The sequence below is a fragment of the Hyphococcus formosus genome (genome assembly GCF_046736345.1).
Lineage (GTDB): Bacteria > Pseudomonadota > Alphaproteobacteria > Caulobacterales > Parvularculaceae > Hyphococcus > Hyphococcus formosus.
In genome coordinates, this window is the sequence record NZ_CP157210.1 from 832,231 (window position 1) to 889,035 (window position 56,805).

General features: G+C 53.2%; 54 protein-coding genes and 3 tRNA genes (1 of these 57 only partly in view). 37 read left to right on the forward strand and 20 right to left on the reverse strand.

Going from position 1 to position 56,805, the window contains the following annotated elements; translation table 11 throughout:
• The 7 genes in view from fsa to ABFZ83_RS03870 are tightly spaced (at most 25 nt apart) and all read left to right on the forward strand, a layout consistent with a single transcriptional unit that may run on beyond the window.
• A protein-coding gene (gene fsa / locus ABFZ83_RS03840) for a fructose-6-phosphate aldolase (protein WP_411818108.1) crosses the window boundary here: on the forward strand, positions 1-397 show its 3' portion. It extends 257 nt beyond the left edge of the window; only the last 397 of its 654 coding nucleotides appear in the window; its start codon lies beyond the left edge, outside the window; it ends in the stop codon at positions 395-397.
• A gap of 18 nt (positions 398-415) precedes the next feature.
• Positions 416-1,420, forward strand: coding sequence for a zinc transporter ZntB (locus ABFZ83_RS03845; protein WP_411818109.1), 1,005 nt, complete (start codon positions 416-418; stop codon positions 1,418-1,420).
• Positions 1,411-3,798, forward strand: coding sequence for a mechanosensitive ion channel domain-containing protein (locus ABFZ83_RS03850; protein ID WP_411818110.1), 2,388 nt, complete (start codon positions 1,411-1,413; stop codon positions 3,796-3,798). The genes ABFZ83_RS03845 and ABFZ83_RS03850 overlap by 10 nt, the downstream gene beginning before the upstream one ends.
• Positions 3,791-4,021 carry a DUF1272 domain-containing protein gene (locus tag ABFZ83_RS03855; protein ID WP_411818111.1) on the forward strand — a complete coding sequence of 77 codons (231 nt, stop codon included), beginning with the start codon at positions 3,791-3,793 and terminating at the stop codon, positions 4,019-4,021. The genes ABFZ83_RS03850 and ABFZ83_RS03855 overlap by 8 nt, the downstream gene beginning before the upstream one ends.
• A 3-nt stretch (positions 4,022-4,024) precedes the next feature.
• The gene (locus ABFZ83_RS03860) at positions 4,025-4,450 is read left to right on the forward strand and encodes an LIC_13387 family protein (protein WP_411818112.1); all 426 of its coding nucleotides are present in this window, start codon (positions 4,025-4,027) and stop codon (positions 4,448-4,450) included.
• A gap of 10 nt (positions 4,451-4,460) precedes the next feature.
• Positions 4,461-5,153: a fumarylacetoacetate hydrolase family protein gene (locus ABFZ83_RS03865; RefSeq protein WP_411818113.1), complete on the forward strand. Its 693-nt coding sequence runs from the start codon at positions 4,461-4,463 to the stop codon at positions 5,151-5,153.
• A 25-nt stretch (positions 5,154-5,178) separates the two neighbouring features.
• Entirely contained in the window at positions 5,179-5,652 is a 474-nt protein-coding gene (locus tag ABFZ83_RS03870) for a GAF domain-containing protein (protein WP_411818114.1), read from the forward strand.
• Here ABFZ83_RS03870 and ABFZ83_RS03875 read toward each other — a convergent pair.
• On the reverse strand, positions 5,649-6,194 hold the full coding sequence (locus ABFZ83_RS03875) for a PH domain-containing protein (RefSeq protein WP_411818115.1): 546 nt from the start codon (positions 6,192-6,194) through the stop codon (positions 5,649-5,651). The two genes, ABFZ83_RS03870 and ABFZ83_RS03875, sit on opposite strands and share 4 nt — an antisense overlap.
• A 177-nt stretch (positions 6,195-6,371) precedes the next feature.
• On the opposite strand from ABFZ83_RS03875, the gene ettA reads away from it, so the two are divergent.
• The gene (gene ettA, locus ABFZ83_RS03880; protein WP_411818116.1) at positions 6,372-8,039 is read left to right on the forward strand and encodes an energy-dependent translational throttle protein EttA; all 1,668 of its coding nucleotides are present in this window, start codon (positions 6,372-6,374) and stop codon (positions 8,037-8,039) included.
• A gap of 23 nt (positions 8,040-8,062) precedes the next feature.
• Here the strand turns inward: ettA and ABFZ83_RS03885 are convergent, their stop codons facing one another.
• From ABFZ83_RS03885 to ABFZ83_RS03895, 3 genes are read right to left on the reverse strand one after another with little or no spacing between them, the layout of a single operon-like run.
• Complete coding sequence (locus tag ABFZ83_RS03885; protein WP_411818117.1) at positions 8,063-8,656, reverse strand: TadE/TadG family type IV pilus assembly protein; 594 nt, start codon at positions 8,654-8,656, stop codon at positions 8,063-8,065.
• A gap of 11 nt (positions 8,657-8,667) precedes the next feature.
• A complete protein-coding gene (locus tag ABFZ83_RS03890) occupies positions 8,668-9,252 on the reverse strand; it encodes a TadE/TadG family type IV pilus assembly protein (RefSeq protein WP_411818118.1) in 585 nt (194 codons plus the stop codon).
• 8 nt (positions 9,253-9,260) lie between these two features.
• Entirely contained in the window at positions 9,261-11,393 is a 2,133-nt protein-coding gene (locus ABFZ83_RS03895) for a hypothetical protein (protein ID WP_411818119.1), read from the reverse strand.
• Between the two features lie 287 nt (positions 11,394-11,680).
• On the opposite strand from ABFZ83_RS03895, the gene ABFZ83_RS03900 reads away from it, so the two are divergent.
• The 5 genes from ABFZ83_RS03900 (at position 11,681) to ABFZ83_RS03920 (ending at position 20,185) form a co-directional block, all read left to right on the forward strand.
• A complete protein-coding gene (locus ABFZ83_RS03900) occupies positions 11,681-12,964 on the forward strand; it encodes an amidohydrolase family protein (protein WP_411818120.1) in 1,284 nt (427 codons plus the stop codon).
• Positions 12,965-13,134: 170 nt separating this feature from the next.
• Positions 13,135-14,079: a LysM peptidoglycan-binding domain-containing protein gene (locus ABFZ83_RS03905; protein ID WP_411818121.1), complete on the forward strand. Its 945-nt coding sequence runs from the start codon at positions 13,135-13,137 to the stop codon at positions 14,077-14,079.
• A gap of 231 nt (positions 14,080-14,310) precedes the next feature.
• On the forward strand, positions 14,311-15,237 hold the full coding sequence (locus ABFZ83_RS03910; RefSeq protein WP_411818122.1) for an oxygenase MpaB family protein: 927 nt from the start codon (positions 14,311-14,313) through the stop codon (positions 15,235-15,237).
• A gap of 78 nt (positions 15,238-15,315) precedes the next feature.
• Positions 15,316-18,060, forward strand: coding sequence for a phosphoribosylformylglycinamidine synthase subunit PurL (gene purL / locus ABFZ83_RS03915; RefSeq protein WP_411818123.1), 2,745 nt, complete (start codon positions 15,316-15,318; stop codon positions 18,058-18,060).
• A 151-nt stretch (positions 18,061-18,211) separates the two neighbouring features.
• The gene (locus ABFZ83_RS03920; RefSeq protein WP_411818124.1) at positions 18,212-20,185 is read left to right on the forward strand and encodes a M1 family metallopeptidase; all 1,974 of its coding nucleotides are present in this window, start codon (positions 18,212-18,214) and stop codon (positions 20,183-20,185) included.
• Between the two features lie 10 nt (positions 20,186-20,195).
• On the opposite strand, the gene ABFZ83_RS03925 is transcribed toward ABFZ83_RS03920, so the two are convergent.
• Positions 20,196-21,296, reverse strand: a complete 1,101-nt coding sequence (locus tag ABFZ83_RS03925) for a strictosidine synthase family protein (protein WP_411818125.1) — start codon at positions 21,294-21,296, stop codon at positions 20,196-20,198.
• Between the two features lie 149 nt (positions 21,297-21,445).
• Here ABFZ83_RS03925 and ABFZ83_RS03930 point away from each other — a divergent pair, with 149 nt between their 5' ends.
• The 3 genes from ABFZ83_RS03930 (at position 21,446) to grxD (ending at position 23,331) form a co-directional block, all read left to right on the forward strand.
• Entirely contained in the window at positions 21,446-22,408 is a 963-nt protein-coding gene (locus ABFZ83_RS03930) for a 2-hydroxyacid dehydrogenase (RefSeq protein WP_411818126.1), read from the forward strand.
• Positions 22,405-22,929 (forward strand): 2'-5' RNA ligase family protein, encoded by a 525-nt coding sequence (locus tag ABFZ83_RS03935; RefSeq protein WP_411818127.1) that lies wholly within the window; start codon positions 22,405-22,407, stop codon positions 22,927-22,929. The genes ABFZ83_RS03930 and ABFZ83_RS03935 overlap by 4 nt, the downstream gene beginning before the upstream one ends.
• Before the next feature lie 72 nt (positions 22,930-23,001).
• A complete protein-coding gene (gene grxD, locus ABFZ83_RS03940) occupies positions 23,002-23,331 on the forward strand; it encodes a Grx4 family monothiol glutaredoxin (protein ID WP_411818128.1) in 330 nt (109 codons plus the stop codon).
• On the opposite strand, the gene ABFZ83_RS03945 is transcribed toward grxD, so the two are convergent.
• Both ABFZ83_RS03945 and ABFZ83_RS03950 read right to left on the reverse strand, forming a co-directional pair.
• The gene (locus ABFZ83_RS03945; RefSeq protein ID WP_411818129.1) at positions 23,328-23,531 is read right to left on the reverse strand and encodes a hypothetical protein; all 204 of its coding nucleotides are present in this window, start codon (positions 23,529-23,531) and stop codon (positions 23,328-23,330) included. The genes grxD and ABFZ83_RS03945 overlap by 4 nt on opposite strands.
• Positions 23,532-23,625: 94 nt before the next feature.
• Positions 23,626-25,581 (reverse strand): PHA/PHB synthase family protein, encoded by a 1,956-nt coding sequence (locus tag ABFZ83_RS03950; protein ID WP_411818130.1) that lies wholly within the window; start codon positions 25,579-25,581, stop codon positions 23,626-23,628.
• Positions 25,582-25,641: 60 nt separating this feature from the next.
• On the opposite strand from ABFZ83_RS03950, the gene ABFZ83_RS03955 reads away from it, so the two are divergent.
• The 8 genes from ABFZ83_RS03955 to ABFZ83_RS03990 all read left to right on the forward strand — a co-directional run bounded on the left by ABFZ83_RS03955 (position 25,642) and on the right by ABFZ83_RS03990 (position 32,951).
• Positions 25,642-26,130 (forward strand): hypothetical protein, encoded by a 489-nt coding sequence (locus ABFZ83_RS03955; RefSeq protein WP_411818131.1) that lies wholly within the window; start codon positions 25,642-25,644, stop codon positions 26,128-26,130.
• Between the two features lie 52 nt (positions 26,131-26,182).
• Positions 26,183-27,148 (forward strand): class II fructose-bisphosphatase, encoded by a 966-nt coding sequence (glpX, locus tag ABFZ83_RS03960; protein ID WP_411818132.1) that lies wholly within the window; start codon positions 26,183-26,185, stop codon positions 27,146-27,148.
• Between the two features lie 16 nt (positions 27,149-27,164).
• Positions 27,165-27,401 (forward strand): DUF3297 family protein, encoded by a 237-nt coding sequence (locus tag ABFZ83_RS03965; RefSeq protein ID WP_411818133.1) that lies wholly within the window; start codon positions 27,165-27,167, stop codon positions 27,399-27,401.
• 66 nt (positions 27,402-27,467) lie between these two features.
• On the forward strand, positions 27,468-28,388 hold the full coding sequence (locus ABFZ83_RS03970; protein ID WP_411818134.1) for a 2OG-Fe(II) oxygenase: 921 nt from the start codon (positions 27,468-27,470) through the stop codon (positions 28,386-28,388).
• A gap of 72 nt (positions 28,389-28,460) precedes the next feature.
• Positions 28,461-30,269, forward strand: a complete 1,809-nt coding sequence (gene recJ, locus ABFZ83_RS03975; protein WP_411818135.1) for a single-stranded-DNA-specific exonuclease RecJ — start codon at positions 28,461-28,463, stop codon at positions 30,267-30,269.
• Between the two features lie 115 nt (positions 30,270-30,384).
• A tRNA-Glu gene (locus tag ABFZ83_RS03980) sits at positions 30,385-30,459 on the forward strand.
• Between the two features lie 606 nt (positions 30,460-31,065).
• Positions 31,066-31,833 (forward strand): class I SAM-dependent methyltransferase, encoded by a 768-nt coding sequence (locus tag ABFZ83_RS03985; RefSeq protein ID WP_411818136.1) that lies wholly within the window; start codon positions 31,066-31,068, stop codon positions 31,831-31,833.
• 518 nt (positions 31,834-32,351) lie between these two features.
• Entirely contained in the window at positions 32,352-32,951 is a 600-nt protein-coding gene (locus ABFZ83_RS03990; RefSeq protein ID WP_411818137.1) for a LysE family translocator, read from the forward strand.
• 120 nt (positions 32,952-33,071) lie between these two features.
• Here ABFZ83_RS03990 and ABFZ83_RS03995 read toward each other — a convergent pair whose 3' ends face one another.
• Entirely contained in the window at positions 33,072-33,998 is a 927-nt protein-coding gene (locus tag ABFZ83_RS03995; RefSeq protein ID WP_411818138.1) for an FkbM family methyltransferase, read from the reverse strand.
• A gap of 380 nt (positions 33,999-34,378) precedes the next feature.
• Complete coding sequence (locus ABFZ83_RS04000) at positions 34,379-34,891, reverse strand: hypothetical protein (protein WP_411818139.1); 513 nt, start codon at positions 34,889-34,891, stop codon at positions 34,379-34,381.
• Between the two features lie 469 nt (positions 34,892-35,360).
• Between ABFZ83_RS04000 and ABFZ83_RS04005 the strand changes: the two genes are divergently transcribed.
• The 6 genes from ABFZ83_RS04005 to ABFZ83_RS04030 all read left to right on the forward strand — a co-directional run bounded on the left by ABFZ83_RS04005 (position 35,361) and on the right by ABFZ83_RS04030 (position 37,820).
• Positions 35,361-35,813, forward strand: coding sequence for a YbjN domain-containing protein (locus ABFZ83_RS04005; RefSeq protein ID WP_411818140.1), 453 nt, complete (start codon positions 35,361-35,363; stop codon positions 35,811-35,813).
• A gap of 201 nt (positions 35,814-36,014) precedes the next feature.
• A complete protein-coding gene (locus ABFZ83_RS04010) occupies positions 36,015-36,557 on the forward strand; it encodes a cold-shock protein (RefSeq protein WP_411818141.1) in 543 nt (180 codons plus the stop codon).
• 37 nt (positions 36,558-36,594) lie between these two features.
• Positions 36,595-37,074 carry a DUF192 domain-containing protein gene (locus ABFZ83_RS04015; RefSeq protein WP_411818142.1) on the forward strand — a complete coding sequence of 160 codons (480 nt, stop codon included), beginning with the start codon at positions 36,595-36,597 and terminating at the stop codon, positions 37,072-37,074.
• A gap of 59 nt (positions 37,075-37,133) precedes the next feature.
• A tRNA-Pro gene (locus ABFZ83_RS04020) sits at positions 37,134-37,210 on the forward strand.
• Between the two features lie 210 nt (positions 37,211-37,420).
• Positions 37,421-37,729 carry an ETC complex I subunit gene (locus ABFZ83_RS04025; RefSeq protein WP_411818143.1) on the forward strand — a complete coding sequence of 103 codons (309 nt, stop codon included), beginning with the start codon at positions 37,421-37,423 and terminating at the stop codon, positions 37,727-37,729.
• 14 nt (positions 37,730-37,743) lie between these two features.
• Positions 37,744-37,820 (forward strand) — tRNA-Arg (locus ABFZ83_RS04030).
• 21 nt (positions 37,821-37,841) lie between these two features.
• Here the strand turns inward: ABFZ83_RS04030 and ABFZ83_RS04035 are convergent.
• From ABFZ83_RS04035 to mazG, 6 genes are all read right to left on the reverse strand, one after another.
• Positions 37,842-38,165, reverse strand: coding sequence for a PEGA domain-containing protein (locus ABFZ83_RS04035; RefSeq protein WP_411818144.1), 324 nt, complete (start codon positions 38,163-38,165; stop codon positions 37,842-37,844).
• Between the two features lie 9 nt (positions 38,166-38,174).
• Positions 38,175-39,338, reverse strand: a complete 1,164-nt coding sequence (gene metC / locus ABFZ83_RS04040; protein WP_411818145.1) for a cystathionine beta-lyase — start codon at positions 39,336-39,338, stop codon at positions 38,175-38,177.
• 19 nt (positions 39,339-39,357) lie between these two features.
• Entirely contained in the window at positions 39,358-39,942 is a 585-nt protein-coding gene (locus tag ABFZ83_RS04045) for a GNAT family N-acetyltransferase (RefSeq protein WP_411818146.1), read from the reverse strand.
• Positions 39,911-40,756 (reverse strand): sulfurtransferase, encoded by an 846-nt coding sequence (locus tag ABFZ83_RS04050; RefSeq protein ID WP_411818147.1) that lies wholly within the window; start codon positions 40,754-40,756, stop codon positions 39,911-39,913. Before ABFZ83_RS04050 ends, ABFZ83_RS04045 begins: the two co-directional genes overlap by 32 nt.
• Positions 40,757-40,774: 18 nt before the next feature.
• Positions 40,775-41,776: a cysteine synthase A gene (locus ABFZ83_RS04055; RefSeq protein WP_411818148.1), complete on the reverse strand. Its 1,002-nt coding sequence runs from the start codon at positions 41,774-41,776 to the stop codon at positions 40,775-40,777.
• Positions 41,777-41,928: 152 nt separating this feature from the next.
• A complete protein-coding gene (gene mazG / locus ABFZ83_RS04060) occupies positions 41,929-42,738 on the reverse strand; it encodes a nucleoside triphosphate pyrophosphohydrolase (RefSeq protein ID WP_411818149.1) in 810 nt (269 codons plus the stop codon).
• 190 nt (positions 42,739-42,928) lie between these two features.
• Between mazG and ABFZ83_RS04065 the strand changes: the two genes are divergently transcribed.
• The gene (locus tag ABFZ83_RS04065) at positions 42,929-43,852 is read left to right on the forward strand and encodes a branched-chain amino acid transaminase (RefSeq protein ID WP_411818150.1); all 924 of its coding nucleotides are present in this window, start codon (positions 42,929-42,931) and stop codon (positions 43,850-43,852) included.
• A gap of 68 nt (positions 43,853-43,920) precedes the next feature.
• On the opposite strand, the gene ABFZ83_RS04070 is transcribed toward ABFZ83_RS04065, so the two are convergent.
• A complete protein-coding gene (locus ABFZ83_RS04070; RefSeq protein ID WP_411818151.1) occupies positions 43,921-45,471 on the reverse strand; it encodes an alkaline phosphatase in 1,551 nt (516 codons plus the stop codon).
• Between the two features lie 135 nt (positions 45,472-45,606).
• On the opposite strand from ABFZ83_RS04070, the gene ABFZ83_RS04075 reads away from it, so the two are divergent.
• Positions 45,607-47,760 (forward strand): penicillin acylase family protein, encoded by a 2,154-nt coding sequence (locus tag ABFZ83_RS04075; RefSeq protein ID WP_411818152.1) that lies wholly within the window; start codon positions 45,607-45,609, stop codon positions 47,758-47,760.
• Here the strand turns inward: ABFZ83_RS04075 and ABFZ83_RS04080 are convergent.
• Positions 47,757-48,686 carry a haloalkane dehalogenase gene (locus tag ABFZ83_RS04080; protein WP_411818153.1) on the reverse strand — a complete coding sequence of 310 codons (930 nt, stop codon included), beginning with the start codon at positions 48,684-48,686 and terminating at the stop codon, positions 47,757-47,759. The genes ABFZ83_RS04075 and ABFZ83_RS04080 overlap by 4 nt on opposite strands.
• Before the next feature lie 114 nt (positions 48,687-48,800).
• On the opposite strand from ABFZ83_RS04080, the gene lpdA reads away from it, so the two are divergent.
• Complete coding sequence (lpdA, locus tag ABFZ83_RS04085) at positions 48,801-50,216, forward strand: dihydrolipoyl dehydrogenase (protein ID WP_411818154.1); 1,416 nt, start codon at positions 48,801-48,803, stop codon at positions 50,214-50,216.
• A gap of 1 nt (position 50,217) precedes the next feature.
• On the opposite strand, the gene ABFZ83_RS04090 is transcribed toward lpdA, so the two are convergent.
• On the reverse strand, positions 50,218-50,664 hold the full coding sequence (locus tag ABFZ83_RS04090) for a thermonuclease family protein (RefSeq protein WP_411818155.1): 447 nt from the start codon (positions 50,662-50,664) through the stop codon (positions 50,218-50,220).
• Between the two features lie 400 nt (positions 50,665-51,064).
• Here ABFZ83_RS04090 and ABFZ83_RS04095 point away from each other — a divergent pair, with 400 nt between their 5' ends.
• Positions 51,065-52,657 (forward strand): ATP-binding protein, encoded by a 1,593-nt coding sequence (locus ABFZ83_RS04095; protein WP_411818156.1) that lies wholly within the window; start codon positions 51,065-51,067, stop codon positions 52,655-52,657.
• 331 nt (positions 52,658-52,988) lie between these two features.
• Entirely contained in the window at positions 52,989-53,249 is a 261-nt protein-coding gene (locus ABFZ83_RS04100; protein ID WP_411818157.1) for a hypothetical protein, read from the forward strand.
• Here ABFZ83_RS04100 and ABFZ83_RS04105 read toward each other — a convergent pair.
• A complete protein-coding gene (locus tag ABFZ83_RS04105; protein ID WP_411818158.1) occupies positions 53,246-54,526 on the reverse strand; it encodes a DNA polymerase IV in 1,281 nt (426 codons plus the stop codon). The genes ABFZ83_RS04100 and ABFZ83_RS04105 overlap by 4 nt on opposite strands.
• A gap of 149 nt (positions 54,527-54,675) precedes the next feature.
• Here ABFZ83_RS04105 and ABFZ83_RS04110 point away from each other — a divergent pair, with 149 nt between their 5' ends.
• Complete coding sequence (locus ABFZ83_RS04110) at positions 54,676-55,074, forward strand: response regulator (RefSeq protein WP_411818159.1); 399 nt, start codon at positions 54,676-54,678, stop codon at positions 55,072-55,074.
• Positions 55,075-55,114: 40 nt separating this feature from the next.
• Complete coding sequence (locus ABFZ83_RS04115) at positions 55,115-56,491, forward strand: PleD family two-component system response regulator (protein ID WP_411818160.1); 1,377 nt, start codon at positions 55,115-55,117, stop codon at positions 56,489-56,491.
• A gap of 80 nt (positions 56,492-56,571) precedes the next feature.
• Here the strand turns inward: ABFZ83_RS04115 and rpmG are convergent, their stop codons facing one another.
• Positions 56,572-56,739, reverse strand: coding sequence for a 50S ribosomal protein L33 (rpmG, locus tag ABFZ83_RS04120; protein ID WP_369314097.1), 168 nt, complete (start codon positions 56,737-56,739; stop codon positions 56,572-56,574).
• Between the last annotated feature and the right edge of the window lie 66 nt (positions 56,740-56,805).

The following is a 56,805-nucleotide window of genomic DNA, read 5'->3' on the forward strand; positions in this document are numbered from 1 at the left end:
GACGGTTGATGGCCTGATCGCCTGTAAGGCGCTTTCCTCCGAAGGGATCGACACCAATGTCACCCTTTGCTTCTCCGCCAATCAGGCGCTTTTGGCCGCAAAAGCAGGCGCGACGTTCATTTCGCCCTTTATCGGGCGGCTTGACGACATCAATATCGATGGAATGGACCTAATCCGCGAAATTCGCATGATTTACGATAATTATGATTTCCGCACGGAAATACTTGCGGCTTCCATTCGGTCACCAAATCACGTTAAGGATTCTGCGATTGCAGGTGCGGATGTCGCGACCGTTCCGCCAAAGGTTCTAACGTCGCTCGCAAAACATCCGCTTACGGATAAAGGGCTGGAAGCATTCATGGCTGATTGGGAGAAAACCGGCCAGAAAATTATCTAGCACTACGGGAAAGCATATATGAGACAACCAGCGCCATCTTCGCAGGTTTCAGATTCAGGGCCGCCTTTTGTTTTTGGTTTTGGGTTTAAAGATGGCAAAGCCACGGAGATGCGCTGGGAAGATGCAGCCGTTCAGGCGGGCGATTTTGACTTCGTCTGGCTGCATCTCAATATGAACAATGACGAGACCAAAAAATGGATACGGTCTCAATCAGATATTCCCTATGCTGCTGCGAGTGCGCTGCTTGCTGGTGAGACACGTCCACGGGTCAGTAGTTTCGAAACTGGCCTCGTGGTCAATCTCCGCGGTGTGAACCTAAATGAAGGTGCGGAACCGGAAGACATGGTGTCGATCCGGATATGGCTAACTCAAAAGCGCGTAATAACCACACGCCGACGCCGCCTGATGGCCGCGCAGGATCTGCGCGCGAGCCTGATTGACGGCGCAGAGATTGCTTCTCCCGGATTATTGCTGGCAAAGCTCGCAACCAAGCTGACCTCGCGCACAGAACCTTATGTGCAGGAGATCGAAGAAGAGGTCGATGACCTCGAAGCGGCTATGCTGGACGAAGACAGCAGTCAGGGTCTGCGGCCAAAGCTGGCCGATACGCGTCAGGCGGCGGTGCATTTCCGGCGGTTCGTTGCGCCACAGCGGGATGCGCTCAACCGACTGGCCAATGACGAATCGACGCTTTTTGATGCGCATACGCGAACCGAGCTTCGAGAGATCGCAGACCGGGTGACCCGCATGACAGAGGATATTGATGCGGCGCGGGAACGGGCGATGGTGCTTCAGGATCAATTGACCGACCAACGGGCCGAAGAAATGAATCGGAACATGATGGTGCTTTCCGTTGTTGCTGCCATATTCCTGCCGCTTGGTTTTCTCACAGGCTTATTCGGGATCAATGTCGGCGGTATGCCGGGGGTCGATTCGCCGGCTGGATTCTGGCTTGTGGTTTTCGGCTGCGGCGTTATCGGATTCGGATTGTTGATTCTATTCAGGTTGATCAAATGGCTGTAACCGCAATGCGCCGAATTTCTCTGGCGTTCTTGATCATTATATCGGCATTGGTCTTTGCGGCCGGTTACGCGCATGCACAAAATGAGCGAGCGCGCGAAATTGAGCGCGCGAGCGAGACAATCGCAGATATTCGCGAAAGCCTTGATGATGACCGGCTGAAAAATGCCGATGAGTATGAAACCACGTTGCGCGAATTGCGCGATGGCTCGCGGCGGCGCTTGTCGGCGATTGAACGCGAGCTTGAGGCAATTCGTGTCCAAGCTGATTTATTGGGGCCTGCGCCCGGCGAAAATGATCCGCCGGAAAGCGACATCATTGCATCTGAGCGAAGCTCACTTGAAAGCGAACGAGCGCGGCTGAATGGGGAGCGAACGCGTGTCCTTGCCAATATTTATGAAACCGGCGAGCTACTGACGCGTCTGTCCGGTGCGCGCCTCGGCACATTGTATCGATCGCTGTTAGAGCGCGGAAAAAGCCCGCTAGCGCCGTCGGTTTGGGGCGGGGCTTTGGGCTCGGCTTCTGAGGTCGCGTCGCGAATTGGCCAGTATTTCTCGAAGTGGGGCGATGAGAAACGATCAGGTGGGGATTACAATTTTTCCGTAATTATCATCGTTGGCGCATTGGTTCTGTCGTTCCTGATGTTCGGTCCGGTCAATCGCTGGGTGATGAACACCTTTGCGGCGCGTATCGAGAAGAGCAAACCAACACCATCGCGCCGGATTATTGTCGCCGGCATGAAGATGGCCGCCCGGACTGTGCCCGGTGTGATCGGTGGCCTGATCATCATTGAGACATTGCGCGCCCAAGGGCTGCTTACTGCGGAAGGCATTTCCGCCGCGCGTGCATTCTGGATCGGGGTTTTATCCATTCTCGTTGTTTCCGGATTCACTGCCGGGTATTTTTCACCAAGTTCTGCGGATTGGCGGATCGCGCCGATTGATGAAAAACGGGCGCGGGCCGCAAGCCATCTGGCGATCGCAGTGGCGATTATTCTTTCTTTGAAAACGCTCCTTAGCGCGATTGGCGTCGCGGCGAATGCCGAAACGGATTTATTGTGGTTGATATGGGCCAGCGGCGCGATTGTCATCGCGGTATTGGTTTTTGCGCTTTGCCGAAGTGCGCTCTGGCGCGTTGACGGCGAGGCCGCTGGCGGTGGTTGGCGATTAATCCGCCGCTTTGGCCGAGTGCTGGCTATTCTTATTATTGCAGCGGCTTTGGTCGGCTATGTTCGCTTCGCAGATTTTGTCGCAACGCGGCTCTGCTTTGTGGCGCTTTTCATCGGCCTTGCCTGGATATTGCGGGCGATGCTGGCGGAAACCGCGTGGCATATGCGCAGGAGCCTTTTGCCGGCCGAAAAGGCGAAGGACGATGGTGTATCCGAAAACTTTGTTTTCTGGTCGCGCCTTGTCATCAATACATTGCTCGCAATGGCGCTCGCACCGGTTTTTGCGATTCTGTTCGGGGTTCCGCGCGATGCGGTGGCCGATATCGCCGGTCAGGCATTGTTCGGCTTTAATATTGGCGGGGTGCATATTCCGTCGGTCGCAAAGCTGTTCGCCGCGGCGATTGTCTTTGTGGTTATCATGGCAATTACGCGGCTTGTGCAATCAGGCCTGCAAAAAGGGCCGCTTGCCCATTCCCGGGCGGATATTGGCGTTCAAAACTCTCTCACGACGCTTTTAGGCTATGCGGGGTTGGTGATCGCGCTATTCGCGTCGATTTCCGCGCTTGGTATCGATCTCGGAAATCTCGCCCTGATCGCCGGTGCGTTATCGGTTGGTATTGGTTTTGGCCTTCAATCCATCGTCAACAATTTCGTCTCGGGGCTGATTTTGCTATTCGAGCGCCCGATCAAAGTTGGCGACTGGATCGTCACGACCTCGGGCGAAGGGACCGTTAAAAAGATCAGTGTTCGTTCTACCGAAGTCGAAACTTTTGACCGCTCGTCGATCATCATTCCAAATTCTGAATTGATCTCATCGACAGTGACGAACTGGACTCACAAGAACAAAATTGGCCGCGTGATTGTACCCGTCGGGGTCACCTATGATGCGGACCCAGAACAGGTGCGGGATATCCTGCTCGAATGTGCCAAGGCGCATCCGCTTATTGTCGCCTATCCTGAACCTTACGTGACCTGGATGGATTTTGGTCAGTCATCGCTGGATTTCGAAATCAGGGCCTATCTCAACGATATTTCAAAAGGGCTTTCGGTCCGTACGGAATTGCGATTTGAGATCTTCAAGAAATTGAAAGAGGCCGGCATAGAAATTCCGTTCCCGCAGCGGGATGTGCATATCAAATCCATGCCGAAAGAATATGATAAGCTGCCTGACCGTCGCCCCGAAGGTGACGGAGAGGAAGGAACAGATGCTTGAGCTCCGACCAAACTGTGAGCGATGCGACAAAAATTTGCCTCCGGATGCCGATGCGCGGATTTGTTCGTTTGAATGTACCTTTTGTGTTGAGTGCGCCGAAGAGGCGCTGAAAGGGGTTTGTCCAAATTGCGGCGGCAACTTTGTGCCAAGGCCCGTCAGGCCCTTATCGCTGCTCGGGCGTTTTCCGCCATCCACAAAACGCGTTTTGAAAAAGCCGGAGTAAGCCGTGGCGAATTACATGGTCCTTGCGGGCGCAATCATCTTTTTCGTTCTGGGCTTATTGCACCTGATCCTGAGTTTTCTCGACGTAAAAGATCCAAAGAGATTTATACCGGCCAAGACCGAGCTTCTTGCGGCGCTGAAAACGACCACGATCAACATGCGCAAGGATGCACGAAACTTCTGGCTCTCATCATTGGGTTTTCATTTCAGCCATAGTATCGGCGTTATGTTTTATGGCTTTATTGTCGGCTATTGCGCATTGGTTCGGCCAGATTTTTTCGCCGATTACATCATACGGATTGTGATCGTTCTGATGGGCGCATCCTATGTGGCAATTGCCCGGGCATTCTGGTTTATCATTCCGGTCATCGGTTCATTGATCGGCGTTGCATTCATTGGCATTGGTTTGGCCGTGCTATATCCATATTGAGGAATTTCAAATGAGTTTCGTAATTGACCCGCCCGTCCAGCCATCCGTTTCCATAAAAGGTGGCGGTAAATTCCCGGTGCGCCGGATCTTTTGTATTGGCCGCAATTATGATGACCATGTCCGGGAGATGGGCGGCGACCCGAAAAATTCGACGCCGGTATTTTTTACGAAACCCGCTGACGCCGTAGCGCCTGATGGTGCGACGCTTCCCTATCCGCAGGGGACGAGCAACCTCCATTTTGAAGGTGAATTGGTGCTGGCGCTAAAATCGGGCGGTCGCGATATCAAATCTGCCGATGCCGCAAAGGCGTTGATCTATGGGTATGCTGCCGGATGTGATCTGACGCGCCGCGACCTTCAGAACAAGGCAAAAGATGCCCAAGGCCCATGGGATACAGCGAAGGGTTTTGACCATTCGGCTCCGATCGGTGAGATCGTACCGGCAGATGAGTTGCTTGGCGGCCTCGCGAGTGCGCAATTAGCGACCACCGTAAATGGTGACGTGCGCCAGCATGCGCCACTTTCGATGATGATCTGGTCACCGGAAGAGATCATCATGTTCTTATCCGAGCTATTTGAGTTGAAAGCTGGCGATCTGATCTTCACAGGCACGCCGGAAGGGGTGGGCGAGCTAACGCGGGGTGATCAATTGAATGTGACGATTGGCGTTCATTTGAGTCTCGACTTTGCGATAGCATCGTGATTGGAGAGGGCAAGGAGCAAGCCCAATGACCAAAGAAGAAAAAGCCAAACAATACGAAACGATCGCCAAGGAAATCGCGGCGGTGATCGATGGTGAAGATAATATCACCGCGCGCATGGCGACGGTGTCGAATATCTTGCATCACGGTTTCGATCATTACTTCTGGACCGGGTTTTACGTGGTCGATCCAAACAAGCCCGAAGAGCTTGTGATTGGGCCTTATCAAGGCACGCTGGGTTGTTTGCGTATTCCGTTCGGGAAGGGTGTCTGCGGCACGGCGGCATCAACCAAGACAACGCAAGTGGTCGAAGATGTTCATGCCTTTCCCGGTCACATCGCTTGTGATGCGCGGTCAGAGTCAGAGATCGTGGTGCCTGTCCTCGACAAGACCGGTGCATTGATCGCGGTGTTGGATGTCGATAGCGATAAACCCGCCATGTTCGACGAGGTTGATCAGGACGGGTTGGAAGCGATCATCAACGCAAGCTTTGGCAATTAGCGATCGTCGTCATCTTCGTTGATGCGGCGGCGTTCGCGCTGATCCTCGCGCAGAGCCGATTTCGCGTTTTCGATCAGGCGGCGAAGATTAATCGGATTGTCGAGATCGGGCAGGGTGATGACGCCAACCCCGGTGCCGCGCAGCACCAGCTTGCCATAGCCAAAAATCCGACCCCAGATCGATTGCTCCAGGGTGATCTCCTCGATCTTGTTGAGGCTCACTTCCTGCGTGTGTCTCGCGACAAGGCCCGTTTTGTAGACAAAGCGATAGGTGGTCACGACGATTTCGGTCGTGATGAGAACGATCATATGATTGATCAAAATGAGTCCGCCGCAAATCGCCGCGATGATCGCGCACCACCAGCCAATCCGTAATTTGTCAAAAGGGACGTCGGCGGCGAACTGAATGAAAAAGAAAAACGCCAATGTGGCCATCCCTAGGGAGAACCACAGCATGGGAAAGAAACTATAGGTCCAGTTGAAATTTGCGCGGTGGATGATTTCCTCACCACCGGCCAGTGTTTTACCTACATAACCCGACATTGAACCCGATCCCCGCTTTGTTTCCCCATGCATTTATCTGCACTTATTACCATATAAGGGAAGATTGGCAGATCGAAAACGCTGCTTTGCGTTGAATTGACCCGTAAGGCGGGATAAGACGCGGCGCTGTTCCCCACTTGCAACGAAATTAAAGCTTTAAGGAGCCCCGAAGGCCATATGTCGAAACACCAGTTCATCTATTTCATGTCGGGCCTGTCGAAACAGTTCACAGGCGGCAAAAAGATATTGGAAGACATACACTTACAGTTCTATCCAGACGCCAAAATCGGGGTTGTCGGGGTCAATGGCGCGGGTAAATCGACGCTTTTGAAGATCATGGCCGGCGTCGATAAGGAATTTGTCGGCGAGGCTTATGCCGCTGATGGCGCAACCGTCGGATATTTGCCGCAAGAGCCCGAACTCGACCCATCCAAGACCGTTTTCGAGAATGTCTTGTTGGGCGCAGGCGAGTTGAAACAGAAAATCGACGATTTCAACGCAGTCTCCATGGAGCTTGGCGAGAATTACTCTGACGACTTGATGGATAAGATGTCTAAGCTGCAAGAAGAAATCGACGCGGCAGACGGGTGGGACCTCGACTCGAAAATCGAAATGGCCATGGAAGCCCTGCGCTGCCCGCCCGGTGATTGGGCGGTGGACAAGCTATCGGGTGGTGAGAAGCGCCGGGTTGCGTTGGCGCAGCTTCTATTGTCGAAGCCTGACCTTTTGTTGCTCGACGAACCGACCAACCACCTTGATGCGGAATCGGTTGCTTGGCTTGAGCACCATTTGCGGGAATATCCGGGTGCGGTGGTATTGGTCACGCACGACCGATATTTCCTCGATAACGTCACGGGTTGGATTCTCGAACTCGATCGCGGTCGGGGCATTCCTTATCAGGGCAATTATTCCTCATGGGTCGAGCAGCGTCGCAAGCGCCTCGAACAGGAACAACGCGAAGAAAGCAACCGCAAGAAGACCCTTGATCGCGAGGTTGACTGGATCAAGGCCAGCCCGAAAGCGCGTCAGGCGAAATCAAAAGCGCGTATCAATGCCTATGATGAATTGCTCAACAAGGCTTCGAAAGAAGAGATCAATCTCGCGCAGATTCAAATTCCGCCGGGTCCACGCCTTGGCGGTGTCGTGATTGAGGCTGAGAACCTCAAAAAAGGATTTGGCGACAAGCTGTTGTTTGAAGATCTGTCGTTCAAATTGCCGCCCGGCGGAATTGTCGGCGTAATCGGGCCGAACGGTGCCGGTAAAACCACATTGTTCCGCATGCTGACTGGTGAAGAGCAGCCGGATGAGGGGAGCCTCCGCATAGGGGAAACCGTGAAACTCGGCTATGTGGACCAAAGCCGCGAAGATCTGGACGGAAAGAAAAACGTTTGGGAAGAGATCTCAGGCGGTCTTGATATTATTCCGCTGGGCAAACGGGAAATCTCGTCCCGTGCCTATGTTGGCTGGTTCAATTTCAAGGGCGGCGATCAACAAAAAAAGGTGGAAAACCTATCTGGCGGTGAGCGCAACCGTGTTCAGTTAGCCAAAATGCTAACAGAGGGAGCGAATTTGCTGCTCCTCGACGAACCGACAAACGATCTTGATGTTGATACATTGCGCGAGCTTGAACGCGCTCTCGAAGACTTCGCCGGTTGTGCGGTCATCATCAGCCACGATCGCTGGTTCCTTGACCGGATCGCGACGCATATCCTCGCATTCGAAGGCGATAGCCATGTGGAATGGTTTGAAGGTAATTTCGAAGACTACATGGAAGACAAAAAACGTCGTTTAGGCACCGCAGCGGAAGTCCCGACACGGATCAAATACAAGCCACTGACACGATAGTCTTTGTTGACCGGCGGTGATGATCAATCGTCACCGCCGCCACTGCCAGCGCCTTCTAGCTGCACCTTTGTTGTGAGGCGCGGCCAGCGAATGGTCTGGCGCGTAAAATGAATGGGTGTATCCATCACGCGATTGGTAATTGATGGCTGATAGGTATAAGACATCTCGACGATGATCAGCGACGCAATGCTCGGGATGATTGTGTCGTCGGAGAGTTTCGTAAATTCCTGCCCTTCGGCATAAGGCTCGCCGCCATTATTGTCACGGCTCCAGTGAACGACGGGGTTACCGTCTTCGTCCAATACGACGCTAGAAAGTTTTAAAGTCATATTGGTCGGGTCACTGGGGCGAATAATTTCCATGACACCGGCAAACAGATCATCGACCTCGGATTCTTTGATCTCTTCTGACTGCGCCACCAAATCCGCCAATGTGTTGGCCGAGATCGCGACTTTCCGATTTACCGTCATTGCATTCGAGGCTTCGATCAGGCCAAAAAACAACAGAACCAGCACCGGAAGTAGGACAGCAAATTCCGTCGCTGCTATGCCTGAATCAGCTTTTCTCCATCGGCGAAGGACGCTCGTTGGAGAATATTTTTCTGTTATGTTTCGCATTTGACTGACCATTAGTCTCGCTTCTTCGCGTTTGTTTCAAACGGTTCATTTCTGAAAATCAGACTGGAAATCAGTCGCCGTTTGCCGGATTCGGATTCCGCCAGATTTACGCCAATGGCCGGATTTAGCGTGTTATAGATATAACAAATTCGGACACGAACAATTTCCAATTCACCGCCAGGAACGAAGGGAATCGCATCGAGCTGATCAGGCGGCGCGTCTGCGCATGTCGGCGGATTATTATCCGCAGCCAGATCGGTAAAGCTCGAATAGGTGTTCACCTCGACCGTAAGGCGGTTTTCACAACCGCCGAAGGTTTTCAGGATGTTACATACTTTTGTGTAAATCTGCTGATATTTGTCGTCGCTGGTACCGCCAGATTTCTGTAGCTGGCCGGTTTTGATCTGACGCCCGGCATCACTGACGGCTGCGTCAACAACAGAGTTCGCATAGAAAAACCAACCGACCTCAAAAATCGAAAACATCGCCATAAGAAAAACCGGCGCGATGATCGCGAATTCGACCGCTGTCGACCCGCGCGAGTCCCGTAACAATCCCGGGTGCCTCCGTTTTCCTGTTGAAACTAAAACACTCATCAATGGCTCTACTTACTAATGTGGAGATCTACGAGGTCAGCAGCGATTTGCCCAAAGGCTTCTTCGAGGTCTTCGCCGTCAACGGCGTCGTGGAAATAGGGTTCACTCGGTTTCGACGCACAGGCGCGGAAAACCTTTTCTGTGCTGGAGCTATCAAGGCCAAACATAATCGTATAAACGAGATAGCCTTCCTGCTTCATGCGATAGCAAATGCGTAGCAGCTTGTTATCGAACTCGTCTTCCATGTCGTCCGCATCATCCATATTCTTACCCATGCGGCTTTCGCGTTCGAAACCATAGGCGGTCAGGTCAGAGCCCCAATGGGTGTCGAGGTTCGACGTGGTATTGTTACCATCCGTCATGATCACGATGGCTTTTTGCCATTTCTCGTAATCAGTATCCTCAGGACCAATACCCTCGGTGAACGGAGCTTCAGGCGATAAAAGACGCCATCCCCAAATCGCACCATTTGCCGAATTGGTGTTACCATTCGTCCCCAGTGAATTCACGTGAGTCTCGACTGTCGTCCGATTATTGGTCAGCGGTAAAACCGGGCGTGCGCAATCGAGATTTGGTCCGCGATCACTCGTCACGCTAGGTGACAGGTCGTATTTGTATTTGTATGTCTTGGTAGTAGCGTCCCACCATCCGACATAAGCATTGCGCAAAATGAATTCATCTGAATTCGCTGTTGAGCTGTCGTCAGCCGAGGTGATGTCGGTGTCGTAAAAATCCTCGACACCTAATTCAATCATTTTATTGCGCCAGTTTTTTTGCCTGTTATTCAACAGTGCCGTAGGCGTGATATCGAGCATCCGGAAATCCTGAACGATCTTTGCGTACCGTCCCGTATTCTCGCCCTCATATCTGCCGATATAACGCTGGTCATCGATGAAATTACGGTTCCAGTAATCACTGGCGTCGTAGTCCGCATATTCTGGATCTACGAACCAACTGCGCCAGAAATTTTGAACATGCGGTACACCTTCGATAGTGAAGGTTTCAACGCCGGTCCAATAGGAATTGCCGTTTGAAAGCGGGCAGCGCCCCTTCCAATCGGCGTTACAATCTGGTTCGTCGGGATGAAACATCGGAACCCATTTGAAATTCACAGGGTCCGTAAGTTCGCTTGTATCTAATGCAAATGCAGGCGCATCATCAAACGCATCATATGTCCGTTTTTCATATTGATCAGAACTCGACGCATACTGGGTCGGGTTGGTCATAGCCGTATTAAGCGTCGTGGTCGTAATTGTTGAGATCGGGGCGACGTCTAATTCATCTAGCGGATAGGGCCGTGCCTCGACGCAGCCACCCCAGGATGTACCAGGTGTCGAATCGAACAGTTTAAAATGATTAACCTTCCGGTTTACATTCACAACACCTTTCTTGGTCACGTGAATGAAGCGGTCGCCATGATAAACTGCTTTCGCGGTTCTATCGGACCAAGCATTTTTCCAGCTCGCAGCCTCGCCGACATTGACATATGCATTAAACGGAACAACACCGATTTTGATGTTATCGCTTTCAGTCTTTTCGCCATACATAACGTCAAGAAGTGTTTCGACCGCGTCCTTCAAGCTGTCTATTTTCTTTACGCCATCAATTTTGTTGCCCATTGAGCCAGTGACATCGAGAACAAGTGCAAGCTCGACACGTCCGGACCCGCGCTTGGTGATTTCAACACATTTATCGATGTCGAGCTTTTTAATCCCTGCGACCCCAAGCAAATAGGTCTTCAGCTTGCCGGTCACACAGGTCAATACGACCGCTTCATCATCGAGCGTGAATTCAATATTCCAACCGGGCAAAAGATTATTTTCGTAATTGAAGTTCGCCTCGAAAAATTTGCGGCCATAGGCCTTCAATTCCTCAGTTGTTAAGTCAGGATCGGTCGCGGATAGCTGCGCGAGCGCGAGGCTGGACGCGTCCATGGATTCGATCATGTCAGCGCGGACCGCGTTCCAGCGCGTGTAATCAACCGCGCCGCCAGCGAACAGGAATAAGACGGAGAGCATAAACGCGAAAAGAAAAATGATGTTGCCATCATTGTTACGAGCAAACCGCGGGTGCCGGGAAACGCTCGTCCGTGTCCGGTGTTTCGATAGCTTCGAATCTGATTTTCTATCAACGACCCACATAGGGTACTCCCCGCAGAAACTTTAGTGCGGATAGAACATCTGCGATTTGTCGTTAAAGGGACGTAAGGATTTGTGGTTAATCAGCAGAAAATAGATAAAATTTTTAGAAATGTTTCATTGACCACAACTTGTTGTGTTCAAATGACAACAATTGTCGCTTGTTTCGACGTCTGTTGTTAACGCACCATTAATACTTTCGGTCTGCGCGCGCCGTGCAATTGCTTTTATCGGTTGACGATGCTTGAGGATCGGATGACCATTACCGAAATTCGAATTTGAGGGGCGTCATGTCAGAATGGTCAGTCGCGATCACTGCAGCTATTGCGGTGCTTGCATTCAATAAAGCTCAGGCGGAAACCTTCTATGTCACGGCGGAACGGCTGATTGATCCGCAAAAGGGTACTGCAATCGCGAACGCGGCACTTATTATAGAAGACGGAGAAATCACCGCTGTGGGCACCGCCGCAGAGGTCGAAAAGCCCGCGGGTGCGGAGCATATCGACCTTGGCGAAAAGACGGCTTTGCCGGGTCTTATCGATATGCATACGCATATTACTGGCGATCCGACCAAGGGGGGCGGCTATGCGTCCTTGGTCATTCCTGTTGAGCGGACGATCATTTGGGCCGTGGAGAATGCCCGCAAAACCCTGATGGCGGGGTTCACGACGATACGGAATGTCGGTTCTGACGGTTATGAAACCTTGTCGATCCGCGATGCGATCAATGCGGGCGAAATCGCGGGGCCGCGTATGTTCGTTTCTGGCCCGCCTGTGGGGATCGTTGGCGGTCATTGCTCGGATAATAATTTGTTACCTCCATCCTATGAAGCGAGTGGCGAAGGCGTAGCGACGGGACCGTGGGAAATGCGGGCAAAGGTTCGGCAAAATATCAAATATGGTGTCGATCTGATTAAGACCTGTTCGACGGGCGGGGTCTTTTCGAAGGGGACATTGCTCGGCGCGCCGCAAGGAACTGTCGAAGAGCTAACCGCCATCGTCGATGAGGCCCATTCGCGTGGGTTGAAGGTGGCTTCTCATGCGCACGGAACAATCGGCATAAAGAACGCCATCCGGGCAGGGGTCGATACAGTCGAGCATGTTAGCTATCTCGATGATGAAGCGATCCGTATGGCGAAGAAAGCCGGCACTTATTTCTCGATGGATATTTACAATACGGAATATACGCTTAGCGAAGGCGAGAAAAATGGTGTCCTGCCAGAGTCCCTTGATAAAGAGCGGCAGGTCGGCGGCATCCAGCGGGAAAGCTTTAGCAAGGCCGTGAAAGCAGGCGCAAAGGTCGTGTTCGGCACCGACGCCGCGATCTTTCCGCATGGGGACAATGCCAAACAGTTCTCGCGCATGGTGCGCTTTGGCATGACACCGCTTCAGGCGATTAGGGCGTCGACTTCACTCGCCGCCGAGGCGCTCGGCCGTGAAGGCGAGCTTGGCTGCGTCGCCGTCGGCTGCCGGGCTGATCTCATCGCGGTTTCCGGCGATCCGCTATCGGATATCTCGGTGCTGGAAGAGGTCGCCTTTGTGATGAAAGATGGCGTTGTTCACAAAGATGATTAATTCCGACCGTCATTTGTGAATAATTACAGCGTAATAGATGGTTAATCTGTTGGTTAACATCATAGGCACAACACTGCAGAATTAGACAAAATTTCACGTCTATTCTGCGCACATTTTCTCGCAAAACGTGTTATTAACCATAATTCCAGATGTCTGATCGGAGGGGGATTATGGCTCAGTTTCAACTCATGCGGCGCGGCATCGCGGTTGTTGCGCTAATGGCAGGATTTGCAGCAGCGTCGCCAGCAATGGCCGGGCGGTGCGGGCATTCCTATCCGGTTGATGCGCCGACCACGCTGTCAAAGGTCGCGCGCGCCTGCAATGTTTCGCTTGCGGCGCTCAAAGAGGCTAATCGCGGTGTCGACCCGAATTATGTCCGCCCGGGCGAGCATTTGGCGGTGCCGGATGAAACCGATTATCCCGGTGAGGTGCCAACGATTGTGACCGAGGTCGAGACCCCCGATCCGGTCTATCATTATGAACCGAGCCCATGGCCCGATAAGAGCGCTAAAAAGACCGTGGCGCATACGCCAGAAGCGGCAACGGGGCCGTTTTACTTGGAGGCAAGTCTGGGGCGGTCGGCGAGCCCACAGGGAAGCCATCTGAGCTATCAACAGGAATCCGCGGCGCGCATTCGTAATGCTGGCCTGACCATGAACCCGGTGAATACATCACCGCGCCCGACCGAGATCAGCGTGTCGTCGTTTAGAAAGGTACCGCTTTCTGCACTGATGGAATGCGCCGTGCTGCGTCGTCAGCCCGACGGCAAGATCGCGCAAGTCCGCGAATTCAAACCGCTGCCCGAAGGCCGTGATGCGCCGATGCACTGCACACAGCTCACAAGTGGAACGGCCACCGCAATTCCAGCGCCGACATTCCACGCGAATGCCGCGGGATCGCAAGCGGTGCTGCGTGGCTATGTTAGCTTTGTTGATAGCGAATGCGTAACCATGCGCACCCGTGACGGTATGGAATGGCGGATTGCGGCGGATGATCGTTCGCGTTCGCTCCTCGGAAAAGAAGCCACGATCTGGGCAGATTTCACCAACGCCGAGTCATGCGGCGGCATGGTGATGGACCGTGCGATCTTTGTTGAGCAGCTGGCAACGCGCTGAACGGAATTAATCCGTAGACCGAGAAATAAGCCGCGCAAGACGTTGCGCGGCGATTGCGCGATCAAATAATACCCGTTCAAATGGCATTCTGTCGTGCGAAATATGTCAAAACGCCTTTAATTTCGCCGCGATGTTGCACGATTGTCGTCGTGAAACTATCGGATTTGTGATCTACTTTTGGCCTGGCATCCGGAAGAAATGGGATGCGATTTTCATTGTGGGCCTTTTGCAATGCCAATTGAAACACTGAGATCGCGGGTGAAATACGGGCTTGAAAAACGGCTCGATAAAGCCGCCCAGAGTTATCTGGGCGATCCGGTATTGGCCAAGGTTGATTTTGCTGAACCCTTTGGCGAACCAGCATTGACGGATCCGAATTCCATTTCCTGGCGGATATTCAAAAATCCGGTTTCGCTTTTTATTGGCGGCGTGACGGCGGTGATCCTCGAATTCGCCGAGCCGCGCGTGCGGACCGGCGTTTGGGACAATACGAGCTTTCGCACTGATCCTGTGCGTCGCCTCAAGCGAACGGGCCTCGCGGCGATGGTGACTGTTTATGGGGCCCAATCGGTGAGTGCGCGCATGATCGAAATGGTCAATCGGATGCACGGAAATATCGCCGGGGTGACGCCCGATGGTTCCCCCTATGCGGCGAGCGACCCTGAGCTTTTGCGATGGGTCCATGTGACCGCCGCTTTTGGATTTTTAGAAGCCTATTCGGCCTATGTTTCCCCCCTCACAGATGAAGACCGCGACCGCTATTATTATGAAGGGCGTAAAACCGCCGCGCTTTATGGCGCAAAAGATGCCCCGCAGTCACTAATGGCCCAGCAGACGCTGTTTCGCGAAATGCTCCCCAAGCTCGAAGCATCAGACATTATCTTTGAATTTCTGACGATCATGAAGCGGGCCAACGCCTTTCCGCCACCGGCGCAGATCGCGCAACATTCACTGGTCCGGGCGGCCATCGATATTGTGCCCACCGAAATCCGGGCGGTTCTTGGTCTCGATAAGCGTTATGGATTGCGGCCTTTCGAGGGGCGAATGGTACGGCGAATGGCGCGGCGCGCGGATCGGCTCAAGCTGCGATCCGGTCCGCCAATTCAGGCCTGCAGACGCATGGGCCTCCCTGAAGACTATCTATATCCGCGTAAGTGATCGAATTTCCCGCAACAGCGTTTGCACCTGAGGCGCAACCGGCCTATTGAAGCGGCGAAGTTTGATCCACGGATTCGCATGACCACCATTACCCCTGAAATCGTCGCCGAACATGGCCTTAATCCCGAAGAATACGAGCGCGTCAAAGCCCATATGGGCCGCGAGCCCAATCTCGTTGAATTGGGCGTATTCTCCGTCATGTGGTCGGAGCATTGTTCCTATAAATCATCCCGCCGGCACCTGAAAAAACTGCCGACTTCCGCGCCATGGGTGGTGCAGGGACCGGGCGAGAATGCGGGTGTGATCGACATCGGAACCGACGATGACGGCGTGCCGCTGGTGGCGATTTTCAAAATGGAAAGCCACAATCACCCGAGCTTCATCGAACCCTATCAGGGGGCGGCGACCGGGGTTGGCGGGATTATGCGCGATGTGTTCACCATGGGCGCGCGGCCAGTGGCTAATATGAATGCGCTTCGTTTTGGCGAGTGGGACCATTCCAAAACCCGCCATCTGGTCAGCGGTGTAGTTTCGGGCATTGGCGGCTATGGTAATTGTATGGGCGTTCCGACAATTGGCGGCGAGACCAATTTCGACAAGGGTTATAATGGCAATATCCTTGTGAATGCCATGACAGTCGGCGTCGCTGAAAAAGCCAAGGTGTTTTACTCCGCCGCGCGTGGTGCCGGAAATCCGGTTGTTTATGTGGGCGCGAAAACCGGGCGCGATGGTATTCACGGCGCGACCATGGCGTCAGCCGAGTTTGATGATGCGTCCGATGAAAAACGTCCTACGGTACAGGTCGGTGATCCGTTTACGGAGAAACTGCTGCTCGAAGCCTGCCTTGAGTTAATGGCGTCTGATGCGATCATCGCTATTCAGGATATGGGCGCGGCCGGTTTGACCTCATCTTCGGTTGAGATGGCGGCAAAAGGCGGCGGCGGGTTCGAACTTGATCTCGATCATGTGCCCCAGCGCGAAGAAAACATGACCGCCTATGAAATGCTGCTTTCTGAAAGTCAGGAGCGCATGTTGATGGTGCTCAAGCCGGGCCGGGAAGACGCGGCACGCGCAATCTTTGAAAAATGGGGCGTTGATTTTGCGGTGATCGGTGTCACCACCGATACGGGCCGTCTTGTGATTAAACATAAAGGCCAAATCGAAGCCGATATGCCGGTACCGCCGCTTGCGGATGATGCGCCGAATTATGACCGGCCTTATTCGACGCTTGAAAAACCTGCGCCGCTGAAAGACCCGACCGTGACCTATCGCGAAGCGGAAGCGATTTTGCGCGGGCCGGGAAAATCCGAAGCGGAAATGCGTGTTATCGCTGATACGTTGATCGCCGATCGTTTGTCGGATGCAGAACTTGTTGAGGCCGTTGGCCTGAGCGTTCGTGACGGTGAGGCGCGGGTTTATGCGCGGTCCAAGCCCGAAGGGGTCAGTTTCTCGGGTTTTGAAGAGGCGGCGAAAAACCTTGCCACAAGCGGCATGGTTGAAACCGCAGAGGTTGAACAGCGCGAAGAAGAAATCTCTCTCGCGGATGCGCCCGGCGGCGATACGATTTTGACGGCGCTGGCCCGGATGATGGCGCAGCCTGATCTTTGTTCGCGCCGTTGGATCTGGGAGCAATATGATCATTCCGTGATGGGTGAGACAGTTGTTGCACCGGGCGGCGATGCGGCGATGGTGCGTGTTCACGGCACCAATCGCGGTCTGGCGGTTTCAACTGACGTGACGCCGCGCTATGTGAAGGCTGATCCGTTTGAAGGCGGGAAACAGGCCGTCGCGGAAACTTATCGCAATATATGCGCAGTAGGCGCATCGCCCTTGGCCATTACCAATTGCCTCAATTTCGGTAATCCAGAACGCCCGGAAATCATGGCGCAATTTGTCGGTGCAATCGAAGGCATCGCAGAAGCCTGCGAAGCGCTCAGCTATCCGGTCATTTCCGGCAATGTCTCGCTTTATAATGAAACCAATAGTGTCGCGATCCCGCCGACCCCGGCGATTGGCGGCGTTGGTGTTCTTGATGATGTGACCAAGGCGGTTCGCGTCGGCGGTGCGGAAGCTGGCGAAGAATTGATCGCAATCGGCATTACGCGCGGCCATTTAGGACAATCGCTCTATATGCGTGATCTCTTTGAGATCGACGAAGGGGCACCGCCGCCGGTTGATCTGGAGATCGAACGCAAAACCGGCGAGCTTATCCGTAAGCTGATCGAAGAGGGGATCATCACGGCCTGCCACGATGTTTCCGATGGTGGCCTATTGGTCGCCGCTGCGGAAATGGCGCTTGCTTGCGGGCGCGGGCTTAATCTGACGACGCCAGTGAAAGCGCGCAAAGCCGCTTTCTGGTTTGGCGAAGACCAGGGCCGTTACCTCGTGGCTGCATCACCGTCAGCGGCTGATACGCTATTGCTGAAAGCCGCGATGGCCGGTGTACAGGCGTCTAAGCTTGGGCGCTTTGGCGGGCCGGACATTACACTTGATGGCGACGATGCGCTTTCGTTGCTTGACCTTTCTGACCTAAATGACCACGCGCTGCCCAATTATATGGAAGCGCAGACGCCTAAGGAGGCTTCACCTATGCCAATGGCAGCTGATGATATTAAGAAATTCATTCTCGCGGTATTGCCCGATGCGGAAATCGAGATTGAGGATTTAGCCGGTGATGGCGATCATTACCGCGCGCGCATCGTGTCGAGTGCGTTTAATGGGCTAAATCGTGTGCAGCAACATCAATTGGTGTACAAATCACTCAAAGGCCGGATGGGTGGCGAACTCCATGCGCTCGCCCTTGAGACTGAAGCGCGGGAATAGTTAACCGATCTGCACTTCGAAATTGTGTATCGAAAAGCGGGGCCTGATGGGCCCCGTTTTACTTTGGCTGTGCTGTACAACTTGCCTTGCCCGGTTCCGCAGAGCCCGTTAAGGTTCGGTTTTTCTCACCTATAAAAAAAGAGCGTTCTGCATGTCATTTGCCCGTACCTTGTTCGTTTCAGCGTCATTTGTTGCAATCGCCGCCTGTTCGCCAAAAGATAGCCAACCCACCGAGGACACGACCGTCATCGTCGCCGAGGAAGCGGAATATGTCGAACAGGACGAAATGGAATTCATGGTCCCGGGCGAGGAACGCGAGGTTGTTTGGGATGCGCTGACACCCGAAGAAGCGCGCGACAAGTTCACCTACTCGAATTACAACGATGCGCGGGTGACGCATCTCAATCTCGATCTGACGGTCGATTTCGACACCAAGACGCTTTTCGGCACAGCGGAAATTAACTTCCGCAAGCGCACACGCGGCACGGCAACGCTGATCTTGGACACCAGCAAGCTCGACGTTTCAAAGGTCGAGGCGTTTACCGAAGGGCAGTGGGTAGAAACCGACTTTACGATGGGGCCGCACGACCCAGTGATGGGATCGAAATTCGAAGTTTCGCTACCGGATCGCGCTCGGAAAATTCGCGTCACCTATCGCACCAGCCCGGAGGCCGAGGGCATTCAATGGCTCTCGCCCGAGCAGACCGCCGGAAAAGAGCACCCATTTCTGTTCACCCAGTTTCAAGCGCTTAATGCGCGCACGATGGTGCCGATCCAAGATACCCCCGCTGTGCGCATTACCTATGACGCGCGGATCAGAACCCCAAAAGACCTATTGGCGGTTATGAGTGCGCGTCAGGATGTAAGCGGCGATTTGGACGGTGATTATTCGTTTAAAATGACCCGGCCAATTCCGTCCTATCTGATTGCGTTGGCGGTCGGCGATATCAAATTCAAGAAGATCAATAATCATATTGGTGTCTATGCAGAGGATTACATTCTTGATGCCTCAGCGGAAGAATTTGAAGATACGCCAAAAATGGAAAAGGCCATTGCCGATCTCTATGGTCCTTACCGTTGGGGCCGGTATGATCTGATCGTATTGCCGCCCAGCTTCCCGTTTGGCGGCATGGAAAATCCGCGCCTTTCATTCATGACGCCGACCCTCATTGCCGGTGACAAAAGCCTGACCAATGTGGTGGCGCATGAACTTGCGCATTCGTGGTCGGGCAATCTTGTGACCAATTCAAACTGGCGTGACGCTTGGCTGAACGAAGGGTTCACAAGCTATGTCGAAAACCGCACCATGGAAGCGCTATATGGCGAAGGCCGCGCGGTGATGGAGCGTTTGCTCGATAAGCAATCATTGATGCGCGATGTCGAGGCGGCTGCGCGCCCTGAGTTGACCGCGCTTAAAATGCCAGCGGATTTAGGGCATCCCGATGATGCGTTCAGTCAGGTCTCTTATGCGGGCGGAATGTTTTTCCTTAAATTCCTTGAAGAGCGGTTTGGCCGTGATCGCTTTGATGAATTCCTGCGGGCCTATTTCAATGAATTCGCATTCAAGAGTATTACGACCGAAGATTTCCTGACCTTCTTTGAGGATAATCTGTGGGCCGATCAACCGGATGCGGTGACAGAGGCGGAAATCAACGAATGGATTTACCAGCCCGGATTCCCGGATTCGATCGAAAAACCACAATCGGAAGCCTTTAATAAAGTCGATGCCCAAATTAATGCGTGGATGGGCGGCGGCGATGTTGATGGGTTAGAGACAAGCGCGTGGACGACCCATGAATGGCTTTATTTCATCGCGCAATTGCCTGAATCGCTGACGCCGGAACAGATGGCGGCGCTAGACGAGCGCTTTCAATTGTCTACGTCGCAAAACGCTGAAATCGCGAATGCGTGGTATCTGCGCGCGATCAATGCTGGCTATGAACCGGCGTTTGAGCCGCTTGATGCATTCTTGATGCGAGTGGGCCGGGGTAAGTTCATCTACCGGCTCTATGCGGCGTTGATTGAAAATGGGCGCAGAGATTGGGCGGAAGAAGTCTATGACCGGGCGCGTCCGGGTTATCACCCCATTGCTCAACGGCGCATCGACGATATTTTCGCGCAATAAGCGCTCGAAATTATTGCGGCTCGTTCGTTTGGGACGGGCCGCGTAATAAAATTTCGAGCATTGGGCAAACCATCACGTGACCGTCAAACACCGCCCCGACGATCAGCGTGTTGTCCCATACGGCACCAACAGAAGAGCCGTTAATCTCGCCATTTACCGACATCAAGACGTCTGAGGTCAAACCGCTGCGCGGGTTGAGGCGGATGACATGCGACGGCGCGATTTCACGCGCATCTTCTGCGTGCTTTACGAAGTCGAAAATTTTGGAATGACCGGCAACCCAGATCGCGCCATCACGTGAAACCTCGATATTATCGGGCGCGGTATTCACCCGTAGGTTTTTCACGTGAGATAGCTTTCCGCTTTCCGGGTCACGGTCAAAAACCGCGATGCGGCGCTTTAGGAGTTCAGCCACATATATCGACGATCCGTCAACGGATTTATTGATACCATTCGCATAGGTGAGGCCGTCTTTGACGATGCGGCCCTTAACGCCATCATAATAGGCGACGCTGGTAAGCGGCAACGCAAAGTAAGATTCCAGATGTCCCAATAAGCCGTTATCAAATCGCCGGTCATTGGTCACATAGAACTGGTTCGGGCCAACCGCGACAATATCATTCGGCGAATACATCGCGTCAAACGAGATGCTTTCGAGGTGGGTCAGTTCCCCATTTGCTCCGACGTCGAATAACTCGACGACTTCTTCGCCAGTGGTCGGGTGATTGACAACAAACAATCGTTTGGTGCCGTCATTGCCGCGATAAAGGCTGATCCCATGCGGCAGGAAATTATCCATCGCTGGCGAGACGCGGCGGATTGCATCGCTGCCGTCAAGGCTCATGGCATAGATGCCATTTTTCGGATTGATCGCGCTCGACCCGCCATCATTGTACCAGGCTCTGCGATCAGCCGCGGAGATAAAAGCGAGTTTCAATTCTGGGTCAATTGTGACGTCTTCGGTGCCCGGGGCGACATCAACCCGGCGACATTGATCGACGAGCTTTGTTTTCAATTCAGCGCGCGCACCGGATGCGGGAATGATATGCAAAAGGGACCATCCGATCGCTAAGCCGATAAAGGCCAGGATGCCAATCAGAAAATACCGCATATTATACCGCCAACTCCCACACAGAGCGTATCGGGCAGAGCCAGACCGCTTTTGTTAACAAGCCTAACCCAATAGCAGTAGATAGGCTAGCCACGTCGCCATTGTCGGCTACAAACATAAAGAAAGACCAGCTACAGACGAGGGTTCATATGACCAAGCGAGTTATTGCGACGCCAAGGCAAATGCCGTCAGCGCTCGCAGGAATGTTGCGGATGAATTATGATGTGCGCGAGCCCGCTGAACCTGTGGCGAGCCGCGAGGCGTTTATCGCATTGGCCGAAGGTGCAGAGGCGATATTTTCGACGGCCTTTGATGAGCTTGATGCACAATATATCCGCGCGTTACCCGATAGCGTCAAATTGATTGCTTCCTTCGGTGTTGGTGTCGATCACATTGACCTTGATGCTGCAAAGACGCGCGGTATCGCAGTTTCAAATACGCCCGAAGTGACCACAGCCTGTCTTGCAGACACGACAATGGGCCTGATCATCGCCGCCTGTCGTCGTTTTCGGGAGGGGCTTGATATTGCCCGAACCGGCGAGGGGCGCGGCATGCTTACGCCCGAAAGCTGGGGGCAACGGGTCACCGGCCGGACATTGGGGATTATCGGCATGGGTAATGTCGGGCGTGAAGTTGCAAAACGCGCGCAAGGATTTGACCTAAACCTGATCTATCATACGCCGCGCCCGTCAGAAGAAATCGACCGCGCCTATAATGCGACGTTGGTTTCGCTCGAAGATTTGTTCCGGCAAGCCGATATAATTTCGCTACACTGTCCCTATACGGAAAAAACCCATCATATGATCGACGCGGCGGCGATTGAGTTGATGAAGCCATCGGCTGTAATCATCAATATTTCGCGCGGCCCCGTCATTGATGAAATGGCAATGATCGACGCGCTGAAATCGGGCCGCATTTTCGGTGCGGGGCTCGATGTTTTTGAAACCGAACCTGCGCCCATTCGCGAAGAGCTTTATTCGCTGCCGAATGTTTTCTGTTTGCCGCATATTGCCTCCGCGACGATGGAAAGCCGCGTTGCGATGGCGATGCGCGTTCTTGAAAATATCAATGCGTTTTTCAAAACCGGGGAGCCGAACGACCGGGTTGTATGATGCAAGATCCTGTCATTCTGACATTACAGCTTGATGAAGAGACGACCGCGTTTCTTAACGCCGAGCGCGAGAAACATTTCCCGGCGGGGCTGAACAACGTACCGGCGCATTTGACCTTGTTTCATAATCTCCCCGGCGCGCATTTTGATGAAATTCTGAAAATGATCGGCCGGACGGCCGCCAATCAATATGCCTTTCCGATCAAGCTATCAGAGGTGATGCGGCTTGGGCGCGGCGTGGCCTATCGGGTCTCCGCGCCGCCTTTATTGCCCTTGCGCGCCAAATTGGTGACCGCATTCGGGCGATGGCTGTCCGGGCAGGACCGTCAGGGGTTTCGCCCCCATGTGACGATCCAGAATAAAGTGACCATTCAAGAAGCCTCGGCCCTTCACGCGCATTTGTCCGAGGGGTTTTCGCCGATAGATGGCCGGGCCGAGGGGCTGCAACTCTGGCGGTATTTGGGCCCGCGCGGGCGCGGCACCCATTGGCAGCCAGCGGGCGCATTCGCGTTTCGCGACTAGGCAAGGGCCCGAAACCCTTGACGCAGGCGGGGCGGCCTCCTAGCTAAACCCTAGACTTCAGGAGTTTTAAGAATGAGCGACATCGCTACCGACATCAAAGCAAAAATCGACGCAAACAACGTGATGCTCTTCATGAAGGGTACACCGCAATTTCCGCAGTGCGGATTCTCGTCGGTTGTCGTTCAGATCCTCGACCATTTGGGCGTTGAGTATGATACGGCCAATGTGCTCGAAAATGACGAGCTGCGCGACGGCATCAAGACCTTCTCTGACTGGCCGACGATCCCTCAGCTTTACGTAAAAGGCGAGTTTGTTGGCGGTTGCGACATCATCCGCGAGATGTTCGAAAAAGGCGAGCTTCGCCCATATCTCGAAGGCAAAGGCATTAGCCTCGCGGCTTAATCCTGATTTTGTTCAGATTGATCTGGCTGTCGCCCATTAAGTGAAATCTTAGTGGGCGCGCCGAATAGCTGTTCGTTGACCTGCGCAGTTTCCTGATCACGGAGACGACGGAAGAGTGCATCCGCTCGTGTGCTGCGCGAAATCGACGTCGTTCCTAAGCGCAGGAACAAATCCTGCGTTGTCATGTCCATCCGGCTCATACCGCCCCCCGGCTTTTCAGTTTTATAAATCGTGATTCGTTAGGGTTAACAAAAAGTTAACGCGCGGGGTGCCAGAGCCGAATCACGGCCGAATTTACGACGGAACCTTCACATAGCGTCCGGGGGCGTCCTCGATAGGCTCTAATTTGCCATCACCGGGGTGCCGCGCAGGGACGATGCCGGGGCTGACCTTGTCCAGCCATTTGATCCAATAAGGCCACCAGGACCCTGTGTGGCGGACCGCATCTTTCTTCCATTCGTCCAGCGTGTCGGGCAGGGCGGTATTGGTTGAGTGATGATATTTCTTTTTGTCCGGGTGGTTCACGACGCCGGCAATATGACCCGACCCGGCGAGCATATATTGCACATTGTCATTCCCCTTTGCGGCATAGAGTTTTGCGGTTCTGTACACGGAATTGTGCGGCGCTATGTGGTCGGTTTCGCCCGCTTGCATGAAGATCGGGATCTGGACATCCCCGAGATCGAGGGTCTCGCCATCCATGACCATTTCGCCCTTGGCGAGGCGGTTATATTGATAGAACTCGCGCAGATAGAAGAGATGCACATTTTTCGGCATGCGTGTGGCGTCGGAGTTCCAGAACAGCAAGTCAAATTTCGCCGGGTCTTTGCCTTTGAGGTAATTGTCGATGACGAAAGACCAGATGAGGTCATTAGAGCGCAACATATTGAAGGTGGTGGCCATCGCGCGCCCTTCAAGAACGCCGCCCGCTGCGTCCATCTGTTTTTCGATCGCATCCAGTTGGCCATCGTCGACAAACAACAACAGATCGCCCGCTTCCGTGAAGTCGGCCTGCGCCGTAAAGAAGGTTGCGGTATTGATCCGGTCATCGTCTTTTTTCGCCATGAGCGAAAGTGCAGTCGAGAGCATGGTCCCGCCAATGCAATAACCAATCGTATCGACCCGTCGTTCGCCCGTTGCTCTTTCAACCGCATCCAGCGCCTCGAACAGGCCGTCCTTGATATAATCTTCAAAGGTCTTTTCGCGTAATTCCGGGCCCGGATTGACCCATGACATGACAAATACGGTCCGTCCTTGCGAGACCAACCAGTTGATGAAGGAGTTTTGCGGTTGCAGGTCGAGAATGTAAAATTTGTTGATCCATGACGGAATGATCAACATCGGCGTTTTCGCAACCTCTTCTGTGCTCGGATTATACTGAATGAGCTGGAAGATCTCGTTTTCGAAAACGACCTTGCCGGGGGTGGTCGCGACATTCTCGCCGAGTTTGAAATATTTCAAATCCGCCTGACGGATGGATAATTCGCCGTGACCGCGATCAAGGTCTTCGAGATAGTTCTTCATGCCCTTGAGCAGGTTTTCGCCCTTGCTGTTGATCGTTTCCTCGATCACTTCAGGGTTCAGCATGGCAAAATTTGACGGCGCGAAGGCATCAATAAATTGCTTGGTGAAAAATTCTGCCTTTTTCTTTTCGTGCTCGTCCATGCCCTCGACCTGAGACATGGTTAACTCGAGCCAGCGCGCCATAATGAGATAGGACTGCTTGACGAAATCGAGCATGGGATTTTCTTCCCATGCGGGGTGGGCGAATCGGCGGTCGCCTTCGGGCGGTTTGATCGCCGGTTTGGTGGCTTCGCCAGCGATGCGTCGCTGCATGGTTGCCATGAGCTTGGCGTAATCGCCCCAAAGATTGAATTGCCGCTGCATGACCGTGCCAGGATCGGCAGAAAGACCCTTCATGACCTCCTGAAAGGCTTCGTTGATATTCATCGGGTCGGCTGGCAATTCGCCCGTATAGCGGCGCAGGTCCTGTTGTTTGGCGAAATAATCCCGCAAGACTTCCTGGCTGGTGCCGGTGACCTCGGTCAAATATTCCGAAAGGGCGTCGAAATCCTGAAACATGGAACGGGCGGCTTTTTCGTCCTGCTCGGGCTTTTTCGCCTTAGGCTTTTCCTTCGGCGCGGAATTCGCCTTGGAGGCGGAATTCGCGGATTTCCCGGTGGACTTCGCTTTTTTTGTCGACTTTTTCCGTTTTGGGGCTGTCGATTGCTGTTCTGATTTCTCTTTCACTTGCGTCACACCGCCGGATAGTTGTTTAAGGGGCCTGTATCTTCCTTATAGGATGGCATTGTGTCCGCTGTAAAACAGTCTAACGCCCTAAGGCATGGTAAATGCGTGCTTTTCGCCGCTTTCGGATTAATTGTGCTTAATGGCTGCGCCAATTCCCAATTGGCCCGCTTCGCGCCGCCCGGCATTATCAAATATGAAGATATCGCCAGCGAAAAACCGCAAAGCGAGGAAATCAAAGCCCGCATCGAGGAACGCCGCGCCGAACCCAATACTGGTAAATTTCCCGTATTGTCGGAAACGCCCGGCGTCGAGCAGCGCCCGCAATCACGCCCGCCGGCCGTGGTCGAGGCTCAAATCAATGCGCTAGACCAGACTGCCAAGGAGATAAAAGAGGAAATCGAAACTCAGCGACAGCTAACCGCTGAGGAGACGGCTTTGAACTTAGGCGAAGAAGCCGACCAGCTCCGCGAGCGCATTGACCGAGACAGTGCCGCGGCAGCACGGGAGAGACGGGAACAGTTAACGGCACCCGAAGACGACGAGAAATAGAACCACAGGGGGGCCTTGGTGCCCATCAATTGTTGATTAGCATACGGAAAGAATGACTATGTCCGCAGATGAAAATTTACTAGACCGCGTCCTGACGATCGAACTGGGTCGTTGTACCGAGGCCGCCGCGGTCGCCGCGTCCACAAAAATTGGTCATGGCGATAAAGAAGGCGCCGATCAGGCTGCTGTCACGGCTTTGCGTGCCGCGTTGAACAAGCTTCATATCGACGGAACGGTCGTGATCGGTGAGGGCGAACGCGACGAAGCGCCAATGCTCTATATTGGTGAAAAAGTCGGAACCGGAACCGGACCAAAGGTCGATATCGCGCTTGATCCGCTCGAAGGAACAACGCTGACGGCGAAAGCGATGTCGAATGCGCTTGCGGTCGTGGCGATGGCGCAGGGCGGAACGCTGCTGAACGCCCCTGACGTTTATATGGACAAGATCGCCTGTGGGCCGGGCTATCCTGAAGGCGTGATCGATCTTGACGCTTCCGTCGAGGACAACATCACCGCACTTGCCAAGGCTAAAGGTGTACCGGCTGAGGAAATCACACTTTGTATTCTCGACCGTGAACGTCACCAGCCATTGATTGATGGCGCGCGTCGGCTTGGATCGCGTGTGTTCCTGATCCCTGATGGCGATGTTGCGGGTGTATTCCATACAACCGAAGAAGCGACCGGCATCGACATGTATATCGGTCAGGGCGGTGCCCCTGAGGGTGTTCTTGCTGCAGCGGCGCTTCGCTGCGTTGGTGGTCAGATGCAGGGCCGGTTGCACTTCCGCAATGATGACGAGCGCAGCCGCGCTGAACGTATCGGCATTACCGACCTCAACCGCAAATATGGCCTACGGGACCTCGCATCCGGTGATGTGATGTTCGCCGCATCCGGCGTGACCAATGGCACCATGCTTGACGGTGTGAAGTGGGAACGCGGATATGTGAATACCCATACAATCGTCATGCGCTCGAAAACCGGGACAGTGCGCTATATTCGCGCCCGCTCGCCGCGTTAATCAAAAGAGTTGAACGATGACTGACACACTCCCTGATCGTCTTAGCGTAAACCCGAATAGCAAATATTACGACGAGAGCATTTTCGAGCGCGAAGTCGGTATTCGGTTTAACGGCGAAGAAAAAACCAATGTCGAGGAATATTGTATTTCCGAAGGCTGGATCAAAGTCGCGGCAGGCAAAAGCCTAGATCGTCATGGGCAACCGTTGACGATCAAATTAAAAGGCACGGTTGAGCCTTACTTTAAGGACTAAACCGCAAGAAACGGGCGGCCATGCCAGCGCCGCCCGCCTATGCTGAGCCCGCGAAGGAGGCTCAGTATGTCGACAACAATCGATGAAATGCGTTGGAAGGCCGTTGTGGCGCGCGATGCGCGGGCAAATGGCCAATTCTGGTCGTGCGTGCGCACAACCGGCGTCTATTGCCTGCCGTCCTGCGCGGGCAGGCCCAAGCGCGAGAATGTGATTTTCGCGGCGCGACGCGCCGATGCGGAGCGTGCGGGCTTTCGTCCGTGCAAGCGCTGCCGACCTGATCGGTTTGTTTCCGGGAATCTATCTGAGCGTTTGGGCGCAATAGACTGGTCGCGGGTGACAACAGACCTCAATCAAAATGGCTCTGCATCATTAGGCCGTATCCTGAATGATTCAGAATGTGCGGACCTCATCGACAATTACGACACGCCAGAACGTTATCGCTCAACGGTTCATATGCGGCGGCATAGCTTTGGCGAAGGGGAATATAAATATTTTTCTTATCCCTTGCCGCCGCTCGTCGCGGAGCTGCGGACAAAGCTATATGCCGTCATCGTCCCTGTCGCCCGCGCATGGATGGGCCAGAAATATCCGGCCGATCACGCTGACTATCGACGCCAGTGCAAAGCAAAAGAGCAAACCCGGCCAACGCCGCTGATCCTTAAATATGGTCCGGGCGATTATAACCGGCTGCATCAAGACCTTTATGGCGATGAGGTCTTTCCCATTCAGATTGCGATCTTGCTGTCGCAACCGGGCAAAGATTTTGACGGCGGCGAATTTGTCATGACCGAACAATCACCGCGCAAGCAATCGCGCGCGATGGTCGCGCCGCTTGAAAAGGGATTTGCAATCGCTTTTGCGGTCAACGAACGACCCAAAGAAGGGGCGCGCGGAACCTATAAGGTCAAGATGCGCCACGGGGTTTCGGAAATCCGTAGCGGTGCTCGATACTGCCTTGGCATTATTTTTCACGATGCAAATGGCTGATTGCGGGGCTGTGGAAAGAAGCGGGCGCGTGGGGTAGAACCCAGTTTTCGCGAATCAGTGCCATTTGTATCCATGACCTCCGTTGCCCAACACCAGACCATTGATGAATTAATGCCCATTGTGGCGCTGCCGGCGATGGGCGTCCCTGCGTCTGGCCGGAAATGGCAATTGCGCGAGGCCGATACCCGTCTTGCGCTCACGATTGCTCAACAAAACGGGATCGATCCGACGATTGCGCGCATTCTGGTGGCGCGCGGCGTCGCGCCTGATCAGGTTGAGCGTTATCTCGCCCCAAGCCTGCGTGAAGAATTGCCAGATCCGTTGGTTCTGAAAGACATGGACCGCGCAGCAGAACGATTATGCGCGGCCGTCAATAATGGCGAGACCATCGGCATTTTTGGCGATTATGACGTGGACGGAACAACGGCTGCGTCGATCCTGAAGCTATATTTTGATGAAATTGGCGCGGCGTCGCAAGTTTATCTCCCGGACCGTATCACCGAGGGCTATGGCCCTTCGGTTCAGGCGTTTAAACAACTCGCCGCTGACGGCGCGGATTTGATCGTGACGGTCGATTGCGGTGCAACCGCGCATGAGCCGATCGAAGAAGCCGCCGCCGATAATATTGATATTGTCGTTTTCGACCATCATTTGATGAATGGTCCGCCGCCTGAGGGCGCGACAGCGGTCGTTAATCCGAACCGGCCTGATGACATTTCCGGCCTTGGCAATCTTTCGGCGGCTGGTGTGGCCTTTATGGCGGTTGTGGCGCTTAATCGGGCCTTGCGCGAAAGTGGTTATTTCAATGAACGCACTGAGCCGCGCTTGTTGCGGTTTCTCGATCTGACGGCGCTCGGTCTTGTCTGCGACGTGATGGAAATAAAAGGCCTGACGCGGGTATTGGTTGCGCAAGGGCTCAAGGTTCTTGGCGGCAACGGAAATCCGGGGCTTATTGCGCTCGGCAAACAGGCCGGAATGAAAGGGGCGCCCAGCACCTATCATATGGGGTTCTTGATTGGTCCACGGATTAATGCGGCGGGACGCATTGGTCATGCGCGGCTGGCCTTTGAATTAATGACCACCGACGATCCCGCGCGCCGTGCGCAACTGGCTGAACGGCTTCATGTGATGAATTCGGAACGCCAGGAAATCGAAGCCGACGTTCAGGCGCAGGCCCTGAGAGATATTGAGAGCAATCAGCGCCATGCAGATGATGTGATCGTCACAGCGGGCGAGGGGTGGCATCCCGGTGTCATCGGTATCGTCGCCGGAAGGCTTAAAGAGATTTATGACCGGCCGGTCATCGTCATCGGCATTGAAGATAATGTCGGCAAAGGCTCTGGCCGATCGATTACCGGCGTTGATCTTGGCGGTGCCATCGGTAAGGCGCGCAATGACGGTTTGTTACTTTCGGGTGGCGGACATGCGATGGCGGCCGGGCTTTCGGTGGACCCGTCACAGATTGATAATTTCCGGATATTCCTCAACGACGCATTGGCTGCCGATGTCAGCCTCGCCCGTGAGAACCGAACGCTATCGCTTGATGCGGTGATCGGGCCGAACGCGGTTTCGAAAAGTTTCGCCGATCTCGTGGAAATGGCGGGACCCTATGGGCCGGGAAACCCCGAGCCGGTTTTTGCCCTCACCAATCTTCGCGCCAAATACACGAAAGTCGTCGGCAAGGGCCATCTCTCAGTGACGCTGGAAAGCGATACGGGCGAGCAAATTCGCGCCATCGCATTCCGGGCCGAGGGCGAATCGCTTGGCCAGATTCTCACCTCCGGAAAGCGCTTTCACGTGGCCGGAAAAGTGCGCGCCGATGACTGGCGCGGCGGAGACGCGGGCCAAATGCAGATCAGTGACGCCGCTTTAGCCCCCTGACCGAGGGTTTTAGGCGAAGAATTTTGAAAAAATCGCCCGAAACCGTAAAATGGGCTTGCATGGTCGGAAGCTGCCTCCTATACAGCGCTTCCGTCGCCACAGCGGCAGCTTGTGTGGGCCCTTCGTCTATCGGTTAGGACGTCAGGTTTTCAACCTGAAAAGAGGGGTTCGATTCCCCTAGGGCCTACCACTACCTATATAAAACAATGACTTAGAAGGCTGTTTGTCAATTGTTTGTCACTTTCCGGTTTTGGTCTGCGCGTTTTAAAAGAAAATTTCGATCATGCCTGAAAGGTGCGCATAATCGTGCTCCTTGATATATCCGTTCGATATGAATAATGCGTTTGTCGCAGATATTGCATAGTTTCGGCGATTTTAATTCCGACATTGACAATGCTCATGGCAGCCTCGTGCCGAAAGGTTGCCAACGCATTCGGTGGAACGATTTGCGTTCGTGAATAAGGTATACAGGCCAACAGCGGCGAGCCGACTGGCGCTCCATTTAAATCGGCGTTGAGTTGGAATTCGAGGGATGCCGTTAATTTATGGCAGTTTCTGTTGCGACATCGGTGAAATGGTTCCCGGCTGCCGTCATAGTGTCACTAAAACGTTGCCCGACAAAAATGTACGCATATAATATTTCCACAGTATAGGTGGAAACCTCATGAATGAACTCTGTAATTGCCCCGTTTGCGGCGGAGAAAAGTTGTCTCTCGACTTTGTTGGATACTCAATTCGACATAATGATGGTCGGAAGTGGCCAGTTGTTAGATGTGATGATTGTCAGCATGGATTCATGAATCCACAACCTGGGCCGGACCTTCTTTCCCAATACTATACAGACAAATATGATCCGTATGAAGCGGACCATGGCCTCACGGAGCTCGACGCCGAGATTGAAGCGGCGAAGGCAAAGGGCGAGTTTCGTCATATCAAAATCACCCCCGGTTTAAGAATTCTTGATGTTGGTTGTGGCGGCGGTGCGTTTTTACGTGTCGCGAAAGCGTTGGGGGCGGTTGTGCAGGGCGTTGAGCCGAGCGAATTTGGCGTGGCGACGGCGCGGAAGTCGGGGATTCCCGTTTTTCACGGACAATTAGACGAATACATTAACAGCGAGGGGTGCGAGGAACAGTTCGATGTGGTCACGTCAAACCATGTAGTGGAGCATCACCCAGATCCCGTTCGTCTTTTGGGTGAAATGCGGTCGTTGTTGGCACCGTCTGGCTATGTTTGGTTTGGCGTGCCTAATGCGGATAGCCGGACCGCGCGCAAATTAAAAAAACATTGGCACGCGAATGATCTGCCATACCACCTTATGCAATTCACGCCATCAAGCGCAGCTTTGGCGGTCGAAAAAGCGGGAATGTCGATCCGCCGTCAATACACCACGTCGTTACCAACGGCGACGATGGCGTCACTCTATGATATTTGGCGCTATCGATATTTCATTCCGCGAAAAGTGACGCAAAAATTGCCGTTCCTACGTCCTTTGGGCGTTCGCGTTTCGAAAGACATGGACGCAAAGGGTGAGGGCGAGGCTATCATTATTGAGGCGGTTGCGTAGGAGGCTAGCGCTTGATCAGGCGATTGCTGGTCAGGATCAGCGCCGTCCCGACGATGGCTCCGGTTATAACCTGGCCGGGAATACCAATAAGAAATACAATCGGTTCACCGTCGCCAAATAAGTTGATATGAGAGCAATCGCCCCCGCAATGCAGCCTTAAAGTATGGCTTTACAGACCGTCTATTCGCCCTTGCGTGCTATTTGTATCCCATTGTAATTTTCACGGCATGTTGCCCATGCTCCAGGGAATGGCACTTTAAATTCATAGGTACCTAACAAGCCTGTTTGTCACTTTCCGGGTTTGATCGGCGCGGTTTCAAAGAATACACAACCCGTTTACTGCGAAAGTGTTTTTCTTAGATCACGGAATTATCAGTTCATCCCGAAACAGAACTCAATATTATAACGCATGAGCTAATCGAACGCTTTTGAATAACGCCACGCATTGCAACGCTGATGGAAAAAACTTTTTGCCCCATCTCAGCGCGCGCGTGGTCAAGATTGTATTGAGTAAAAATATGGAGAATTTTCTTGCCCTAACGATGGTCTCAGCTGCGTTGCTTGGATCACCGGGGCCTGTACCCATAGCATTGGCAGGGGTAGGGGCTAGTAATGGTGTCCGCAAAGGCGTTCCATTCCTTATCGGTATACTTTTAGGGCTATCAATTGTTGTCATTGCTTCGGTTGCTGGGATCACGGCGCTGATTTCAAAAAGCGAAATCATCGCAAATACTCTATTCTTCTTTTCTATTTCATATTTGGGCTACGTCGCTTGGAAAATCGCGAATTCACCGATTAATTCGACGACTGATAAAAGTCGCATTCCGACGGGCCGAGATGGGTTCATTTTAAATCTGACAAATCCCAAAGCCTACGCAGCAATTTCCGCGATTGTGAGTTCGTTTACATTATCTATTGAGCCGCTCAGCCTAGCGCTTGTCATAACAGGCGGGGTTATTTTGCTTGTCGCAATGATTGTTGACGCAATCTGGTTGTTTGCTGGAAGCGCTCTATCGCCGCTCTTTTCGAGTGCGAAATATGGGCGTGCATTGAGAGTTTTCTTTGCCGCTACAATGATAATCGTGGTGGCGATTGGTGTCTGGGGTTCAAAAAATTAACTTGTGCTGTTCGTGGGCAATGACTTCCGCCCGCGCGCAAGGTTGTCATGCTTTTGCAAATCCAAGTTTTACATTGCGCGATTGATTGCTGGCTTCATTGCTACTGACATTCGGGAATGTCTACGTCTCTAGCCTGCTATCTATTACCAACAAATCTGTACAGCGATGTTCGGGTGGGCGAGCTCTTATTTCATCGGTTAGCGTTTTAATTTCAGCATGGGAAAGGGCGCGTTTTTGTTTTCGGTTCATGCCGAGATCGTAAACTTTTCCAATTCTTGAAAGAATTTCGAAGAAATCGTCGAGCGGTCCCATACGCTCCATAATAGTCGGGGCATATTCAAAGATCCCTGCAATGGGCTGTCGTTCGATGGTCTCTTTCATTCCTTCGAGCACAAGAAACTCTGCGCCTTGAACGTCCATTTTCAGGAATACGGGAGCTTCAGTTTCTTCCATTAAGCTGTCGACTGTTACGGACCGACAAACCATTGAGTGCCATTCATTGTGCGTTCCGACAGCCATTGATCCGCCGAGTGTGTGGGTATTGGAAACCCCAATTTGGGTAAATCCGACCTTGTTGCTCAAAGCTGCATGAACAAGTGTAACTTCGGGGACGTTGTGGAGTGCAACGTTGACTTGTGCCATGTGAATAACAGGGCCGGGTTCTATGCCTATAACAGCAGGTTTGTCCGTAGGCACGTCAAAGCCAAGCGAACGGCGGAATAATGCGTATCTTATTCCTTCGCGACCGTAATTTGCTCCGCCGTCAATTAGAACGGTGTCACGGTTCGTTCGTAGCATCGATTGGATGATATCAAACTCAACGCCAGTAAAATCGTTACACTCGCCCGGAGAAATGCCCGATTTCTCAATCGCGTCGTTTAACTTTGAAAATTTTACATGGGAAGGAAGGTGTGTGTCAGGCCAATCGCCGTCCAAAACGAAGTATAATAGACCGTTCCAGAAGACGACCTTGTGTCCACGCGCCGAAGTATGAAGCGTCGCGAGCTCTTGGTTTGTTAAGCGCTCCATTTCTACCTGATAACGCAAAACATCCCCCCTAATCGAAAATCCTAAAGTAGGATTTCAAAGCACCAAGCTAAAATCAAGTGTAATACCTTTTTGAATTTGTACTGCAAAGTACAGTCCATGCATTGCAAAGAGAGAACAAGAAGTAATCTCCTGATTAGACTATAAAATATGGTGTTCGCAATTTTGGCAAAAAGCGACGTATCGCCGTGTTTCCCGCATCGACGCCCATAAATTGGGTGAGCGATTCAATCGGCGGGGAGGCTGAATCGGGTTTGAATAAATTCAAAAAGGCCCTAAATACACGCACCCATTTTTTCTAAAAAAACCGGCGAAGTTTGCGTGACCTTGAAAGTTCTGTTCTTCCAACTCGGGACAGTATGGCTAATGTGCGCCGCGACTTAAAAAACGCCGAATACATTATCAACCGGGTGGTCATCCACAATTGCCGTGAATTTCGGTTTGCGCGGAAACCAGGACAGGAATTGATCCATGTCGATAGGGTCATGAATATGGCCGTCAATACGCCCATGTGGGACTTGGTAGGTTGTTGAAACCATAACGGTTTCACCTAGCGAGCATAGTTTTTCAGCGAAGGCTCTCGCGTTGGGAATGTGTTCGATTGTTTGATTGCTGATTACGAGATCGAATTTTCGATCAAGCGTAAATGCGTCCGCTTTCATAAATTTTACCCCCGTCACGTTAGCCCAATTCTCGGTGAAGTTATTGAGATCAGAGGCAATTCTGTCGGGTATCCAATCGAGGTCACAAATGAACCCGCCAATATAGGAACCAACATCGATGGCCGTTCTGGCATTGGCTGCATAATGCCGGGCCACAAGGTTCATCGTCTTATATAGGTTTTTATCTTTCCGAAGCTCCCAATAACCCTTGTTGATTCCGTGACGAGTCATAGGTCGGTCAATTGGATAGTGCATCGATACTCCCTCATATCTTGGGGGATGCTTTCAAAAAATAGAAATTAAATCAAGAATAAATACAGAGTATAAATAGACTAGAACAGAATTGCGTATAACAAGCGTATGGCAAGCAATAGACGCCTGTATCATAATAATTCTGAAAAACCGCGGATTATTCGTTCCAATGGCAATAAGCGCGCTTAAGCGCCTTGCTCGCCCATCGGCCGCCATGAAATGCGTGAGCGATCCAATCGGATAATGGCGCAAGAGCTATCGGCGTTATCGGTAATGGGTTCGACCAGAGCGCCTATGATTTTTCCGCGAAAATTATCCGAAAATCGCGGTAAACCACCCAATCTACCGGCCTCGACGCCAGGCGTTTCATGACTCTGTCGTTGATTTCAGTGCCATTTTGACGTCTATTAAACATAGTTAATCGCGTTCGACCGGAGGGGTAAGGTCCATGAGGGGAATTCTCGCAATTGCAGCCGCCGTTCTAATGGCATTTGCGCCGATTTCATCGGCATTCGCTGGCAAAGTTACGAAAGACGAAATTGAAGAAAAACTCTCGACGCAGGGTTATGCGGTTCAGGATATGGGACCGAACACCCTTTTTGTACGGGTCGCGAATTACGACATTCGGATCGATATCCAAGGTCCTGATGGCGACATTTCCTATCGCGCATGGTTGTTCGAAGTTGACGGCAAAAGCATCAGCTACAAAGTGCTAAACCAGTTCAATAATGATGTGAAATTCGGTCGGGTTTATATCGATCAGGATGGCGATGTGACGTTGCAAATGGATCGCAACGGCGCGGGTGGTGCGTCGATCGAAAATATCGAATCAGATTTCGATGTTTTCCTGATGCTCATCAGTTCGTTTATGGACCATCTCGAATCACAGGTTATCGCGTAGGCAAATTGTCTGCGTGCAGTCTATTTCGGCAATTTTAGCCGTAATGTTATCTAATAACCACAACTACACGGCGAAAATTCCATATACCTATACTAAAATAGTGCATTTTTTGCGTGAAGGGCTTAGCCTTTTTCTGATACTGCATTATAGTTAACTATAATAACAAAGTAGCTTAGGGCGCGACGGGGGTACCAAGAGCACATGGACGATCGGTTCGACGCATCGCGTGACGACGATGATACGCCTGACGCAGAAGAGCATTTCACTGTTAAAGGCGTTGTGAAATGGTTTGATCCAACCAAGGGCTATGGGTTCATCATCACCGATGCCGCCGATAGTGACATCCTCATACATTCTTCTTGTTTAAAAGAGGCTGGCATGACAACGGCGCGCGAGGGCTCGACCGTTGAATGCCTGGTTGTGCGGCGCGAAAAAGGCTTGCAGGCGTCGAAACTAATCAAGATCGATGAATCAACTGCGGCGGCTGTGCCTGTCATGACGCCGATGCCGACGCAAACACCGGCCGGCGATTTTGTTCGCGCGACAGTGAAATGGTTCAACCGCGCAAAGGGCTATGGCTTTTTGACCTGCGGCGATGATACCGAAGATATATTTGTTCACATGGAAACGCTCCGGCGCTATGGAATGGGTGAGCTTGTTCAGGGCGCACGCGTGCAGGTTTCCTATGCTGCGGGGTCTAAAGGGCTGCTTGCGATAGAAGTAAAGCCGGACCCGGAAAACTGATCGGGCTTTGCCGGCTTTTATCGAGAGGTTGGCAATCATGCTTATCATCCGTCGACTGATTATTCTGAATTTTGTGCTGGCGCTTTTCGCAACGGCGGGCTGCGCGCAAAACGAGCGGATCGGCGCGACGGGCGGCGGTCGTGACCGTTTGGTTATCGAAACCGCAAGCGGCGACGAACACCAGTTTTATGTCGAACTGGCTGACGACCCGGAGGAGCGCCGGACCGGCCTGATGTATCGGACCGAGATGGCGGAAGATGCGGGAATGCTCTTTGACTTCGAAACGGTGCAGCCGATTTCCATGTGGATGAAAAACACGCTGATCCCGCTCGATATGGCCTTTATCGACGAGGAGGGGGTGATTCGCCGAATCGCGCCCATGACCACGCCAAAGTCGCTTGTCAGCGTTTCCTCTGGCACGCCGGTGCTTTCGGTGCTGGAGGTCAATGGCGGGACCTTTGAAAAGCTTGGAATCAAGGCCGGAGACCGGGTGCGACATCCTCTTTTCAACAAATAGCAAATTAGGTCTTTACAACCGGGCCAAGATGAACCATGTCACTCGCTCGCAGTCGCATGCGGGGCGTAGCGCAGTCTGGTAGCGCATCTGGTTTGGGACCAGAGGGTCGCAAGTTCGAATCTTGCCGCCCCGACCATGCGGACCGCTTTTTCCTCTCTGAAAATGGATGATCGGCCCAAAAATCGCGGCGCACCTGCGACCAGGTTATCGCTTGAATTGATCTATGGGCCCGTGTAAGTGCTTGGTTTCTCGCGGGGCTTTGAGCAATACAATCGAATTTCCGTCGAGTGGATCAGGTTGAATTTATTTGGCGGGGCCACGCCCCGGATAGAGCAGGAACAGCGCCATGTTCGCACGCATCTTCAAGCCCGCGAAAACCGCAATGCAGTCTGGCAAGGCGAAAACCAGCCAGTGGGTTTTGGAATTCGAAGCGGAAACCGCGCGCAGAATTGACCCGCTCATGGGCTGGACCAGCGCCGACGAGACCGCCTCGGGTCAGGTGCGCCTGAAATTCGACACGCAAGAAGAGGCAATCGCCTATGCGGAGCGGAATAAATTACCGTTCCGGATTGACGCGCCGCGCGAGCACACGCCTAATCCCAAAGCCTATTCTGATAATTTTGCCTTTCAACGCCGCAAGCCCTGGACCCATTAAGGGCGGCGAGATCAGGCCCCGTAGCTCAGCTGGATAGAGCACCGGCCTTCTAAGCCGATGGTCGCAGGTTCGAATCCTGCCGGGGTCGCCATTTCACTTATAATTTTTGCGCCTAATCCAATTCCGGAAGCGCGACTTCATCAACCTCTTCGCTGGCGGCGGCCAGTTCGAGCGGGATCGTGACCGCTTTGCGGCTAGGGCGAAGGGTGAGGTTCAGTGATTTAAACCCGGCTTTGGCGATGCGCGCTTTGCGCGGTTCGTTGATCTTGATGGTGCAGGGCGTTTCACACTCGCCATAGCCATGCAGGGTCAATAACGCGCCTTGGGGGGCTGAATTGATGGTTAGCGTCTCGCCCGGACCGGAGAGATTGCCAAGATCGATTGTCTGGCAGCCACCCAATATCAACGCCGCAATTCCACTCGCCAATAAACGCATATCTCGCCCCTATTTATTTGCGTTCGCCATCGCGATGAAGGCCCGGTCGAGATCGTCCTTCAGATCGTCCACATCTTCAAGCCCTGCGTGAAAACGGAAAAGCGGGCCTTCTTCATCCCAGCTCGTCGCTGTTCGGTGCGCTGCTGGCCTGGAATGAATCGCAAGGCTCTCATATCCGCCCCATGAAAAACCAATGCCGAAAACTTTGAGCGCATTGAAAAACGCCTTGATCGCCGGGAGCGGTGTCGGTTTCAGCAAGACCCCAAAAAGGCCCGAAGCACCGGTGAAATCGCGTTTCCAGATCGCATGGCCCGGACAGGTTTTCTGGCTCGGATAGATGATCCGGTCCACCTCGGGGCGTTTTTTCAGATATTTGATAAGCTCCGCCGCGTTTTCCTGATGGCGCTCCATCCGCGTTGACAGGGTGCGCATACCGCGAAGGGCGAGAAACGCGTCATCCGCCGAAACATTCGAGCCGATCTGAAGAAGCGCATAATAGATCTTGCGCGCTGTTTGTTCGTCTGCGGAACATAACGTCCCCACGAGGCAATCCGCATGGCCGACCAGATATTTTGTTGCGGCCTGAACCGAAACATCGGCACCGAGCGCGATCGGTTTATAAAAATAGCCCGCGCCCCAAGTGTTATCGACCACAAGCTTTGCACCGCCCGCATGGGCCACCGAGGCCAGCATAGGCAGGTCCTGAACTTCGAAGGTGAGGGAGCCGGGGGATTCGGCAAAGATCACTTTGGTATTGGGCCGCATGAGGGCGTTCATGCTCGCTTCATCCGCAACCGGATCATAATAGGTCGTCTCGACCCCAAACCGCTTGAGGAAATTGTCGCAGAATTTCCGCGTCGGATCATAGGCGGAATCGGTCATCAATATATGGTCGCCCGCGCTAACGAACGCCAGGAGCGAGGCGATACACGCCTGAAGCCCCGATGGCGCGAGGCGCGTTTCAAAGCCGCCTTCGAGCGCATTGACCGCTTCTTCAAAGGCTCGGTGCGATGAAGTCCCGAGGCGCCCATAGGTAATGTTTTTTGCGCCTTCCAGATAATCGTCATAGGTCGGAAAAAGATAAGTTGATGCCCGTTCGACCGGCATATTGACCGGATGGGCTGGCCGGTGATGCGGACGGCCACTGATCGTCAATTTTGTTTTATCTTTCATAGGGGATTTCTGCGGCTTTTTATTTTTGTTGATTGGGGATGAGACGTTGAACGAAACCCTGTCGGCGTCCTGTCACTTTGAATCCGAATTTTTGATAAAGCGGCAATGCAGCCGGGTGATCCAGCGTGCAGGTTTCGAGCTTCAGACATTGCGGCGCGCGCGACCAGGCGAGATCAAGAACATTCGTAAAGAAATAGCGGCCCACTCCGAGACCCGTGAAATCAGGCGCGAGACCGAAAAACTTAATTTCATGCGTGGTCTCGTTACGGGCATCGATCTCCGCAAGGCCCGCCGGTGCGCCGCCAACATAGAGAACGTAGAAATATACATTCTCATCATGAAGGATCGCGGCGAGATCGTCGTCGCTCATGGTGCGGCGGCTGATCCAGTTAAAAGGCGCGCCCACAAGATCATACATATACCGATAGAAATGGACCGGCGGTTGTTCGACCCGCATCAGCGCAACATTCCGCCGCTGGCCAATGCTTGGGGCCGGCGGCATGACCAGCGCCGGCCGCTCTGTCTGTTCGAGGTAGGTAATGGTGACAGCAATTTGATTGCTGCTAAGGGGGTCAATCGACAACTGGGAATAATTGCTCGTCATTTTTCTCGTCTCCCCATTCGGCCCATGATCCGTCATAGACCGCATGGTTACGCGCACCGATAGTTTCCAATGCTAGAGACAATATAGCAGCCGTCACCCCTGATCCACAGCTTGTAATGACGCGGGCCTCTGGATCGACGCCGAGGGCGGAGAATGCGCTGCGGATCTCTTCTGGCGGGCGCATTTGCCCGGTGTTCGCGTCCACCACGGCAGAGGTCGGCAGGTTGAGTGCTCCCGGCATATGGCCAGAGCGAAGGCCCGGGCGCGGTTCTGGCGCGCGCGCGGCGAAACGATCGGCGGGACGGGCATCGACCACCGCAACGCCCGCACCGAGTGCGTCGCGCACATCGCTGGCAAAGGCATAGCGCGCTGGTGTGGGGGTGGGTTGATATTCCGCCGGCGTGATTTCGGTTTTTTGATCCGTTACCGGATTATTCTCGCGCTTCCATTTTGGCAGGCCGCCATCAAGAACCGCGATATTTTGGTGCCCCATGGCGCGGAAGCTCCACCACACACGCGCCGCAGAAAAAATCCCGGCTTCGTCATAGACGACGATCGTGTCGTGCGCGGTAATGCCGAGCGCGCCGACGCCTTCGGCAAATTGACCGGGTGGCGGCAGCATGTGGGGAAGGTCGGTTTCCTGATAAGCGATCTTGTCGATATCAAAGAATACCGCGCCGGGAATATGTTCTTGGTCGTAATGCTCTATCGCATTGCCATTACCGAGCATGCGCCAAGAACCATCAATGATTTTGAACTGGCTCAAATTGGCCGCTAATTCAGAGGTCGAAATCAGCGGGCCAAATTCGGTCATGTCATTTCCCTGATCGGTTTAGCTAAGCCATGGCGGCACGGGTAAGTCTTTTTCCCGCAGGAATTCAGGGTTGTAAAGCTTGGACGCATAGCGGTGACCATAGTCACAAAGCACCGTTACAATCGTATGGCCGGGTCCAAGCTCTTTTGCGAGCCGCTTTGCCCCGGCAATATTGATCCCCGATGAACCGCCGAGGCATAGACCTTCTTCGGTCACCAAGCGGAACAGGGTCTCCAGCATTTCCGAATCGTGGATGCGGAACGCATCATCAATCGGTGCGCCTTCGAGATTGGCGGTGACGCGGCCTTGGCCGATACCTTCGGTGATCGAGCCGCCTTCGGTCGTCAGTTCGCCTTTTTTGTACCAGTCATGGATTTTCGAACCACCGGGGTCGCTAACGGCAATTGTCACGTCGCTCTTGCGTTCCTTCAGCGCCATTGCGACGCCCGCAAGCGTACCGCCGGTACCAACCGCGCAGGTGAAACCATCAACCTTGCCTTCTGTCTGTTCCCAGATTTCCGGGCCGGTTGTGGCAATGTGAATATTGCGATTGGCGACATTATCGAACTGATTGGCCCAGATCGCGCCGTTTGGTTCTTTTTCCGCAAGCTCTTCGGCAAGGCGGCGCGAGTAATGAACGTAATTATTCGGGTTGTCATAGGGCACGGCATCGACTTCGACGAGTTCTGCGCCATGCAGGCGAAGGGCAATTTTCTTTTCTTCGCTCTGGGTACGCGGGATTACGATCTGCGTGCGATAGCCAAGCGCCGCACCGACCATCGCAAGGCCGATTCCCGTATTCCCGGCGGTGCCTTCGACGATGATCCCGCCGGGCTTCAACGCGCCGGACGCTTCGGCATCGCGGATGATCCCCAAAGCGGCACGGTCTTTGACCGATTGGCCCGGATTAAGGAATTCGGCCTTTCCATAGATCTCACAGCCGGTTTCCTCAGATACGCGGTTAAGGCGGATCAAGGGCGTTTTGCCGATTAAATCGGTGAGGGACTGGCTCGTGGTCATTTTACGCGGTCTCCGGACAGAATTTTGGCCATTTCGGCCATGACGAAAAAATCGCACATTGCCCGCTAATGGCTAGGGATTGAACTCAAAAATTCTAATAAGCCTTAGAGATATCGTGGCATTGCCCGCATTGTTATCCGTACAGAGATGACCTATTTCGCGGATTTATCGATTTCCTTGGCCTCGTTCCAGATGGCTTCCATCGCCTCAAGGCTAGCGTCAGCAAGGCTTTTTCCGTCTTCCTTCATGCGCGTCTCGATATGATTGAAGCGGCGAATGAACTTCTCATTTGCCCCCCGAAGGGCCGCTTCGGGGTCAATATCAAGATGCCGTGATAGGTTGGCGAGGACGAATAAAAGGTCGCCATATTCCTCTTCTATATGGGCCTTATCGCCAGAATTCATAGCATCATTCAGTTCTTCGGTTTCCTCTGCGATCTTGTCGAGAACATCCCGGGCGTTTTTCCAGTCAAATCCAACTCTGGCCGCGCGCTTTTGCAGCTTTACCGCGCGTGTCAGCCCCGGAAGGCCCGCAGGGACATCCGCTAACAGGCCGTTCTTTCCCTTGGCGGCGCGTTCTTCGGCTTTTTGCTTTTCCCACGCATCGGTCTGTTCTTCCGCGGTGCGCATGGTTTCGTCGCCAAAAACATGGGGGTGCCGGCGGATCATTTTATTGGCGATTGCCTCTGCGACATCGCCAAAGCTGAACAACCCCTTTTCTTTGGCCATCTGGGCGTGAAACACCGATTGGAATAGCAAATCACCCAATTCTTCCTTGAGCCCCGCCATATCTTTGCGTTCAATTGCATCGGCGACCTCATAGGCTTCCTCGATCGTGTAGGGGGCAATCGTCGCGAAATCCTGTTCCAGATCCCACGGACAGCCATTCTCTGGGTCGCGCAGACGCGCCATCACTTCGAGCAATGCCGTGATCTTGCTGGCGTCAGAATCGGATTTTGACATGAAAAACCTCTATTGGGCCGGGTCATCGGGAAAGGGTGAAATCTGCTGATTTGGGCTGACTTAGTGGGAAATCCGCCTCAGGGCTAGCATATGACGTGGTTGATTCCATCCTTTGCTTGATTTTACCGCTACTCTCAGCCATTCAACCGGCTCAAGCCGCAAAAATGGCACATCAGGAAGGAACTAAAAAATGCCTATTCAGGAAGCAAAGCTGATCTGGCGAGACGGCAAGATGATCCCTTGGGCGGAAGCAACCACCCATGTGTTGACCCACGGTCTGCATTACGGGACGTCTGTGTTCGAAGGTATGCGCGCCTATAACACCAAAGACAAAGGTGTGTGCGTGTTCCGGAATCGCGAACATATCGAACGCTTCCTGTTTTCTGCGCGTGTCTATCAGATCGGCATAAAATATTCGGTTGAGGATTTGATGCAGGTCTGCCGCGACGTTGTACGCGAGAATGGCCTCGATAGCGCTTATATCCGTCCGGTTGCGTTTCTCGGCTATGGCGAAATGGGCCCGGCATCGAAAGCGGCTCCTTCAGAGGTTGCAATCGCGGCGTTTCCTTGGGGCGCTTATCTTGGCGAAGAGGGCCTGAAGAACGGTATCGACGTTGCGGTTTCTAGCTGGCGCCGATTTGCACCGGGGACGGTTCCTGCGGGCGTTAAAGCGGGCGGTAATTATCTTTCAAGCCGTCTGGTTTCTATGGAAGCGAAAGATCGCGGCTTCGCCGAAGGGATCGGCCTTGCCCATGACGGCACGGTGAGTGAGGGCGCAGGCGAGAATTTATTCCTTGTCGTGAAAAACAAGATCATCACGCCACCAGCATCGGCATCGATCCTGTCGGGGATTACACGCGATACGGTTATGACCCTTGCGCAAAAAGCGGGCTATGAAGTCGTCGAGCAAACCATCGCGCGTGAGAGCCTTTATGCGGCAGACGAAATCTTCCTTACAGGAACGGCCGCGGAAGTTACGCCGGTTCGTTCGGTTGACAATCTGACCATTGGCAATGGCGATCGTCCGGTTACGTCGAAATTGCAAGAGATGTTCTTTGGTCTCTTTACCGGCGAGACAAAAGACGAATGGGGCTGGCTCGATCCGGTCGCCTAAAGCAAAAATATATGAACACAAAAAACGGGCCAGATTGGCCCGTTTTTTATTGGGGATGGGTAGGGCGGTTACTCGCCCGCGCGGGAGCGAAGGCGCAAGGCATCATCAATCACATGAAAGATGTAATTCTGTTCAACCACGCCGCCGAACAGGTATGCACCGGGCCCTGACGCATAAATCGTTACGTCCTGACCGCCATGGGTTTCGCTATAGCTAGGGACAAGCGCCTGTTGCTGGAAATCTTTATGGGCGATTTCATCATGATCCAATGCCGGGCGGCCATCGGAAAGGTCGACGTTTTTATTGAAGACGGCGCCGGGGCCATTTGCGTAACCAAGCGTAGTATATGGCTTTCCGTCGAGCGCTTTCATCGGTTCGAGTTCACCATCATCATCCGGCATTGCCGCAAAGCCAAGAATATCATTTCCTTTAGCCGGATAGCCGGCAAAGCTGATCGTATGGCCGTGATCGGCGGTCGCAATGACGAGCGTGTCAGCTTGATCGGTCATAGCGCGCGCAGCGGCGATGGCTTGGGCAAATTCTTGCGTATCCGCCAATGCACGCGCAGCATTGCCGCCATGATGGGCATGATCGACGCGGCCAGCTTCGATTACCAGAACGTACCCGTTTTCGTTGCGAGAGAGGATTTCAATGGCCTTTTTGGTCATTGCCTCTAATGACGGCTCACCATCGCTGTCGTCGGGACGGTCGAGTTCATATTTCATATGAGAACGCTCAAACAGACCAAGAATTTTCGGATCGGTAGACGGATCAATCCGGTTAAATTGTTCTTCGTTCCAGATGAAAATATGCGAATTTGATTTGGTCATCCATTCGGCAGCGAGATTGCGGCCGTCTTTCCGCGCGCCGGATTTATCCTGATCTTCCGGATCGGCGAAATCTTCCGGTAAAAAGTTTGAGCGACCGCCACCGAGCGCGAGGTCAACACCATCGCCATATTCGAAATCGATCAATTGGCTCGCAATATCGCGGCAGCCGATTTCATAGGCACCATCAGGGAGTTGGGTGTCGTTCTCCCAGTCGCGGTCGGCTGCGTGTGCATAGGTGGCCGCCGGTGTGGCGTGGGTGAGGCGCGCCGTCGAAACAACGCCCGTCGCCATGCCGGCGCGTTCGGCGAGTTCAACGATAGTTGGCGCGTGAGCCTCAAGGCTTGATGCGCAATCGCTTCGTTCGGCGGTATTATCGAGCGAGATGATACCGGCCTTGGTTTTGTAGCCGGTCGCCATCGCTGTCATTGTCCCCGCAGAATCAGGCGTCTGCATATCCGTATTATAGGTTTTTGACATGGCGAGATAAGGGAAGCGTTCAAACGACAGAAGGTTTTCTTCGCCATCCTCGCCGCGCGATTGGCCATCATAGATGCGCGCTGCCGCGACGGTCGTCGGGTCCATGCCGTCAGCCACGAATAAAATGACGTTCTTTGCCTTGCTTTTGTTCGCTTTGATCGCCTTGCGCTCGGCCAGTGTGGTTTGCGCGCCGTCATACCAATAATCGCCGGTTTTTGCCGCAGCTTGTTGGCCGGATTTCGTCAGCGCAGCCGTTTGCGCGCAGGCACCCAAGCTAGCAGAGCATAAAAGAAGAGCGGCATATTTGAGCATTATATCGGTTCCTTACGGCTGTAATTTGGCTGCTTTATTATTTGGTTTCCGAGCATAAAACCATGACAATATCATGATAAATATCTTCGCTGCGCCGAAGCAATAAATAAGACCAAATATAAGGGGAACGCGATTATGGGCGGTTGGATAAGATGGGGCGGTGCCGTTTTCTTTGCGGTGCTTGTTGCGGTTTTTGCTTATCTCAAAACACCTGTCCCACCCGCTTTTGACAAAAAGGCGGCGATTGACGCTGCCGCTGCGTTTGATGCCCGAATCATCCGCGACGGATTTGGCGTTCCGCATATATATGGAGATCGCGACGCCGATGTCGCCTTCGGCCTTGCTTACGCCCACGCAGAGGATGATTGGGCCACCATCGAAGATGTCATCTTTTTCTCGCGCGGTACGCTCGCGCAGCGCAAAGGAAAATCCGCAGCAATTCCGGACTATCTGATCGCCGCGCTTGGCATCAAAGCGTCGATCGACGAGAAATATGAGACAGACCTGTCGCCGGAAGCCCGGGCTATCGCCGAAGCCTATGCGGCGGGGATCAATTTTTACTGCGCCGAAGAAAAACGCCGATGCGCGCGCGGGGCTGCGCCGGTCACCGGCAAGGATATCGTCGCCGGGTTCACTTCACGGACACCGTTTTTCTATGGGCTCGATCAGCAACTTACGGAAATATTCGAAGGCGATGTCGAGCTTGCCGAAACCGCGAAACAAACCCGTGAAGCTTTTTTGCGGGTGCCGCGCGGCTATGAAACCGGCTCGAATGCGATGGCTGTTGCGCCGTCCCGTTCTGCGGATGGGCATACGCGCCTGATGGTCAATTCCCATCAGCCGTTTGAAGGACCAGTGGCGTGGTACGAAGCGCGCGTCAAATCGGGCGAGGGCTGGGACATGATCGGCGGGCTATTTCCCGGTGCGCCGTTGATATTGCATGGCGCAGGGCCGGATTTAGGCTGGGCCTTCACGGTGAATAAGCCGGACTTGGTCGATGTTTATGCGCTTGAGGTCGATAACGCCAAAAACCCTAAGCGCTATAAATTCGATGGCGGATGGCGCGATCTTGAAATTCGCAAGGTGAAATTCCGGGTCAAATTATTCGGCCCGCTCAGCCTGCCTGTTACGCGAAAAGCCATAAAATCCGTTCACGGACCAGTATTCGTAACGGACAATGGCGTATTTGCGGTTTCTTATGCGGGCGAGGGGGATATCAGAACCCTGGAGCAATGGTACCGCATGAACCGCGCAAGCGATTACACCGAATGGCGCGATGCTTTGTCGATGCTTGCGATCCCGAGTTTCAACGTCGTCTACGCCGATGGTGACGGGATTATCGCCTATTATTACAATGCGGCCCTGCCGGTGCGCGCGGCGGATATTGATTGGTCACAAGCGCAACCGGGATCTGACCCGGCGCTTTTATGGCGCGGAACCCGTACGCTCAACGAAGTCCCGCAGGTTGTCATGCCCCGGTCGGGCTATGTGGTGAATGCCAATCATCCGCCCTTTGCCGCATCAGGCAGAGAGGATAACCCCAAGATCGAAGACTTTCCGCCCCATTACGGCATTGACGGACGCACGACCAATCGCGGCCTTCGTATCCAGGCGCTTTATGGCACGGATAAATCAATCACTGCCGAAGAGTTTGTCCGCTATAAATTTGATAATCGCTATGCGGAGGGATCGCGCCTGATTGCGATGGTCAACGAGATCCTCGAACGCGCCGATGAAACCGAATTCGCCGATGAGGTCGCGCTTCTTCGGGGTTGGGATGGTGCGGTTACGCCCGATAGCCGCGCCGCGCCATTGGCGGTGTTAACAGCGCAAAAGGCGCGCGGAGATTTGCTGAATGATGTTAACATCAAAGAGCCGGATTACGTTGAGGCATTGCGCAAAACATCAGCAGAGCTGCGCGCGGCCTATGGCCGGGTAGACCCGACTTGGGGCGAGGTTGTTCGGCTGTCGCGCGGTGATCAATCATTGGTGGTTGCGGGCGGGCCGGATACGCTGCGCGCGATCTATCCGCAAGGAGATTTGAGCGAAGGTCCGCTCAAGGCCGTGGCTGGCGATAGTTATATTCTTTATGCGGATTGGTCGGGGCCGGGGAATGTAGACATTCGCACGATTCATCAGTTTGGCACGGCGACGCTTGATGAAACCTCGCCGCATTATGCGGATCAGGCCCCAATATTCGCCGAAGAGCGCTGGAAAACCCCGCCAATGGCGCTGGAGGATTTATTGACCGAGGCGACAGCGGACTACCGCCCCGGACAGACCCGTTAGGCGATGCCAAATTTCTCTAGCGCGGCTTTGGCGATAGGTTCGCCCCATTCCTGCACGAAATGACCGGCGTCATCGACCTTCATTGGCTCGGGGCAGTTTTTAATGATCGAATGCAGGAACGCCATGGCAGGCGGGCCGAGAACCGGGTCCTGCATGCCGATTGCCATGAAGCTATCGCCCGACCATTCCTCGGACCAGAACGTCCGCGCCTTGCGAGAGGTCTCAACCCCTTCGCGGGAAAGTTCGGTCAGATCATCATCAGGGCCTTCTTTCAGCATCACAAGTTCGGGGAAACGCCGTACACCCCCTTTATAGGATTTATCCGGGAAGGGCGCGTTATAGGCGTGAACCTCAGCGTCGGTCAGAATCGGCGTTGCCCGCTTCATCAAACCGCCGACATCAAGATCGGGGTTCGCGCGATTATAGGCCCGCCACGCCGCAAAACCTTCGCCCGCATTTTCACCGGTGGGCAGGCCGGTATTCATCACCAAAAGCCGGGAATAGCGATCGGGCGCTTCCATCGGCAGGGTCAGGCCCAAAACGCCGCCCCAATCCTGCACCACCAGACAGACATTTTTGAGGTCCATCCGCTCGACAAATTCAAGCAGCGAATTGCGATGGAAATGAAAGCGGTAAACATCGTCATCGACCGGCTTGTCGGACCGGCCAAAGCCAAACATATCGACCGCCACGGCGCGATGCCCCGCACCGGTAAAGACGGGAATCATCTTGCGGAACAGATAGGCCCATGACGGTTCGCCATGGATGCACAGAAACGTCACCTCGGCGTCTATGGGCCCTTCATCCACATAATGCATGCGCAACCCCTCATATCCTTTGAGGTCGTCGATGTAATGCGGCGCATAAGGCCAGGCATCGAGATTATGAAATCGCTCATCTGGAGTTCTTAATGCCTTGATTGCCATATAAATTCCTTCCGGTTGTAATCTGGTCGGCTCTGGTCTTAATAGTCCCGCAAATGGCCCTGAGACCCAAGGCTCAAATGCAGCTAGAGCGATAACAAAAAGGCGATGTGACAAATGGCAGAAGTAAATTGTGATCTCGTGGTGATCGGATCAGGCCCCGGCGGCTATGTGGCGGCGATCCGCGCAAGCCAGCTCGGCATGAAAACCGCGATTGTAGAGCGCGATGCGCTGGGCGGTGTCTGCCTGAACTGGGGCTGTATCCCGACCAAGGCGCTGCTGCGCTCTGCCGAGGTCTATACCAATATGAAACACGCCGAGAATTATGGCCTTAAGGTCGAGGGCCTCAGCTTTGACCTTGATGCGGTCGTCAAGCGCTCGCGCGGGGTCTCCGCCCAGATGGAAAAGGGCGTTGGCTACCTCATGAAGAAAAACAAGGTCGAGGTCATCAACGGCACGGCCCGTCTGGAAAAGGGCGCGAACGCCCCAACGGTCAAGGTCAAAACCAAAGACGGCGAGACCACGGTCAAAGCCAAGCATGTGATTCTCGCGACCGGTGCGCGCGCGCGGACTATTCCGCAGGCCGGATTGGAGCCGGACGGCAAATTCATCTGGACCGCGAAAGAAGCGATGGTCCCCGATGTGATGCCAAAGAAACTCCTCGTGATTGGCTCCGGTGCCATCGGGATCGAGTTTGCGAGCTTTTATAACGCCCTTGGCGCGGAAACCACGGTCGTTGAAATGGTAGACCGGATCTTGCCTGCCGAGGACCCGGAGATTTCCAAATTCGCTGAAAAGCAATTCAAGAAACAGGGGATGAAGATCCTCACCAGCGCGTCGGTTGAAAAGCTCGACAAAGGCAAAGACAGCGTCAAAGCCACGATCAAGCTAAAAGACGGCAAGACCGAAACCGTAGAGGCGGACCGGGTTGTCCTCGCCATCGGGATTACGGGCAATACGGAGAATATCGGGCTGGAGAGCCTGGGTGTCAAAATCGATCGCGGTCATGTGGTCGTCAATGAATGGCTGGAGACCGGCGTTAAGGGGCTTTACGCGATTGGTGATCTCGTGGGCGCGCCGTGGCTTGCGCACAAAGCCTCCCACGAGGCAATCATCTGTGTCGAGAAGATCGCGGGCGAGAAAGACGTTCACCCGCTCAACACGAGCCTTATTCCCGGCTGTACCTATTCGAACCCGCAAATCGCGTCTGTGGGCCTCACGGAAGCGAAAGCAAAAGAGCAGGGGATCAAAGTCAAAGTCGGGCGCTTCCCGTTTAACGGAAACGGCAAGGCCGTGGCCCTCGGCGAGCCGGAAGGCATGGTCAAAACCGTGTTTGATGCAAAAACCGGCGAGCTATTGGGCGCGCATATGATCGGGGCGGAAGTCACCGAACTTATTCAGGGCTATGGCCTCGCGCGGTCAATGGAAGCGGTCGAACAAGATCTCATGCACGCGATCTTCCCGCATCCGACCCTTTCGGAAATGATGCACGAATCCGTGCTCGACGCCTATGGCAAAGTGATCCATATCTAATTCACTTGGTATCGCGCGCGAATATTGACCGGGCGGCGTAATACCCGCCCGAGAAATAGGTGTATTCGCGCGCTTTGCCGCTTTTGATCATGAGCGCGGTGACATCGCTTCCGTCGCTGCGGAAACACTGGCCGACAATCCGTCCGTATTTGTCAGTGTCGATCTGTTTACAGACCAATCTGCGCCCATTGACCAAACGCCGCAACTCCGCCGTGGCCGCAGGCCCCATAGCGTGATGACGTTCGGGCGCATCAAGCCCCCAAAGCCGAATACGCCGCTTAACACCGGAAAGATAAAGCGTATCGCCATCGACCACGCGTGCGACAACGCCCTCATATTGTTTGGCTGGCAAGAATGGCTTTGCAATCCCCGATTGGGCAACGTAGATCGCGCCGAGCACCACTATCGGCCCAATAATTCCGTCCGAAAAACCGCTGCGTCGCCGCATGAAAAAGCCCTCCGCGAAACAGTCTTCGCCAGAGAGCCTAAGCAACTATACTTGCACTCTATTTAAGAAAGATGGTTAATCCCGGGGTGGTGTAATTGAATTTATTTTATCAACTGGTCGCTGAAGGCGGTCCTAAGCATGTGATTTTCGAACTTCCGGCTCTGTTGGAGAGGGTGCCGCAACTGTAATTGATGGTCTTTGGCAAAGTGATCCGTGCCGGAATCAATTGCCATCGTGCGCGAATATTGACCGGGCAGCGCAAAACCTGTCAGCGAAGATGTTATATACTATATTATTTACGTATATTGGTTTCTTTTGTGTATATGTGCAAAATATTGAAATTGTGAGTGAAATATGTAAATAGATTTACATCATAATTATAAGCAAAGGCGGTTTACGAATGTCGCAAGTGGGTCAAAAAACGGAAGTTGGCACCCTCGACGGTACCCCAGAAAAGCGTCTATTTTGGTCTATAATTAGTGATTATGATCTTAGGACCGCGATTTGCGAATTGATTGATAATTCGGTGGATCAATGGATGCCGACGAAGGATAAGGCATCTCTTAGTGTCTCAGTAAAACTGGACGACGCAAAGCAGTTCATATCTGTAATGGACAATGCAGGTGGCGTAAAAAAAAGTGAGTTGGATTTGCTTATTACTCCGGGCGGGAGCAATAATGACCCACTCAAAGAATGCATTGGCATATTTGGGGTAGGCAGTAAACGCGCCGCTGTGGCCCTTGGCGAACGGATTGAATACAAAACTCGTTTTCGGACACAAGAAACCTATCAAATCGATGTCACAGAAGATTGGTTATCTTCGAGCGACTGGGAAATCCCAAGTTACCAGATACCGAACATACACAAAAATACTACGCTAATCGAAATAACTAAACTCCGTAAACCAATAAATTCTGAACAAATAACTGAATTGACGACACATTTACAGGAAACTTATGGGAAGTTTCTACAACACAATTTTGAACTTGAGGTAAACGGTGTTGCGCTGGATAGTTTTGAATTCGCTAACTGGTGTTTTCCTCCAGATTATCCTCCGCGGGAAATTAGTTTCAATATAGAACTTCCCGACGAGCAAAAAATTTATGTAAAAATAACGGGCGGTTTGATTTCAGATCGAGATGCAGAAACGGAAAACTATGGTGTCTATTTCTATTGTAACGATCGGCTAATTGTAAAAGAACTCAAAAGTCGCGATGTTGGGTATTACGTTCCGGGGGAGGCAGGTGTTCCGCACCCGGATGCATCTCTGTCGAGAGTTATTGTGGAGCTAAACGGACCGGCAAAATATATGCCGTGGAATAGCAGCAAAACAAGTATAAACGTAGATCATATTGTTTTTCAGCAGGTTAGACAGAGTATCATTCAGTTGAACTCATATTACACCAGCTTGTCGAGGCGTTTAAAAAATGATTGGGACAATAGCATATATAAGTATGTCGACGGCGATATCGATAAAAAATCGGTGACTAATCCGACGAGCAAAGAACCCGTAAATCTTCCTGAGTTACCGAAAGTTAAAAAACGCAAAGTTGAGCAATTAATTGCAAAGAACAGAAAGCAAATAAACTCTCAACCGTGGACTGTAGGGTTAGTCGAATCCATTGCATTTCTTGAAATAATAAAACGTCAAAAATTCGAAACTGGAAACCGTATTGCGCTTATAGTTTTGGACAGCAATTTTGAAATTGCATTAAAAGAATTCATTGTGCATAGATCAGATATATTTCCGACTAATATCTATACGGAGAAAAAAATACGAGAGTTATTCAGAACAAGAAAGAAGGTAGTGAACGAAGTCGCTAAACAAATATCTTTGCCAAAAAGTTTGACTGATAAAGCGGACCATTACTACCAGATTCGAAACAAGTTGATCCATGAGAGAGCAACTGTTGGGATCACAGATAGAGAAGTTGAGGACTATCGCAAAGTAGTAGTTAAAATACTCAAGTTATTATTTGATCTTCGATTCTAAGGTATATAGCTTTCCATAATTTTGCTGGTGATTTCGGTTCCCCCTCCCATTTTACCACCGCTTTGAAACCCGTGGATAGATATCCACGGGTTTTGTTTTGGGCTTAGGGTCTTGCGCGTGTCTTTTGAGGCTAATGCTTTGGCGCGGGCGTTTTTTACGGCGCGCAAACCCCTTATGGCCCCCAAGACGCCGGGACCGGATTGCCGGTTCGGCTCTTTGACAATCTGGAATTTGCGCGCGCCGGTGAACAAGATTTCATGCGGGTTTGCTGGGGCGCGCGGGAACAAGAGGGCAAGCGCTATTGTTGGCGTGGGCAAAAGGGAGTTTTGCTATGCCGACCACCGAAAAAACCTCGCCTTCGCATGAACAGCCCAAACCCAATAGGGGTGAAGAGCAAGAGCCGAAGAAACAGCAGGAGCACGAAAAGCTCGACGAGAAAAACAAATATGGCGGCCGCTCAGAAAAGCCCGATGGCGATGTGAACCCCGCCCAGGACATGCATATCGACGAGGACGAGGACGAAAAAACAGCGCATACGGAACATCACGATGCGCTCAACCGCAAAGACCGCGATGATCCGCGCAATAATTAATGATCGCGCCGCAAGACACGACCGGCCTTGAGAGCATTCTTGCCGAATTTCTCGCGGATCGCGTCGATGGCTTTTTCCTGTTTGGCGATGCGGGCGTTATCTTCGCCGAATAAATCGGTCTCGAAATGTTCGGCCGCGTCCGACAGGCCGGAAAACCCAACCCCGATCAAACGATAGGCGCGCCCCTGCGCCGCTTCATGTAAAAGGGGCTTTGCCGCCGCAAAGGCAGTCCGCGCGAGGTTCGATGGCGACTGCAGGGTTTTCGCGCGGGTGATGGTTTTGAAATCCGCTGATTTCAGCTTGAGTGTAATGGTGCGGCCTTCGAACCCGCTGGCCTTCATCCGTGCCGAGACCTTTTCGCATAGCTCCCACAACACATCTTCGAGCCACCCCACATCGCGAATGTCGCTATTGAAAGTTGTTTCTGATGAAACGCTTTTCGTCTCGCGCTCCGGTTTGATCTTGCGGGTGTCATCACCTTGCGAGAGGCGCGCAAGGCGCAGCCCCATCTCGCCATAGCGTTTCGCAAGGGTGCTTGCCTCCATGGTCTGAAGCTGGCTGACCATTTTGATACCGTCTTGCTCCAGCTTGCGGGCCATGGCGGCACCAACGCCCCAGATCATGGTCACCGGCTGCGCGGCGAGGAAGCTTTTGGTCTCCGCCTTGCCGATCACGGAAAAGCCGCGCGGCTTATCGAGGTCCGACGCCATCTTGGCGAGAAACTTGTTATGTGAAAGCCCGATCGAGGCGGTGACGCCCATTTCCTTTTGCACGCGCGCCTGAAGCTTTGCGAGGGTGATGGCGGGCGGCGCACCATGAAGCCGGGTCGTGCCGGAAAGGTCCATAAAGGCCTCGTCAATCGAGAGCGGCTCAACCATCGGGGTCAGATCGCGCATCATCTGGCGAATCGCGCGGCCAACCTTGGCGTATTTTTCCATATTGGGCTTGATGACGACCGCATTGGGGCAGGCGGCCTTTGCCTTGAACATCGGCATAGCGGATTTGATGCCATAGGTCCGCGCCACATAACACGCCGTTGCCACCACGCCGCGCACCCCGCCACCGATGATCACCGGCTTGTCTTCGAGGCTCGGATCGTCGCGTTTTTCGATTGCGGCGTAAAAAGCGTCACAATCCAAATGGGCAATTGAGAGCGAAAATAGCTCGTTATGGTGAATGATTCGGACCGATTTACAGGAATTGCATATCGACGCGCCCATTTCCGTGGGGGCGTAACAATCGCGGCAAAAGCCAGTAAATCCGGTGAAATCAATCATTTAACGAAAATTCTAAGGAATAGGACGATCAAAAAAATACGCGTCTTGTTCGTAAGATAAACATTCAATTAAGACCTTTTGCGCAAAACTTTCCATCGGCCGTATTGATTCGTGATGCGGTCTCTGAAGTTGAGACATAAAGGCGTACTATGTCGGCCATGGAAAAGCTCGATTACTCGGCGCTCCCCAAGACGGTGCTCATTGTTGAAGACAATGAGTTGAACATGAAACTGTTCCGCGACCTCCTGGAAGCCCACGGTTACAACACGCTCGAGGCCCGAACCGGCCCCGAGGCATTGGAACGCCTTTCAGAAAGTCGTCCCGACCTCATTTTAATGGATATTCAATTACCCGAATTTTCGGGTCTGGAAGTTACCCAGAAAATTAAAAGTAATAGTGATTTGGCTGATATTCCGGTTATTGCGGTCACTGCATTCGCCATGAAAGGCGATGAAGAGCGCATTCGTCAGGGGGGATGCGAAGATTATATCGCAAAACCGATCTCAGTCGTCTCGTTTCTTGAGAAAGTGAAAAGGTATTTGGATTAGACTGGCTCTATCCGAAACCCTTTAAGTTAACGGGGGCTGCATGACGGCGCGCGTATTAGTCGTCGACGATCTTGAACCGAACGTCAAATTGCTCGAAGCGAAATTGCGGGCAGAGTATTTTGACGTAATCGGCGCTTATTCCGGTCAAGAGGCAATCGACCTCGCGATGCGGGAGAAGCCAGATATCATCTTGCTGGACGTTATGATGCCCGGCATGGATGGGTTTGAGGCCTGTCGCATTTTAAAGAACGACCCGGAAACCATGCATATTCCGGTCGTGATGGTGACGGCGCTCGATCAGCAGGCGGACCGCGTCACGGGCCTTGAGGCTGGGGCGGATGATTTCCTGACAAAACCGGTTGAAGACCTGGCGCTGTTCGCGCGGGTTCGCAGCCTGACACGTCTTAAGATGATGACCGATGAATTGCGGGCGCGCCATGCGACCGGCAAGGATCTCGGCGTTGTCGGCAATATCGACCCGGATTCCGATGCTGGCGAGGCGCGGGTTTTCCTGATTGACGATAATGAAGATCAGGCCGCACGCCTGATCTCGTCGATGAGTGATGGCAATTATCAGATTACCCATGAAGTTGATCCGGAAGTAGCCTTGGGCCGTGCGCGGCTCGGCGATTTTGACCTTATTATTGTGAACCTTTCGATCGAAGCCATGGACCCGCTGCGGCTATGCTCGTCGATCCGTTCATTCGAAGAAACACGCCTGACGCCGATCCTTGCGGTCGTGCGCATGGGCGATACGCGCAAGCTCGTCCGGGCGCTTGATATTGGCGTGAATGACTATGTCTCACGGCCCGTTGACAAGAACGAGCTAAGCGCGCGAATTTCAACGCAGCTGCGCCGCAAGCGCTATGTGGACCAGCTTCGTTCGTCCTTCCAGGTCTCGCTTGAAATGGCAGTGACAGACCAGCTGACGGGGCTTTACAACCGTCGTTATCTGGCAAGTCATTTATCGGCGATGTTTGATCGTGCGTTCTGGACCGGGCGTCCGCTCGCCGTGATGATTATCGACATTGATCACTTCAAGGCGATTAATGACGCACACGGACATGACATTGGTGACCGCGTTCTGCAGGATTTCGCTGAGCGGCTGTCGAGCTCTGTCCGCGGGATTGATCTGGCGTGCCGTTATGGCGGCGAGGAGTTCCTGATCGCCATGCCGGATACAGATCTCGCTTTCGCATCGGTGGTCGCTGAGCGCATCCGTCAGGAAGTGGCGAGTTCGGTGTTCAAGCTCAATGGTGGCCGCGACGAGCTTTCTGTGACGGTCAGTATCGGCATTGCCTCGACCGAAGAAAGCTCCGAGGAAGATACGGCGCAAAAGCTCATCAAGCGGGCCGATGAAGCGCTCTATGAAGCCAAGAATGGCGGCCGGAACCGGGTCATCAAAAGCGCGGCGTGACCCGGCGCAAATCCCAAAATTCGAGTAATAAAAAAGCCGCCCGAAAAGGCGGCTTCTTAAATTCGTAAGGGCAGGCGATCTTACTTGATCTTGCCTTCCTTGAATTCAACATGCTTGCGCGCAACCGGATCGTACTTTTTCAGCACGAGTTTCTCGGTCATTGTACGAGTGTTTTTCTTCGTGACGTAGAAAAAGCCTGTGCCGGCAGAAGAGTTGAGCCGAATTTTTACTGTTGTTGGCTTAGCCATGAGTCGCTCCTCAGCGCCGAAATTCTCTTAAAACGAGCGCGGAACATACAGCCAGACCTTTAAGTG

What these genes read in the sequence shown, in the direction of transcription:
- ABFZ83_RS03845 (WP_411818109.1), top strand. Translation starts at nt 416, where the DNA reads ATGAGACAACCAGCGCCATCTTCGCAGGTTTCAGATTCAGGGCCGCCT.
- ABFZ83_RS03850 (WP_411818110.1), top strand. Translation starts at nt 1,411, where the DNA reads ATGGCTGTAACCGCAATGCGCCGAATTTCTCTGGCGTTCTTGATCATT.
- ABFZ83_RS03855 (WP_411818111.1), top strand. Translation starts at nt 3,791, where the DNA reads ATGCTTGAGCTCCGACCAAACTGTGAGCGATGCGACAAAAATTTGCCT.
- ABFZ83_RS03865 (WP_411818113.1), top strand. Translation starts at nt 4,461, where the DNA reads ATGAGTTTCGTAATTGACCCGCCCGTCCAGCCATCCGTTTCCATAAAA.
- ABFZ83_RS03870 (WP_411818114.1), top strand. Translation starts at nt 5,179, where the DNA reads ATGACCAAAGAAGAAAAAGCCAAACAATACGAAACGATCGCCAAGGAA.
- ABFZ83_RS03875 (WP_411818115.1), bottom strand. Translation starts at nt 6,194, where the DNA reads ATGTCGGGTTATGTAGGTAAAACACTGGCCGGTGGTGAGGAAATCATC.
- ettA (WP_411818116.1), top strand. Translation starts at nt 6,372, where the DNA reads ATGTCGAAACACCAGTTCATCTATTTCATGTCGGGCCTGTCGAAACAG.
- ABFZ83_RS03885 (WP_411818117.1), bottom strand. Translation starts at nt 8,656, where the DNA reads ATGCGAAACATAACAGAAAAATATTCTCCAACGAGCGTCCTTCGCCGA.
- ABFZ83_RS03890 (WP_411818118.1), bottom strand. Translation starts at nt 9,252, where the DNA reads ATGAGTGTTTTAGTTTCAACAGGAAAACGGAGGCACCCGGGATTGTTA.
- ABFZ83_RS03895 (WP_411818119.1), bottom strand. Translation starts at nt 11,393, where the DNA reads ATGTGGGTCGTTGATAGAAAATCAGATTCGAAGCTATCGAAACACCGG.
- ABFZ83_RS03900 (WP_411818120.1), top strand. Translation starts at nt 11,681, where the DNA reads ATGTCAGAATGGTCAGTCGCGATCACTGCAGCTATTGCGGTGCTTGCA.
- ABFZ83_RS03905 (WP_411818121.1), top strand. Translation starts at nt 13,135, where the DNA reads ATGGCTCAGTTTCAACTCATGCGGCGCGGCATCGCGGTTGTTGCGCTA.
- ABFZ83_RS03910 (WP_411818122.1), top strand. Translation starts at nt 14,311, where the DNA reads ATGCCAATTGAAACACTGAGATCGCGGGTGAAATACGGGCTTGAAAAA.
- purL (WP_411818123.1), top strand. Translation starts at nt 15,316, where the DNA reads ATGACCACCATTACCCCTGAAATCGTCGCCGAACATGGCCTTAATCCC.
- ABFZ83_RS03920 (WP_411818124.1), top strand. Translation starts at nt 18,212, where the DNA reads ATGTCATTTGCCCGTACCTTGTTCGTTTCAGCGTCATTTGTTGCAATC.
- ABFZ83_RS03925 (WP_411818125.1), bottom strand. Translation starts at nt 21,296, where the DNA reads ATGCGGTATTTTCTGATTGGCATCCTGGCCTTTATCGGCTTAGCGATC.
- ABFZ83_RS03930 (WP_411818126.1), top strand. Translation starts at nt 21,446, where the DNA reads ATGACCAAGCGAGTTATTGCGACGCCAAGGCAAATGCCGTCAGCGCTC.
- ABFZ83_RS03935 (WP_411818127.1), top strand. Translation starts at nt 22,405, where the DNA reads ATGATGCAAGATCCTGTCATTCTGACATTACAGCTTGATGAAGAGACG.
- grxD (WP_411818128.1), top strand. Translation starts at nt 23,002, where the DNA reads ATGAGCGACATCGCTACCGACATCAAAGCAAAAATCGACGCAAACAAC.
- ABFZ83_RS03945 (WP_411818129.1), bottom strand. Translation starts at nt 23,531, where the DNA reads ATGAGCCGGATGGACATGACAACGCAGGATTTGTTCCTGCGCTTAGGA.
- glpX (WP_411818132.1), top strand. Translation starts at nt 26,183, where the DNA reads ATGACTATGTCCGCAGATGAAAATTTACTAGACCGCGTCCTGACGATC.
- ABFZ83_RS03965 (WP_411818133.1), top strand. Translation starts at nt 27,165, where the DNA reads ATGACTGACACACTCCCTGATCGTCTTAGCGTAAACCCGAATAGCAAA.
- ABFZ83_RS03970 (WP_411818134.1), top strand. Translation starts at nt 27,468, where the DNA reads ATGTCGACAACAATCGATGAAATGCGTTGGAAGGCCGTTGTGGCGCGC.
- recJ (WP_411818135.1), top strand. Translation starts at nt 28,461, where the DNA reads ATGACCTCCGTTGCCCAACACCAGACCATTGATGAATTAATGCCCATT.
- ABFZ83_RS03985 (WP_411818136.1), top strand. Translation starts at nt 31,066, where the DNA reads ATGAATCCACAACCTGGGCCGGACCTTCTTTCCCAATACTATACAGAC.
- ABFZ83_RS03990 (WP_411818137.1), top strand. Translation starts at nt 32,352, where the DNA reads ATGGAGAATTTTCTTGCCCTAACGATGGTCTCAGCTGCGTTGCTTGGA.
- ABFZ83_RS04000 (WP_411818139.1), bottom strand. Translation starts at nt 34,891, where the DNA reads ATGACTCGTCACGGAATCAACAAGGGTTATTGGGAGCTTCGGAAAGAT.
- ABFZ83_RS04005 (WP_411818140.1), top strand. Translation starts at nt 35,361, where the DNA reads ATGAGGGGAATTCTCGCAATTGCAGCCGCCGTTCTAATGGCATTTGCG.
- ABFZ83_RS04010 (WP_411818141.1), top strand. Translation starts at nt 36,015, where the DNA reads ATGGACGATCGGTTCGACGCATCGCGTGACGACGATGATACGCCTGAC.
- ABFZ83_RS04015 (WP_411818142.1), top strand. Translation starts at nt 36,595, where the DNA reads ATGCTTATCATCCGTCGACTGATTATTCTGAATTTTGTGCTGGCGCTT.
- ABFZ83_RS04025 (WP_411818143.1), top strand. Translation starts at nt 37,421, where the DNA reads ATGTTCGCACGCATCTTCAAGCCCGCGAAAACCGCAATGCAGTCTGGC.
- ABFZ83_RS04035 (WP_411818144.1), bottom strand. Translation starts at nt 38,165, where the DNA reads ATGCGTTTATTGGCGAGTGGAATTGCGGCGTTGATATTGGGTGGCTGC.
- metC (WP_411818145.1), bottom strand. Translation starts at nt 39,338, where the DNA reads ATGAAAGATAAAACAAAATTGACGATCAGTGGCCGTCCGCATCACCGG.
- ABFZ83_RS04045 (WP_411818146.1), bottom strand. Translation starts at nt 39,942, where the DNA reads ATGACGAGCAATTATTCCCAGTTGTCGATTGACCCCCTTAGCAGCAAT.
- ABFZ83_RS04050 (WP_411818147.1), bottom strand. Translation starts at nt 40,756, where the DNA reads ATGACCGAATTTGGCCCGCTGATTTCGACCTCTGAATTAGCGGCCAAT.
- ABFZ83_RS04055 (WP_411818148.1), bottom strand. Translation starts at nt 41,776, where the DNA reads ATGACCACGAGCCAGTCCCTCACCGATTTAATCGGCAAAACGCCCTTG.
- mazG (WP_411818149.1), bottom strand. Translation starts at nt 42,738, where the DNA reads ATGTCAAAATCCGATTCTGACGCCAGCAAGATCACGGCATTGCTCGAA.
- ABFZ83_RS04065 (WP_411818150.1), top strand. Translation starts at nt 42,929, where the DNA reads ATGCCTATTCAGGAAGCAAAGCTGATCTGGCGAGACGGCAAGATGATC.
- ABFZ83_RS04070 (WP_411818151.1), bottom strand. Translation starts at nt 45,471, where the DNA reads ATGCTCAAATATGCCGCTCTTCTTTTATGCTCTGCTAGCTTGGGTGCC.
- ABFZ83_RS04075 (WP_411818152.1), top strand. Translation starts at nt 45,607, where the DNA reads ATGGGCGGTTGGATAAGATGGGGCGGTGCCGTTTTCTTTGCGGTGCTT.
- ABFZ83_RS04080 (WP_411818153.1), bottom strand. Translation starts at nt 48,686, where the DNA reads ATGGCAATCAAGGCATTAAGAACTCCAGATGAGCGATTTCATAATCTC.
- lpdA (WP_411818154.1), top strand. Translation starts at nt 48,801, where the DNA reads ATGGCAGAAGTAAATTGTGATCTCGTGGTGATCGGATCAGGCCCCGGC.
- ABFZ83_RS04090 (WP_411818155.1), bottom strand. Translation starts at nt 50,664, where the DNA reads ATGCGGCGACGCAGCGGTTTTTCGGACGGAATTATTGGGCCGATAGTG.
- ABFZ83_RS04095 (WP_411818156.1), top strand. Translation starts at nt 51,065, where the DNA reads ATGTCGCAAGTGGGTCAAAAAACGGAAGTTGGCACCCTCGACGGTACC.
- ABFZ83_RS04100 (WP_411818157.1), top strand. Translation starts at nt 52,989, where the DNA reads ATGCCGACCACCGAAAAAACCTCGCCTTCGCATGAACAGCCCAAACCC.
- ABFZ83_RS04105 (WP_411818158.1), bottom strand. Translation starts at nt 54,526, where the DNA reads ATGATTGATTTCACCGGATTTACTGGCTTTTGCCGCGATTGTTACGCC.
- ABFZ83_RS04110 (WP_411818159.1), top strand. Translation starts at nt 54,676, where the DNA reads ATGTCGGCCATGGAAAAGCTCGATTACTCGGCGCTCCCCAAGACGGTG.
- ABFZ83_RS04115 (WP_411818160.1), top strand. Translation starts at nt 55,115, where the DNA reads ATGACGGCGCGCGTATTAGTCGTCGACGATCTTGAACCGAACGTCAAA.
- rpmG (WP_369314097.1), bottom strand. Translation starts at nt 56,739, where the DNA reads ATGGCTAAGCCAACAACAGTAAAAATTCGGCTCAACTCTTCTGCCGGC.